The organism is Leptospira barantonii, assembly GCF_002811925.1.
GTDB classification, from domain to species: domain Bacteria; phylum Spirochaetota; class Leptospiria; order Leptospirales; family Leptospiraceae; genus Leptospira; species Leptospira barantonii.
In genome coordinates this window covers 230,687-288,357 of record NZ_NPDS01000003.1, presented here as the reverse complement: position 1 = coordinate 288,357, position 57,671 = coordinate 230,687, and the positions used below count along the sequence as shown (strand labels likewise).

Genomic DNA, 57,671 nt, shown 5'->3' with positions numbered 1-57,671 from the left:
TTCCAAGTCCGTGACCTTGGGAAAACAGTTCGACTTAAAGGACTTAAAACAGAATCCGAAAGGCCCGATTCTATTTCAGAAAAAACTCGCCGCGGATTGGGTTGCGGATCGCGGAGGGTTGATCCATCTAAAAGATCCGAAGGCGAAAGCGGCTTCGCTTCAATCCGGTGACGAACCGATTCAAATCTACTTTTACGTAGTCGATCATCCGAAGTTCGGAAGATATTTAATCGATACCGGAATGTCCGAAGCATTTAGAAAGGATCCAAAGGACTGGCCGATTTCCTGGCTTGTAGCGTCGGTGATGAATACCTCCGCGTTTAAGGTTCATCTGACTGCGTCGGAATGGCTCAAAAAAGATCCTAAGAAGTTGGAAGGGATTTTTCTAACTCACATGCACCTGGATCATGTTCTGGGAACGAAGGATTTTCAATCGGGAACTCCGTTGTATATTGGACCGCAAGAAGCCACTCATAAACAATTTATCAATTCTTTCGTTCAAGGAACCACGGATCAACTTTTGGGTGAGAATCCGGCCTTGTCCGAGTTGAGTTTCGCGCCTCCGTCCAACGATTCTTCTTATCCAGTTCTCGATTTTTTCGGAGATCAATCCTTGCTGATATTTCACATCGAAGGTCATACAAAAGGAAGTCTTGCGTTTTTGGTTCAAAGTTCGAACGGATATCAACTCGTTTTGGGGGATTCTTGTCATACCGCTTGGGGATGGGAGAATAACGTTCCTCCGGGCGATTTTACCGCGGACCAGGAAAAGAACAAGGCGGGTCTAAGTTTTCTGAAAGACCTTGCTTCTAAGTTTCCCGGAATTCAAGTACATCCGGGACATCAAAGTCTATCAGAAAAACGTAATTAATAAATTTGGAATGATTCGTTCCATTTTATCGGAGAAACGAAATGAAAGAAATCGACCGTTCTAAGCCGGTTCTTGTTACGGGAGGCGCCGGTTACATCGCATCCTGGGTGGTTCGTTATTTATTGGAAGACGGAATTTCCGTAAGAGCCACCGTAAGGAACAAATCGGATTCCAATAAAATATCGCACCTTCTCAAACTCGCGGATCGTTTTCCGGGGAAACTCGAACTCTACGAAGCGGACCTTATGAAAGAGGGATCTTTTTTAAACGCGATCCAAGACAAGGGCGGGGTGGAGTTGATACTTCATACGGCTTCTCCGTTTTTTATAGACGGAATCAAAAATCCTCAAAAAGAACTCGTGGAACCCGCGGTTTTCGGAACAAAAAACGTTCTTGAATCGGCTAACGCGAGTTCGACGGTAAAAAGAATCGTTCTTACTTCGAGCGTTGCGGCAGTGATGGGAGACAACGCGGACGCGCTTTCCTTTCCGAATAGTCGTCTTTCCGAAGCGAACTGGAATACGACGAGCAGTTTGAATCATCAGCCGTATCCGTATTCCAAAACCTTAGCGGAACGGGAAGCGTGGAGAATCGCGGATACACAATCCAAATGGGATTTGTTGACGATCAATCCTTCCTTTGTGATGGGACCTTCCGTCTCGGAACGCGCGGACGGAACGAGTGTAAACTTTATGCTTTCGATGATCAACGGAAAGTTCGCGCCCGGAGTTCCCGATATGACGATCGGTTTCGTGGATGTTCGCGACGTCGCGAAGGCTCATATCCTCGCGGGGTTCACGCCTTCCGCAAAAGGACGTCATATCGTTTCCGCAAACACATTGAAGTTTTTAGATGTGGCGAAGATCATACGGGAGAAATACGGAAATCGTTTTCCCGCGCCGAAAAGTTCTCTGCCGAAGTTTTTGACTTATATGATCGGGCCGTTTTTCGGATTGTCCTGGCCCTATATTTCGCGTAACGTGGGAATTCCTTTCGAGCTGGATCATTCCTACAGCAAAAAGGACTTGGGTTTGAATTACAGACCGATTTCGGAAACGTTCATCGAACATATAGAACAGATCGTTTCTTCCAAGATGCTTTCTAAAAAAAGCGCCTAAGGGAGAATGGAACTCCGAAATCGTTTCGGTTTCGACAAAAGCCGGTTCTTAGCAGGCGTCTCCGCCCGTTAAGAACATGGTTTGCAACTGGCCGTTTTTGATTCTTGCGAATTCGTTGATAAAACCGTCGTAACCGTTGTGATGAAGAATGATTACGGGAGTTCCGTTTTCGTCCAGATCCAGCGCGTCCATAAAATGATATTGCCCGCCGTATATCGCCTGTTCGTTCATTAGAATATCAAATTTTTCGAATATTTTCTTTCCGATTTCGCCGTTGTCGAATTCGAAAATCGCCGAATAATACGATTTTTCCTCGACTTCCAACTTAACCGCGTAACGGACGAAAATATAATTCTTACCCGGAGATTGGATCGTGTAAAGATCTCCTCGTTTCAGGAATTTTAATTCCGCCGGATTGGGATGTTTCTTTTTGAAAACCGCGTTTGCGGAAGAATCCAGCAGTTTCGAAACCTTGTCGGTCGGTTTGTATTTTTCGGAACGCACCTTGTCTCCGATTTTGGAACCGAAGATCGCGTACACCGAGTTCTCAAGAGTATTGATTTTTTTGAATGCGTTGAAGTTTCCTTTTACGACTCGGACTTCCTGACAACCGGTGATTTCTTTTTTTTCGGGGGAGAATTCTCCAGCGATCGAAACCCCTTCGTATGCGGTCGCCTTTTCCTTTGCTTGAATCGCCTTTTTCTCAAGAAAATAGGCTTCCGCGGAATATTCGCTCGCCGCAAACCACTGATTTTTAATACGAATTGCAAGGGAACGAAACCAACTTCCTTCCGTACTTGAGGAAATGGAACCGAAGAGTTTGGCCTCGTTTAATTCTTCCGGTCGTTTTTTCGCAAGAAACTCTGCCGAAACAAATCCTTTTTTTCCGGAACTCGCTACGATCTCCTGCCAATCTTCATATTGAGAACCGTCTTTGATCGTTACGGATTCTCCCTTTTCCAATTGAAAGATCACTTTTCCGTCTTTCGGTTTTTCTCTTACGTTCAACTTTCCGTCGGACGTAATCACGAATCGTATGTTTTGTTTTTCTTCAGCCGAAATGGAATGGATTATAAATCCGAAAAGAATCAAAAGAATCGATCCGATTCTGAACGCGTTTGAGAATAAGGAAGTTAGTTTCATGTTCGTTACTTTTTAGAAGGAGGATTGTTAAGCGACATCGCCGTTTTCTGCTGATCGTTTTCCCAAATTCCTATGAAAATGATATTCCCGGCCTCGCCGAAAAGGGTTCCTTTTCCGTGTCTTTTGCCGTTTAACCATTCTCCCATGTATTTGCTTCCGTCGTCGTAGATATAAATTCCTTTTCCTTGATAAACTACGCCATTTTTATATTCTCCGATAAATTCGATTCCATTAGAAAGCCTTAATATTCCTTTTCCTTCAGGTTCTCCATTCACGAAAACTACGCTCAATTTCGTATTATCGGGCCAGGTAAAAAGGCCGAGTCCTTGTTTAACGTCCTCTACGAATTCTCCTTCGTAAGAACTTCCATCGGGATAGAGATATCTTCCCTTTCCGTGTTTTTTGCCGAGGATCCATGCGCCTTCGTAAGAATGGCCTTCCGGATTTCGGATCGTTCCGCTACCGTTATAAAATCCGTTATAGAACTCTCCGGCGTAACGCGTTCCGTCTCTGAATTCTTTTGCTCCGAATCCGTATTTGCAGTTGCCGTAGATACATTTAGATTTTCGTAAAGTGAAGAATAATGTTGGCAGAAGTATGGCCGTAAAAAGAACCGAGGAGGATACGATAAAAAGAATTCTTCTAGTTTTTGCAAACGTCTTCACAGCGTTATACGCTTTGATGATCGAATTTATTAAACCGAAGTAAATTTTTCTTAAGCTTTCGAGAATTTTATGTCCCATTCATTTCGCCTTGGCTTTTATTTTTAAAGTTGAATGAGAATAAGTTTTAGAAGAGTTAAATTTATGAAATCATTTTTTCGAAAATTAGTTAGGAACTCAATATTCGTCTAGAATGTTGGCAAATAGGAAGATAAAAAACGAATTATGAATCAGAAAATGTTAATTATTCTTTTTGTGGTTATTTTTGGAATTTCCACGAACTGCTTTGGAGACAGCGTACCGACGATGGAAGAACAATCAAAGGCCTTCGACTTCAATCAACAAGGTGTTACCTTATTAGGCAGAGGCGATTTCATTCAAGCTCGTTCCTTTTTTGAAAAAGCGGTTAAACTCGATCCTCAATCTCCCGAGTATGTGAATAACGTAGGTGTTACTTATCTCAACGAAGGTAAGCTCGATCAAGCCATCATCTATTTTGCCAAAGCGACTGAAAGAAATCCTTCCTATGGAAGAGCATTCTACAATCTCGGTGTCGCTTATCAAAAACAACAGAACAATGAAAAAGCGATTCAAAGCTATTTAAAAACCGTCGGAATCGACGATTCCATTACGGAAGCTTATTTTAATTTAGGAATCGTTTATACTCGCGTTGGAAACAAAAAACAAGCGATCGAAAGTTATCAGAAGTTCGTCGATCTCGCTCCAGCAGAATACGAAAAACCTAAAAAAGACGCAAAGGCTAAAATCGAAGAGTTGAAGAAGGGATAAGATGCAACGAAACACGTTCGGATTTCCAATTCAATTCTTCGTATTGTCGCTTTATTTTTTCTTCTTCGTCTTTTGCGGTAAAAGTTATCCGATCGAAAAGGTCATCGAAACGAAGTTGGATCGTAGAGAAGGTACGCCGGAGTTGTTTCAACTCAACGGAGCCGCCTATTCCGCAAGCGCGTTTAGGGACGAACTCGTTTTCGAAAGATCTCACTTCGAGTTGAAGCAGGAATTTCCTCCCCCCGAAGAACTTGAGAAATATCTAAACCGTTATATCGAAGATACCGTGATCTTGAAAGACGCGGTAACCGAATTGGATTTGAATAGTCCCGAAGCGGCCGCTTATCTTTGGCCGTATCTTCGAAAAGGAATCATCGCGTACTATTTGGATAAAAAATCCGGTGTTTTCGAAATCAATAATAACTTTCCGGATATCGAGATTCGGGATAAGGACATCGATGAATTTTACCAAAAGAATAAGGGCAAACTGCCCGAGGGTCTTTCGGAAAAGGACGCAAAGAGAAAATTGGAGAACACGGCCCGTTATCTAAAATGGAAAAAAATCTACGAGATCCGGAACGACAAGAAGAAGGAAGTAGTGGGCGCCCTGAAAAAAAACAACTCGGTTCAGATAAAATACAATGCGATTAATAAAGTTATTCAAGATTAAACAATTTTACGTTTCTATAATGTTTCTTTCTTTGACGACCTTCTGTTCGTCACAGGAAGAGGCTTTGTCTTTTTATAAGGAAGGAATTCAGGCTTATTCCGAGCGAAATCTTAAGACCGCGATCGAAAAGTTCGAGTCCGCTTCCAAAAAGGACAAAAAGCTGATCTCTTCGAGAATTATGCTCGGGAAGTCGTATTATTATTCGGGAAGATTCGAGGACGCTAAAAAGACCTTCGAAGAGATCGTCGAGGATTTCCCGGGAAATTCGAACGCCCATTCTTGGTTGGGAAGAATTTTGTTAAACGAAGGCAACAAAAAGGAAGAGGCGAAACAACATTTGGTTTATGCGACCCAGTCGGACGACAGCCAAGTGGACGCGTTGTATTATCTCGGAAAGGCCTACGAACAGGAAGGCAAGATCAAGGAAGCATTATTAGAATATCATAAAGCCCTGGAGATTAAGAGAAAGTTCGATAAAATTCATCGGGATTTGGCGGATCTGTATAGAAAAGCCGGTCTTGAAGAAAGAGCGAACGAGCACACTCAGAGCAGGGAATAAGATTCTTACGTTAAAACGGATTCGTTCAAAACGAATCCGTTTTTCTCTCCGAAAAACTTTTCTTTTAGCCTCACTTAAGTTGTATTGAATATGAAAATAGTATCTCCGATTTCTCGAATTCTCCCCTTACGATTCTCCATTTGGATCAAACTTGCGGTAGGTTTGTTTTTTTCGATCGTTTTGATCTCCTGTGGTCACGACGGAGAAGATAAACTTTTAGCCCAGCTGGGTCTGGAATGGAAAAGTTATTATGCTTACCCGCAAGTGGTCGCGATCTCTCCTTCCGACAATACGTATAACGTGTCGAAGGATTCCGCGATCATAATCGACTTTAACAAACCGATGGATAAGATTTTTACGGAAGCGGCCATTTCGGTATCGGCTAACGGAGGGAATACGGCATTCTCGCCGAGTTGGGTGTTCGACACGAGGCTCATTCTTGAATTTAAAAGCGGTATTACAGAAGGTAAAAGATACGAGATCAATCTCAACAAAGGCCAAGTAAGAGACCAAGATAATAATTTTATGGCTAAGAATTTTCTAAGCCATTTTTACACGGAAGGACTCGGTCAGGTTCCGAGTGTGGTTTCTTCTTTGCCAGCTTCAACTGGAAGTATCGTTACCGGCTGGGGGGCTTCCAACAGTCCCGTCATTAATTTTTCGGAACCGATGGACGAGGCTTCCGCGAACTCCGCGATTTCCATTTCGGGCGGACCCGCAGTGTATCTTCTCGTTTGGAACGCGACACACACGACTGCTACGTTACAATTGAAATCCGATTTGGAAATCGGAACGACTTATACGTTACGCGTTTCTTCTTCTGCAAAAAGCGCTTCTGGAATTCCTCTTGCTAAAGATTATCTCGTTTCTTTCAGCGCGGGGACCGCTTCGGTCAGACCGACCGTACGTCCAAGTATGCCGGGGAATTTTCCTGCATGGAACATATCGTTCCTGCCCGATCCTACGATCAACCCAGTTGTCACTGGAAATTCTAAGAACGATACATTTGATTTTAATTTTTCAGATCCTATGGACAAACCGTCCGTCTTGAGTGCGATCACATTTTCGCCGGGAATATCAGGTCAATTTTCTTGGAATGCAGGAGGAACCCTGCTTAGTTTTACACCGTCTTCTCCTTTACAATCGGAAACCACTTATCGATTGAAGATTTCGAATTCCGCAAAAAGTCTTCAAGGTCAGAATCTTTTGGAAGGTTATGTCATCGATTTTTTAACCGATAGTCCGAACGATAGCCGCGCCATCGCGTTTGCGGGTGCGAACGGAAATACGATCGATGTAACTTGTAGTGCACTTTCTTTGGACATTACGGTTCCGGCTACACCGAACTTGAATACGGTTTATCCGATTCAACCACAACCAGCATGTACGACTCCCCAGTATGAGTTCGAGCTTCTTCTCAACACATCGGGCGGGAGAGCTTTGATGACCTTCGGTGATGGGGATATTTTCGCAGTTGGAAACATTTCGATCGATTATTTTTCGGGAGGCCCTACCACCAGTTCCCTTCGAATCGATCAGATCAATTATTTACCCACGGCGAATCCGCAAAGAGTAAAGGTTCGAATCCGCGGCGTTTCCGGAAACCAAGTGAGATATAAATTCACTCTGAGAGGCGGGGCCTCCGGTATCCAAGACATCAACGGCAATATTTTGAAGAATGATTTGGAGTTCTTATTTTATGATCCTTGAATTTCGCTTTTTAATAAGACATTACAATATCATTCAATTCTTATGTAAGGGATTGGTCTTCTCGTTTTTAGGTTTGTTTTCGATCGGTTGTTCCCAACTTTTGGACAACGCGCAAGGGCCTTTCGACTTTCTTCCGGCGGTTCATCTATTGGGAGATTCCACACCGCCTAAGGTGGAGATGAGTTCTCCCGGACAAGGGATGAGCGGAGTGGATCCGAATTCGGAAATCGTCGTTCTTTTTTCCAAGAATATGAATAAACCCTATACGGAAGGCGCATTCTCCCTAAGCAATAACGGGGTCACTCAAGACGGAATCTTTCGTTGGGTGGATCGCGCGATGATCTTCAAACCTTCCAAGGTTTTGACCGCGGCCGGGCTTTACACATATGTCGTTTCCAAATCGCGAGCGGAAAGCGATCTGGGAGTGAATCTCATCGACGACTTGCGCGTGAATTTCAGTTTTAATACGGACCTAGGAACCCCGAAGGTAATCACAACGATCCCTCAGGATGGAGCGACCGGTGTTGACCCCAATACGAAGATTACGTTAGAATTCAACAAGCCGATCGATATCGCTTCTCTTTACAGCGGAATTTCGATTCGTCCCGATGTTCCTTTGGATTTTTTGAGCGTCGCGGTTTCGAACGGGAACACTCGTTTCGTTTTTACCCCTAAGCAGTCTCTCGTATTTGGTACGATTTATACGATCACCATCGCCAATTCAGTTCGAGACGAATCCGGAAACACTTTGGCTCAACCTGTGAACATCAGTTTTACGGTGGGGAACGATTTTCAGGTTCCGGATTTGACCCAGGTGAGTTTTCCGACTACATCCATTTCCGTTCCCGCTTCGGCTGATGTAATCGTATCGGCTGAATATACGACGACCTCGGGTTTAAACAAAGATAAACCGATCTTTTTGGATTTCAGCGAAGAGGTGAAACTATCCTCGGTCTATGACGGGGTTCAGATTTCGCCATCGGTACCTTTTACGGTTACTTCCGCAAACGCGACGAACACGAGGTTTCGTATCGACTTTCTGGAAACATTAGAAGTTTATAAAGTATATACTTTGACGATTACCAATAATGTCGTGGATCTTCAAAATAACAAACTGAGAAGAGGTTACGTTTACTACATCAAGGTCGACGGAAGTTACAGTCAAAAAATTCGAGTGCAGGGAATTTATTCGGAAGGCACTTTTACGAACCGTTTTTTCACGAATCAAATCAACTTAAACCCGGGTTCTCCTCTGACTGCGGGAGCATGCGTCGCCGACGTTCCTGTGGATCGATGTTCTCAACCGATTTACGTTCTTTTTTGTTACGGTGAATTTAGCTCGGCTCCCGTCTGTTTGACCCCTGCGAGTGTTCTGACTTTGACTGGCGATACTCAATCGAAGATTCTTTTAAGTTCCGTTCAACTTTCCTTAACGAGAGAATTCGGAAGCGGGACCTCCGTTACGGAATTCATCAATAACCTTGTGGACGCGACTCCCATCGCCTTAGCGCCCGGAATTGTGGCTTATGGGACAACCGCTTTCGGATTGGGTCGAGGTGCAACCTACTTACTTCGAGTGAAGGGCGGCGCGTCCGGAGTAAAAGACACATACGGAAATACGATGGACAGCGATTATACGATTCGTTTCCGGTTTTGATAGAATCTGAATGACTGCGTTTTTTCTTAGAAATCGAGTAACCACGTTAGTTACCTTTCTGTTAATTCTTCTGTTGGGAGGAATCAGCGTAAAGGATCTAAAGATCGATCTTTTGCCGGATATATCCTATCCGACTCTGACGGTAATCACGGTTTATGAAAACGTATCGCCTTCGGAGATCGAAACCTTAATCACAAGACCCGTCGAGGAGATCGTGTCTTCCGTGAACGGAGTGGATCGAATCACTTCGGAATCTTTGGAAGGCGTTTCCATCGTTAAGATCCGTTTTCGATGGGGAACCAACATGGACACCGCGTCGATTCAAACGAGGGAGAAGGTGGACCTCGTAAAGGGAAGTCTTCCGATCGACGCCAAAAAATCGGTCGTATTAAAATTCGATCCGAACGACGCGCCTCTTTTGCAAATCGCGGTCGTACCAACCGGAATTAATCCGAAAGAACTTCGTTATTTTCTAAAGAAGAATATCGCGCCTTATTTCGAAAGGGTCGACGGGATCGCGGCGGTTTCGATTACGGGCGGTTATGAAAAACAGATTCTTGTGAACATAGATCGGGGCAAGTTAAACTCATACAGTTTGAGTCCTTCCGAGATCATACAACGGATCGGCGCCAATAATTTCAACTTTCCCGCGGGTAATATCAAGAGAGAAGATCGTGAAATCTTAGTAAGAACGATGGGCGCTTACGAAAAGGTGGATAACATCGCCGACTTGGTGATCAATCTTTCGGAAGGAGGGGCGCCCGTTTATCTGAGAAGTTTGGCCGAGGTTATCGATTCTTATAAGGAAAGAACGAGCGCCAGTTTTTACGATTCGGAAGAATGTGTCGCAGTCGTATTAAAAAAAGAAGCGGGGAAGAATAGCGTCTTTGTTTCCGACGAAGCGAAGGAAGTCGTGAACTTCGTAAACGAAGAATTCGGTTCCAAGTTGAAGCTTATCATCGTGGCCGATCAATCCGTTTTTATCCGTGATTCCATCGGAGGAGTCGCTTCCTCCGGAGTACAAGCGATCATCATCTGCTTTTTCGTGTTATCGTTTTTTTTGGGAACGTTTCGAGAGTCGATCATCGTAACCCTTTCGATTCCGGTTTCGGTTTTAGTTACGCTCGTGTTTATGTATTTTCAGAAAATGACTTTGAACACGATGTCTCTCGGTGGACTTGCGGTCGGAGTCGGTATGATGGTGGATTCTTCCATCGTAGTTTTGGAATCGATTTTCGCGTTTAAGAAAAAATATCCGAACGATTCCTTTAAAAGTTCGATGGAAGGAACTAAGGACGTAGTAGGTTCCTTGTTTTCTTCCACGTTGACGAGCATTGTAGTGTTTCTTCCGATTCTTTTTATCGAAGGGATTGCGGCTTCCGTTTTTAAGGAATTCGCGCTATCGATCACGTATTCTTTGATCTCTTCCTTTTTCGTTTCCGTAAGTTTTATTCCGGTTTTATGCACGTTGCCTTTTTTTTCCAAGGAACAAACGGGCGGAGGACGCCTGGCTTTCTTTTGGGCCTTCCGGGAGAAGTCGCTTAACATATTAGAAGAATTGTATGTGTTCTCGGTTAAGTTCGTGATCGCAAATCGAAGAAAGGTGACACTTTCGGTTTTGGGTTTGATTCCGTTGACCGTTCTTTTGTTTAAACTGTTGCCGGTGGAGTTGATGCCTCAGGTGGAAAAGGCGGAGATGTCCGCAAAGATCGTTCTTCCCGCGGGTTCTTCCTTGGAAAGAACAACCGAAATTTCCAAACGGGTTGTGGATATTCTCAATCAATCCGGGTTGGTCGCAAGAACCTTCTTAAAGGTAGGTTATGAGGAAAAAGATCTCATCATCAATCCGAAAGGCGACTTCGGATTAAACAGAGCGGAACTTTTTATAGGACTTACCTCGTACGACGTCGGAGAGGATCTGATCGAAAAATCCGAAACCCCTTTGGCCAATCTGGAAAACGAAACGGGCACTCAGGTTCTATTCTTACCCGCAAAGGATTTGCTATCCGACATTCTTCCCGAATCGGGGGAAGGACTTACCCTCGAAGTTTCGGGTCAAGATCTTGCAATGTTGAAGGAAGTCTGCGAAGAAATCCGAAGAGAGCTGAGCGATTTGCCGAACTTTACGGAAGCGACTTCATCCTTTTCCGAAGAAACTCCCGAGCTCCGCGTTTTGATCGATCGTGATAAGATGGCGGGCTTCGGATTATCGGTCGAGAACGTCGCAAAGACATTAAGGGCCGTCATCAAAGGAGAACAAGCGACTCGATTTAGAAGGAACGACGACGAGATTCCCGTTTTGGTAAGACATCGTCTAGCAGATAGAACCGGAACCGAATCTCTTTCCGATACGTTGTTTAAAATTCAATCGGGTGCTTTTATACGTTTGCGGGATTTTTCGAACATTGTATCCGGATCGTCGAATAGAAAAATTCTTCGTTACGACGGAAGACGAGTTGGTATCATCAAGGCTCAATTCTCGGATATCAAATACAGCGAAGCCGCTTCCGTTGCGGAGCCCGTGATCAAAAAATATTCGGATCGGAAAGATATTTCCATTCTTCCCGGTGAAACACAAAAGATGATGGAGAAGTCCATCGACTCCTTAACGTTCGCGATCGCACTTTCGATTCTTTTGGTTTATATGGTCTTGGCTTCCAATATGGAGAACGTGGGTCTTCCCTTTGTGATTCTTTTTTCGATCTTCGTTTCCGGCGTCGGAGTTGCGATGGGTTTGATCGTCACGGGCAAAACGTTGAACATCATTTCCGTTATGGGAATGATTCTTCTTGCGGGTGTCGTGGTGAATAACGCGATCATTCTCATCGAGTTCTATCAATTGCACGCGGGGGATTTTCGTACAACGGAAGAATTGGTGATCGCTGGGGGACGCAGAAGATTGAATCCGATTTTGAGTACGACAGCGACTACGATTCTCGGGCTTTTGCCATTGCTCATCACGTTCGGTCCGCCTTCTCCGCAAGGACCTATGGCGGCTTCGGTTATGGGCGGTTTGATTGTGTCCACTGTATTGACTCTCGTTTTTATTCCGATGGCGTACGTGACTTATGTGGAACAGATTGCTAAGTTGACTCGTAAAAAATGAACTCCCTTCTTTCCTTTTTTCTCCGAAGAAAAATCACAACGTTTATGTTGTTCTTCGGATTATTTCTCTGGGGAATGATTTCTGTTCGTCTTCTTCCGGTTTCGTTGATGCCTACTACGGAATCACCCGCGTTAACGATCGTAACGAAATATCCCGGAGTTGCTCCTTCAAGAATCGAAGAAATTCTAACAAAGCCGATCGAAGAACAGATCGTAGGTGTGGGCGGAATCGAATCCATCTATTCCACTTCGGAAGAAGGAGAATCCAGAGTGAACGTCGTCTTTTCCGAAGTGAGAGATCTCACTCTAAAGGCGGTGGAATTAAAATCAAAGATCGATCTGATTCGAGATACGTTTCCGAGAGAAGTCGAAGAACCCGCAGTGATTCGTTACGATCCGAGTGATCGTCCTATCTTTATCGTCAAACTCGAATCTTCCAGTTATTCGTTGAAGGATCTCAGAGAGATCGCGGAAAACAAAATCAAAAAACGTCTCGAGAGAGTGGACGGAGTCAGCGAGATCCGGGTCGGTGGCGGAAGATACAGAGAAATCACCGTAGAAGTAAATCGTGATATTCTAAATCATTTGGGAATTCCCCTATCCGAAGTGATGGAACGAATCAGAACCGCGAACGTGGATCTCCCTGCGGGGAGAATTCAATCCGGTGAACATTGGATCAACGTTCGTGTGCTCGGAAAATTCTCGGCCATGAAAATTATGGAAGAGATCACGGTCCGTTCTCCAGCTCAAGATAAACTCATCAAGCTGAAAGACATAGCGAACGTATACGACGGTCATCGGGATCGTGAGGATATTTCAAGGGAGAATGGAAACGAAAACGTAACCATATACGTTCAAAAGGCCGGAGAAGCGAATACTCTTTCCGTTTGTGAAGGTTTGAGAGAGGAGCTTTCGCAGATTTCTTTTCCCTATGTTAAGACGGAAGTCACATACGATCAATCCGAGTTCATCAAAATTTCCATCGATCGTGTTTCGAGTTCTGCGGCGACGGGCGGACTCATTGCAATTTTAGTAATGTTCTTATTTTTGAGAAACTTCAGAGCGACGCTGATCGTGGGCGCCTCGATTCCTCTTTCGATCGTAATCACGTTTGCGGTGATGTTTTTAACCAAAACCGGAATCAACGTAATGACCTTGGCCGGACTCGCTTTGGGTGCGGGTTTGTTGATCGATAACTCCGTTGTCGTTTTGGATCGGATCTTTTTTCTAAGACAACAAGCCGACGCAAAAGCGGAAGCGCTTGCAAAACTCAAAGGCGGCGTTTCAAACGAACCGAAAGGAAAAAAGAAAAAGAAATCCAAAAAAGAAGAATCGAATGCGATCGAACCCGAAGAACAAACTCGGGAATCGACGTCGGACCTCGTGGATCAATCCGTTTTGGGATTGTATAAGGAACTCGCGGCATCCACGTTAACCAACATCGCTGTATTCTTTCCTTTTTTTATAGGCTCCAAGGAATTAAAACAACTCTACGGAGGAATGTCCTATACGGTCAGTTTCTCCATTCTGATTTCCTTATGTGTTTCCCTTTTCTTTTTACCTCAGCTTGTGAAAATATTTTTATCCAAATCCGAGAATTTTCAACCGTATCGTTTCGATTCTTCGGCGATTCTCGGTGTTCCTTGGATCGGAAAACGTTTGAACTTTTTGGCGATCATTCTAAGTCGGATCGGTGGTTTTTATACTCGCTATTTTTCTAATATATTCAATCTGCATAGGCTAAGAAAAATCTATCTTGCCTTTTTGAGCGGATTGTTGCGAAAACCACAGCTCGCTTATCTTTCTTTGATCGTCTTGGTCGTGACGGGAAGTGCGATCACCCCGTTCTTAAAACAAGAATACGTGGATCCGGTGGACGCGGGTGAAATCAGAGCTAGCGTAGAATTGGAAACCGGAACCCATTTGGAAGCGACGAGCGATCGTGTAAAACGAATCGAAGATCTGATCAAGACGGTTCCCGATGTGGAGAAGATCAATTCTAAGATCGAGAAATGGCACGCGGACTTATACATCAAATTGAAACCTCCCGATAAAAGATCCAAAAGTTCGGACGAGTTGATTACGAGTTTCAAAGGATTGACGGAACCGCTTAAGGACGTCTTCGTTTATTACGTCGAAAACGGATCGATGGACAGCGGAAGAGAATTGGATATAGAATTTATCGGAGACGACCCCGCGAAATTAAAGGACATCGCGAAGGAAGCCGCACAAAAGATAAAGTCGATCACCGGAATTCAAGAAACGGTTTTACGTTTTCGAGACGGTAAACAGGAATTTCGTTTGAACGTGTTTCAAGATAAGATGGCTCTGATCGGTCTGAGTTCTCAAGAAGTGGGGAACTATGTTCGAACCGCGATCCAAGGATCCATTCCCACTAAGCTCATCGAAGAATCCAAAGAGATCGATATACGAGTTCGTTTTCGAGAAGTGGATCGAATCGACATCAATCAAGTCGCCGCGTATAAAATTCCCGGAGCCAAAACTTCCATATCGATCGCGGAACTTTCCATTCCGGAAGAAAAGGAAGGAGAGACGAAGATCTATCGAAAGAATAAACGAAGAATGGTGACGATCACCGCTAAGCTGGGAAGTTTGGATCTCGGTTCGGCGGTCGTAAAGATCGGAGAGGTGTTGAAGGAAATTCAGATGCCCGATAACTATTATTTCGAGTTCGGAAGTTCTTATAAGAAACTGGAAAAGAATAAGAAAGAAATGGGTTTTATGATCTTTCTTGCGATCTTTTTGATTTATTGTATTCTTGCTTCTCTTTTCGAATCGCTGAAAATCCCGTGGATTCTTTTGGTATCGGTTCCTCTCGGCGTTTTTGCCGATTTGATTCTATTGTTCGTTTTTAGAATGTCGCTTAACATTTCGGTTTATATAGGATTCATTCTTCTTGCCGGAATCGCAATCAACAACTCGATCATGCTCGTCGATCAGACGATTCACATTCTTCACGAGAGTAAGGCCGTGAACAGAAACTTCGCGCTGATTCGCGCAACGTTAAAGTCCGCTTCGGAAAGATTGAGACCGATTCTGATGACCACTCTTACTACGGTCACCGCTTTGGTTCCGACGATGTTGGATTTCGGAGAAGGAAGTCAGTTGTGGAGACCTCTTGCCATCACCGTTTTTTCGGGGCTAAGCATCTCCACCGTCTTAACGTTGTTATTCGTTCCGGTGTTGTTTTTTACGTCCGAAAGAAACGGAAGCGGAAACAAAAGAAATTGGATCAGAATGATAAAGGATAAATTTACGAAGACGCAGGAATTCAAATCCCTGCCTTTGAACGACTGATTTTATTTCGGAGTCGTTTCCTTTTTTACGATCGGTTCGGGAGCTTTTTCACCTTCTTTCAATCCTGCTACGTTTCCGATCGCGACGAGTTCGCCTTCGCTTAGATCTCCGGTGATTCTAGAGTTTTCTCCGCTTACGCTTTCTATCTTAACCGGTTTTTTAAACAGAAGATTGTTCTTCGATACGAAAATAAAACCCTCGTTCTTTTCCTTTCCGGGAAGAATGCTCTTGGCGGAAATAAAGAATGCGGGTTCGGGATTCAAGTCTTTGATTTCCGCTCTTGCGAACATTCCGGGTCTAAGAAGATCTTCGTTGTTTTTATAAATGACCTTAACTTCCGCCGTTCTGCTTTGAGGATCGATGATGGGACTGATGATCAGAATCTTTCCGATTAATTTTTTCTTCGGTAAAGCGTCCACTGCGAATTCCACTTCTTGATCCGATTTGATTCTGTTTAAGTCCGATTCGTTCACCGCAAATTTTAATAAGAATTCCGAATCGTCGACAACCACATAGATCGCCTGACCTTCCTTAACCGCCTCGCCCGGGAATATGGATCTTACCGCAACCACACCTTTTAAAGGAGAAAGAATGGTGGATTCTTTGATCAGAAGATTTGTGGAATCGATGCTTGCTTGAATGCTTTTCAAATTGGCGATCGCGATATCGAGTTCGGATTTTTCAACGATCGTATTTAGATCCACGAGCGCTTCGTGTAGTTTTACTTTATCGGTTGGGACCTTGAAGCCGGCGCGTTTCAAATCCTCGGGACGATAACCGACTTGTAAAGTGTCCAAATTCTTCTGCGCTTTGAAATAATTCGTTTGTGCGGATACGATTCCGGTTTCGATTCCTTTCAATTCGGTTTCGGAAACGGCTCCGATTTTAAAAAGTTCCTTTTTGTTTTCATACGTTCTGTTGAGGTTATCGTATGTCGCTTTAGAATCTTTTAAATCCGCTCTCGCTTTTTCAATATTCGCCAACTCGCGTTCCACTCTTTGTTTGGATTGAATGTATTTCGCTTTCGTAAGTTCGATTTGTTTGTTTTGAACTTCCAAAGAGGCGGTGTCTTTTTTGAGTTGGATTTCCAAGTTTAAGGTTTCGACTTTCGCAAGAGGTTGTCCTTTGGTGACTCTGTTTCCTTCTTCCTTATATATCTTTTCGATTCTTCCCAAAACCTTGGAAGTGATTTCAGCCTTATTGTAGTGCGAAACGCTTCCGAGAACGCTGATGACGGATTGTTGTTTTGTAAGCGTCAAAGGAATCATTTCATACGGAAGTTTGTTGTCGTTTTTGCCTTCGTCCTTTTTCTTTTTGCCGCAGGAAACGAAAGCCAAGGTCGTAAGTATGAGAAGTCCGATTAAGAATTTATTTTTACTCATTTAATTTTTTCCGGTTTTAATTAGTTCCAAGGAATCGAGACTGGCGCCGATCGCCATTTCCAATTGGGAAACCGCGGTTAGATACTGAACTCTGGTCGAAATCATCGTATTGATGGCTTCCAAATAAAAAATTTCCGTTTCTGCGAGATCGGTTCTTCTCGCGTCTCCTAAGCTTACCTGTTTTTCTTTGATGAGAAGCCTTTTTTCGAAAACTTTCGCGTTTTCGTCGGCCAGTTTCAAAGACTCCCAGGTTAGTTTATAATTTTGTAATGCTTTGGAGACTTCGATGCGTATGATATCGTCTAGTTGTCTTCTCGTAATCTGAGCTTGTTCCGCGGCGATTCCGGTTTGTGCGATCTTTCTCTTATATTGCATGTTGTCCATGATTCCCACGGTTGTTGTGGAGGTAAGAGAACGGTTTGCGTCTTCGTTTCTGGAAATAAAATTCGAAGTGTCCTGAATCGAGTTCGGACCTAAGGCCATACTGAATTTGAAATTGAATCCGTATTCTCTTTGTTTCGGATCGTAACGATCTCCCGAAGAAGCGTAGAATCCTCCCACAGATACGGTGGGAATATAGAATGACTTTGCGATTTCATACTCGGAAGTGGTTTGGATCTCCGCGGCTCTGGTCCTTGCAAATTCGATTCTGGATTGAAATGCAAGGCCGACCAAGTTTTCCAGAGACAGTTCCTTGTATGCGAATTTGATTCCGTGAAGAATGTCCGCACTCAACGCGAGTTTAGTCGTACTCGGTAAACGCAAAAGAATTTTGAACTCTTCGATGCCCGATTGATAAGCCGTTTCGGTTCTTTTGTTTTGAAGAACGATTTCGTTCAATCTGTTTTCGATTTGTAAGAGTTGAACTTCGGTCGTTTCTCCCAGTTTTAATTCTCTTTGTGAAAAACGAAGTTGATCCTTTTGTCTTTGAATGGATCTTGCTTGAATCTCGAGTTGAGCTTTATTGCTGAGAAGCGCGTAATACGCGTTTCTTACCTTGAGTTTGAGGTTGTTGATCGAGATTAAAAAATCGAATTTGGAAAGATTCAGGTCGTTCAGCGCGGCTTGAAGGGCGAGGGATCTTCTTCCGCCGTCGAAGATTACTTGGTCCACGTTAAGCGCCACTCTTTGAGATCTGCTGTCCGATTCGTTTTCGACGACGTTCGTGTTTCTAAACCAGGAAACGGAAGCGGTCGGAAAGTAAGTTCTCCAGCTCTCCTTTACGATTAAACTTTTGATCATCTGTTGGCTTCCCAAAAGACGAACATCCGGGCTGTTTTCGACGGCGATGTCTTCCGATTTTCTCAAATCGAGAATTAGATTTTCTCCGGACGTTCCGTCTATGGATCTTCCGAACGAATAAAGAAACAGGATCGATCCGGCCGTGAGAAGCGATATTTTTGGGAAAAATGACTTTTCGAATTTCATTTTGAAACTCTAATATAATAAAATTCTTAAGTTATTCCCAAAACTTCCAGTTGAAGGATGAGGAGCGGGTTTCTCGATTCAGGATGGATCTGATTCTTTCCGAAGTCATTTCCGCGAGGAGAGCGTTGTTGTCGAAGATTTCCATCGTTACGCTGGAGCTGAGTTTGATCTGGGCTATCATTGTTCCCGAGTTGTTGTAGATTCTCACGAAAATTCCGGTGGTGACGTTCTCATCGAGAATATTGCCCGTTTTCTTTTCGTATATGTAGCCGTCGATATAGACGTTGCAGTTGGAAGCATTACACGCTTTTTGAATATTCTCTTTGGAAGGTTCCATCGGTTTTTCGCCGGATTCGGTGACGAGTCCCGAACTGCCGCTGGAAAGATTACCGTAACCGAGTAAACTTGTGCTACTTTGAGGAGGACTTCCGGTAACCGGAGAATTTTCGGGAGGATTTGCTTTTGGCGGATCCGGTTGGATTTCCTGAATGGAAACGTCCAGTCCTTCTTTGGTTAAAAAGAATCTTAGGCTGTTCGTAAAATTCTCCGCTGAAAATCCGCCGAAGTTGGACGGCTTCGCAGAGAAACGATTGATGCTGACCTTTTTGATCGTTCCGGTTTTTTCCGTGGAACTACGGACATCCTCTACGTTTGATATCCAATGAATCTTGGTTCTTTGAATGATTGCGCAGTTGAAGATTAGGAAAGGAAGAATAATCGACGCTAGAAAAAGTTTATTTGATGTCATTCGTCAACGGCCGTCTCGTTTTATACTACTATCATTCATTTCGGATTAATTTTGAAATTTGATGTTATAAAAATTTCTATTTTACCGAAATATATGGTATTATTATATTAGAATTCGATAGAGTGTTTTCAAATTTTAGAATGAAATTTCTTTCCGCAGTTTTAATTTCGTTGATTTTCGTTTTGATTCCTTCTTGTCAGTTTAAGAATAACAAGGATGAGGATCAGGATTTACTTCGGAGACTTGTTGTAGGGAGCAGTACTCCTTCCACGGTCAATAAACCTCCCGGCGATTCTCAGTATTTTAGAATCGGTGGAAGTATTACCGGTTTAACAACAGGAGCTAACTTGACTTTGGCGGTGAACGGAACCGATCAAACGATCTTCAATACCGGCGGTCCGTTTCTATTTCCGTTTCCTTATCCGGATCACACGAGTTATGTGATTACCGTTCTGTCTTCTCCTCCAGGTTTGACTTGTACCGTGATTGCGAACGCAAATGGCGCGATTTCAGGTGCGAATGCGACGACCGCAATCGTTAGTTGTTCTTGATTCTAAGTTTTGTGGTAGTTCCTACATTTTAAAACCTCAGCCATTCTCTCCAATTTTTTATTATGTCACATACCTAAATGAACCAAACAAAGAACGCAAAATGCCAAAGACTGAGGAACTTTTGCCCTCAAATCGAAAAAAAACTTGTCAAAGATCCTACAGACGCTCATTTTAAGCCCAAATTGCGGACTCTTTTCAAGGGAAGGCATTGAAACAAAGGGTTTGCAACTGAAAGGAAACGAAAACCAAGCGAAGCGTTTATTGTCGGGAGAATTTTCCAAATCGGGAAGGTTCTGGACTGTACTCGTATTTTTGGTTACGTTAGCCGGAATTTCACAGCCGTTTTTCCAACTTCAAACCTCAGAATCTCCCGTAAATATCCAAACACAAACCCTTCGAATCGAAAGCCCTTCTTGGGAAACGATAGACGAAACGTCTCTCAACCGAACCGACAAGGCGAGAATTTTCAAAACTGAATTCGGAATCGACACGATTCTTCAATCTCGAATCGAACTCGGATATCAAAGCGGATTGCCTTCGGATCAAATATTCGAAAACGGCCGCGAAGACAAGATCGTACAGCTCGTAAGGCTGGGAATCTTGGAAGATGCAATATTCAAAATATCGAATATTCAACAATTAAGCAATACTAAAGCACGCTCCTTAGAGGACACAAACGTAATTCGCCTTCTTTTTGTCGCTACCAACAGCGAAGAATCGAAGGAAAGGACGTCCGTAAAATCCAAAAGAATGACCGGATCGGTGGGAACATCGACCGCAAAACGTTCGGAAGGTTTTTCGGCGGTGGAAATCCAAAGAGCGGCTAAAAGAAAAATCACGCGTTATTATGCCCGGTTGACTCATAGCGATCCGGAAAATAGAGGAAATATTTAAGAATATGAAAAACTCCGTTAGCAAACTTTATTCCGCAATTTTTTCAACAACCTCCTTCTTCACCGAATTCTCCTTAAATCGATCCGACGAATTTCGACGCACTTGGGATAACCCGAGAAAACGAAAAAAACTTCTCAAACGATTCCGTTCTTTTTTTACGAAATGTATCAAGTCGATACTTCTGTTATTTCTAATATTCGACTTTTCGCTTGCTCCGCTTATGGCTCAACCGACCCTTTTTAGAGATCTGTGGAGAAACGGATCCGATGGAAAATTAGAACGTCAGTATCAGAACGCGGAGAATTCCAGTACTGAAGCGGATTGGGACAAGTCGCTCAAAAGAGGAAAAGACTTACTCAAAGCGGATTGGGAATCGAGAGCGGACGAAGAGATCGACAGAGAGCTTGCAAAAAACGGCAAGACGAACGACGCAACCGCAAAGGCGGATTTAGAAACCGAAAAACAACTGAATCTTCAACAATGGGAAAGCGAAGTTCAGACCGAAATCGATTCTCGCAAAGGAGAATGGAAGGCAAGAATTGCAAGTTCAAGTCTTACGGATTTGATTTCTAATCTGGATCGTGCAACGTTGCGTCAAGCCGTATTGGGTGCTGAGAACGCTTCTAAAACCGGAACCAATGCAACGGAGAAGGTTCAACTTTTCGATCAGTCCTTAAACGGAGTGTTGGGTGCGTTTCGCGCAAATTGGGAAGATCAATTGGATACGAGAATCGGAGGATTAACCGGAGCGTTTACGTTTCAAAGTCCGGCCGAGTTCAATTCCTTTCAAAAAGCTTTAGGTGCGGTTAAGAATTATTTTATATCAGAATATTATTATGAAGAATCTTCCATTATCGCGGGTTATCGCGCGGGCTTCGTCGCAAGAGAAAATCAAAACGACGATTTAGGCGGACAAATAGCACAGGAAACCGATCCTTCCAAGCTCGCGTTACTTTTAATCGATCGTGCGAAAAGAAGTATAGATCAAAATTTTGCCGGAGTGGTTCCTCAAAACGGAACCGTCATCAATCAACCGAACCTAACGGTGGAAGGTGCGGATCAATTCCAGACGCAAGCTTTGAAAGCGTTGGAAGAGGGACAGAAACAATGGCAAGGTGCGATCGACGATCTATTACTCGGGAAATTAAGATTCGACCGTCAATCGGAACAAGAACGTAAGAACGGAGAAGCCGAATGGACGGACGCTTACGGAAAACTTCTTAAGGCAAGAGAGGATTGGTCCTTAGTAGTCAAGGCGCAAATCCAGAAGGGATTGGAAGCTTGGGATACATCCGAGAATAATCTTCAACAGAATAAACAAACGGCTCTTGCAGAGTTGGATAGAACTCTTGCAACCGGTAAGGAACAGTGGCAGGCGCACGTACGTGGAGTCGAAAGTGTAGTGTCGGGCGGCGCTGATACTTTGACCACGATCGAATCTAACAAACAATTCTTTCAAGAAGCGTTGGACCGCGCGAATAAACCGAATAGCGGTTACAACAGCACAATCATTGCTGAATATAATACACAACTAACGTATTGGACAAACTTAGAGGGAAGAGTAAGAACTCTCGTCGCAAACGCTCAGAATTCGTTGCATGATACGGACGTAAGGGGAACCGGAGTAGGACAGGGGCTTCTTTACGATGCGGGCGCGGCGGATAAGTATATATATACGAGTACAGAACTTGAGTTGAGAATCGCACAAGCCGAGTTGAAAGTTCTTCAGGATAAAAGAGACAGGGCTCAAGGTGTATACGACTACGCGGTTCAAAACGTAGCTCAAAAAACTCAAGAGCAATTGGCCGCGGATCTTGCGACCATGAAGACGGATTTTCAAACGAAAGAACAGGCATACCTGAATCTTTTGAAGGAATTGAACGGAGGCGGAACCGGAACTAGTTATTCCACTCCCGGAATGGATTCGAATTCCACGGCGTCTGCGGCGGTGGACGGGGCCGCGGCTGGAGCGAATTTGTTAACCGACTTGGAAGCCGCAAACAAGTTGATGGATGATAAACGTAAGGCTCTGGAAACGGCGAGAGCCAATATGGAAACTTCCAGAACCTCGTATGATAGCGTCGTAAAGATGCAGGTTTTGATCAATAACCCTCAATTGCTCGGCCAAATCGGTCAATTGAGTTCGGACGGAGAAAAAGCGGAGAATACCGGTCTTAGAAGCGATATCGCAAACGCCGATCGCGAACTCGAGGAAAAAAGAGAGGTGTTGAGACAACAAGAGCAGAAGATGTACGAGCTTACATACGAAAAAGCGAATGCACTTCGGACTCAGACTTTTTACAACCAAACTCTTCAACAAGTATTGGCGTTTGAAACCTTAAAGGACAACAAACAGAAGATTGAGGGAATTATCGGCGGAAGCGGAACGTTAAACGATAAGATCGATTCTTTATTGTCCGGCGACAATCTTGTGACCGTATACGGAAACGATCTTGCATTACAAATTCGTAATAATCTTACCCAGTTAAAGACACAACTTGTAGATCTCGATACTCCTGTGATGAATTCCGCGACCGGATTCGACGCTCAAGCGGCGGGAATCAAAAATGCGGCGGATCAGTTTCCCGCGATCGACTACGCTCAGAAAAAACAGGACCTAACAAATTATCTCAATCAGATGGTCGCCGCTCGAAACAATCTGGCCAATATCAACAATCTAGACACGAGTTATTTAGCGATCGATCGACTTGATCAAGGAATCGATTATCTGGAATCCCTTCTCGCAAATTGGGACGATGTTGCGGATGGAATGACGGACGGACTGGATGCGATCCGAACCAGCTCAGGAGATTATCTTACTTATTCCTCTTCTCATACCGCGGACAAGGGAACTCTTTCTTATTCCAATGAGATGCTTTCGTTTAGCGGACAACTGCAGAACGGGGTCAACGGAGTCGGACAGTTCCAGAGTTATCTCGCCGAGATCGGACAGACGAAACAATTCTTAGATACCGCATTGTTGGATTCTATTCAAAGAGGGGGCGTGTTAGTTGAGACCACTCTTACGGGCGGGGATAGAACGCTTGCTCAACAATTTTTTGCCAATATCAAAGCCGGCGCGGATCAAAACGGTAAAGCGCTTCAGAATTCTTTTACAAGCGTAAACGAATCTTTCAACGGATTGGGTGCGAGTCTTGGAAATTTCGGAGAATCTTTGAAGGGATTCAGAAGCAGTTTAGAGACGAGAAACGGGAAGGTAAGCCAGGTATCCTCCGCCTTATTGTCTTTGTATGAAAGTCTTGAATCCGAATTTCAGGGGAGAAAGGCACAACTTGAATTTTTATTGGATCAAAACGGAAGCGAAGCAAGTTTAACTCAGATTCAGAAGAATTTGGAGAACACTCGGAATCTGGAAGGCGCTAAGATCAACGAGAAGGCGATGGAGAAATTGATCGGATATCTTAAGGACTTACCGGAGTCCGAACGAAACATCGATTCGATCTATCTGAAAGTTCTAAAAGATTCGGATGCGAGACTCGCCGATCTTCAGTTGGGACCGAATCAATTGGAAGATAGAAAGGCTACCGAACTCGTGCTTGCGTTTATCAAAAATCAAAACAGCGCTTTGGCAAGAAGTCTTGCGTCCGCCGATTACGACGACTTTATCGATAGTTTAGAAACTCAGCTCGGTTCCGCGACTCAGATTCGTTCCTTTTACGATGGTGGTGGAACGTTAACCGACACACAGCGCAATGATATTCGGGAAAACGGAACCGCCGTAGAAAGAAGAACCTTAAACGAGTATTATTCTTTCGGTAGCACTTTCTTTTTCGGCCAAGAAGCGGTATCTAAAGTGGCGACTATGGATGCGACGGTCCAAGGTTTCGGATCTTTTTCGAATTCCGTAAGAACGGGTCAGGTGCTTTCCGCGTTAAGGGACGATTATTTCAAAGCTCAAGAGAATAAAACCAACGGTCTTTTAAAAGAACTTCAAACCTTGATTCCCGGTTTTAACGACTTAACCGCGTCCGCGCTGTATCAGGATTCGTTTGTGATCGGGGATCAGACCGATCACGATACCGCGGAAGAGGATCGAAGAAAGAATCTTTTACAAGAGCTTTTGAGCGGACTCAATACCAACGAATCTCTTTTAACGTCGCTGGGGGACCTAGATGTACTGAGGGCGTATTACGGTGATGCGACTGCGGTTAAAATTTACGGTGAAACTTTAAATTTAAGTTCCGAGTTGGAAGGTAAGAAAGCGGATTACGCGTCCGTAATTGGGAATGTGGGTCCCGTATTGGATTCTGCAACTTATCCGGCAGAGGATTTATTGAATTATTTATCTCCCGGACAGAATACTTACTATACCAATCAGGTTAATAGTTATATTAGATTACTTGCATTAAAAAATTATACAGATCCTGATACTTCTGCACAACCTTTTAGCGGGATCGATTTTAGTATAATGGATCCTTATATTGCAAGTATCCAAAATAACCTTACTCTATGGACTGCGAAGAGAAGTGCTCTTCAAACGTCCGTGGATTCTTTCACTAACTTAAAATCTGAACTTTCTGCTCTTAGCCAAGGAACGCCCGCATATGAGGCTAAACTCAATGAAGTAACGACTGCGTTAGTTACTATGAATTCTGCGTATAACGAAGCAAAAGGTTACTTTTCGATTCTATCTTCGGATACAATTCAATTGAATGCAAAGTCTCAAGTAGTTTTGAAAGATATGAAAACGAACTCAGGGGTTCCGAACAATAAAATTGTAACGAATATGACGACTCTTGCCACGCTTCCCCCAGGCATGCAGGATGCATACAATGCGGACTCAAGTTCATTTTATATCGCTCCTGATGCAGCGGGCGGAGTTGGAAAAGTTATAGATTGGGAGGCTGAATTAGCTCAAAACGGGGTAGGAACTCTCGATAGCCAAAATGCATTCAACACTGCTTTGAATGCACGTTATAGCTCTGCTAACGTTTTCGTAAATCAGCTTAACGCATCCAAAGCGGAATTAGACGCAACGAATACGAAAATCGTAAACTTCAGAAACGGTCTGGATGATCGTATCCAGGTTTTTATGAATCAGGGAAGTCAGAATCAGATTTCCAGAGAAACGTTAGCCGTAACTGTAGAAAACCTTAGAAATTTCTTTTTGGAAAAGCAATACAATGGAGAAGAAATCAATCCGGCTATCTTAGAAGCATTGGAAAATGCCGGCGTGTTCACGGATGAAATCGAAAAACTGAATTATTATAAAAACATTCCGGTCGCTGACAGAACCGAAGCAAAATTGAACACTTCTCTGACCGATGCAAAGTCCTATACAACGACACTTGGAGACGCGGAAAAACTGTTCCAGGATTTGAGAAGCACGATTGGTAGTATCGAACAAACCGGAAAACCACTTTCTTTATCCATCGATCAGATCAACGATTCTTTGAAAAAATATGAGGATCTAAAAGCGAAGCTCGATGGAAAAGCATTCGCATTGGATTCCAATATCGTTTCCGGAATGGAATCTTTGAAGGAATTCTCTTGGGAGAATCATAAGTCAACTTTGGTTCAGGCGTTCTTAACTCGAACCGGAGATAGCTTTAACGTAAATCAATTCTTAAACGAGATCAAATCAGGCAAATACGTATTGCCCGGTAACAACGGAACAACCGTACAAAAAGACGCTAAATTTTTAGGTAAAGATTTAACCGCGGCTCAACTTGCAGAGTTGGCCGAACAACTCAATTATTATGCGGATCAATCAACGATTCAAAACGTAAGTCTTGCGTCCGGACTCGACGCGTTTCTTTCCACTCAAGATCCGACTTTGAAAGCGGAGTTACAACAGAAAGCGGTCTCCGTAGGTTATCAAAGAATTTTAGCCTCTCTCAATCAGGGAGTGTTTTCGGACGTATCCTCTCTACCTGCAAGTCTTACCAACTTCGCGATCATTTCCAATTACAATGCGTTCTTAGCTTCCAAAACGAATTGGAACGCGAATAACGCGGCCGATAGAGATGCGGCTAAATCCGAGTATCTCTTGCGAGTGGGAGGAGATCACGGAGAAGCCGGGATTCTTTCCGACTACCTTTCGAATTATTCTTCCAGAAATTCTTCGTATTACTTACCCGATTTCTTAAAAGAAGCGGAAGTGCTTCAATCGTATTATTCCAGACAAGCAACCGATAATCTTCAACCGGACGATCTCACTTCTCTGACCACTTGGTTGCAGAATAAAAAATACGAACCGAGTTTAGTGCAGGCATTGAACAAGGCCGTTCGTATGGATACGATTCTTTCCAACTATTCGGGAGAGGACAGCACCGAATATTTGAACTATTCAAACTCCAAGCTCGCGGGCGGCTTGAGCGATGCGGAGAAGGAAGGATTCTTTCTCAATCAATCGGGCGCTTACAACCCGTTCGGAGATTTGAATCCCGCATCCGAGATTCAAACAAATCAGCTTCTGCGCGATTTTCAATTTAAGACCGGCTTCAAAGAATTGGCGGACACGTTTGATACGGACGGTTTGCGTTTAGCGAAGGCCAAGGCTCAGGCACAAAGGGATGAGAATACGGTCAAGTTCTCTTACGATTTGGTAAAAGGAAACATCATCGTAGAATCTTATTTAAGTTATTTGAATATAGGTCCAAAGGGTCAGCTTGAGCCGAGCCAAGATACTCAAATCACCAATCGACTCAGAGAACTTGAGTTTCAAGCGGAACACAGACTCGGTGGGTTTATGAATTTGGTTGAAGGTTACAAGAGTTTCGCGTTTGATCCGGATAAGGAAGATCAAAACCCTTCGATTCGAAGAGCCTTGGAGGATTTTTCAACCTCCGGTTATTCGGTTAGAGATGCGGCATACGCGAAGGATGGTTCCGGTAACTATACCTTCATGGCTGGAATCAACAATCTCAAGGGAATCATTGATAACTATGTGGACAACAACCTTCCGGGTCGTTCTGCCAATGAAGATCCTTATTCCGAATCGGGTAGCGCTAAGGGAAGTATGTCCGGTTCCGCAAGTGCAATCATTGATGCTGGAAAAAGTATCGGGATCATCACCAACATCAACAACACTCTCCAAGGTTTAACAGGAGACAACCTTACCAACAAACTTGCAGAGCAGTTAAAGACGGTTAAGGATAACTTTTTGGCGGCTGAGAATGCATTCGAAGACGCTCAAACCCAGTTAAATCAACAAAAGTTGAATGTGGACAATGCTCAGGCTTCTTATACGGCGAAACAAACTCAGGTTACGACTGCGTACGGAGCTTTTAACGCGGCTCAAGCCAATCTTTCCAATCTAAGCGCGGTTTACGATTACGCGGTTCTTGCGAATTATACTCAACATCAAAGTGATGCCAATGCCGATAGCACGGTGACGGTCGGAAAACCGATCGATCTCGCAAAACAACGATTAGATGCGGCGAACGATGCAGTGAACGCGAAACTCAAAGAGGTTCAGGATTTACAAACTCGAGTAAACAACCAAACCACACTCGCGTCCTTACAAGCGGACCCGAACGTAGCTCTGAACAAACAACAAACGGAAGAATGGGCGGAGAGAGCACTTCGATTCAGCCAAGCCGAGACCGTGATTAAGGATCGGATGCAAGAGTTGAAGAGTCAGGTCGCGGCGAAAAAAAGCGAACTGCAATCTGCCCTAAAAGGAGTATTTGTTCCGAACGTATTATTGAATGAAAATGGTTTGGATGGTCTGATTGATCCGAATACATCAAGTTACAAAAACTTAGAAACTAAGCTTCGTGGAGAATACTCGATTATGGAGGGGGTTCTCGGTGGTAAGATCGGTTTCTGGGACTTTGTAAACGGCGGAAGGGGAGATACAAATCCTCCACGATACGGCGGGGGATTAGCAAATCAATATCCCGATTACAATGTTCTTGGTTATATCCAAAGTTTGAATGGCGGCTCATCGTTAGCTTTAAATATGAAAGCCGCTCAAGATGGCTTTGATGGAATGTGGGTTTGGAATGCGGGAGTTTGGGGTGAATATTCCGCGGGCCTCCGTCTTCAGAATGGAACCTATGCTGATTACAACAATGCAATGTGGAACAAATTCAACCAAGACCAAGGTGCTCAGGCGCTTACGATCGCTCTTATGGGGTGGGGAAGTCTTGCAGTAGGTATCGCAGCAATCGGAAAAGCAAGTGCTTGGGCTACAGCACAGAACAATTTGAATGCGGCAATCAATACGGCCACTGTTAAAACCAACGAACTCAAGGCGCTTCAAGCGAAACTTAATTATTATACGGATATATCTACGGGAGATCAGCTAAAGAGTGTTCTTCTTGGAAATGGCTCTACCGATTCTTTGAATACGGGACTCAACGCATCGGATCTTGATTACCTTGTGGGCGCGAGTGGGAAGTTAACCGCTGACAGTTTGAAATGGAGTACCGGAAGCGGACAAGACCTGAACCTTGATCGGATCGCAGGTAAGAATGGAAATACGGTTGTACAAGAAAGTTATGTTCATGATGCATACGGTTTGTTGGTTCGTCAGGGGCAAACTGTACCCGGTGGTGCTAGCGCATCTTCGACCACATACAATAGCAACGGAATTTTAGTTTCTTTTATGACGAGCGCGGATCAGTTTTCTTCCGCACTTGCTGTCCTAGCAAAATCTCAATACCAAATCGAGAAGAGAGAATATTTCGCGGCTCAAGAAGCATACGTAGGCCCAGGTGGTCAGAAAGCGGATCAAAAGATGATCCTCGACGATCGCGAAGGTTTTTATTCGGGTCTCATTCAAACACTGAGCCAGAATACGGGTAAGAACATAGAGTACGAGATGTATCAAACCGTCGTCACGGATTATATGGGCGAAGGTCAGATCGTCGATCAACTCTATGAGATCAACGGGGATCAACAAAAACAAACTCAGCTAAAAGCCTGGGAACAAAAAGAAAAAGAATTCTATGATAAAAAGCAAGAATGGGTACAAAATATCGAATTCTTGCAGAATACGGGGAACGCACGTTTTAACGACATGCTCAGTTTGGTGAACAAAAACTGGGATGCATGGAGAACTGACTTTAACGCGAAACAAAAAGAAGGCGAACAAGCCCACATCGATGCGATTGCAAAAGCTCTAAAGGCAAAGGCTGATTGGGAAAAGGACGCCATTGCAAGTTTAAAAACCCAAGGTGATGGATACGAAATCCGAAGCGCTTACGATCAGATTCAGAATATTTTAAATTCTATGTCCGCGAGCCTGCCGACCGACGTCGGAATTGCGGCTAATGCGAACACGATTCTCAATCAGGTGTTGTTAAACAGACCTGCGGAGTTGGATGCGTCTCTTCTTCAACAAGGAGCGTATGCGAACGTTCAATTCTTTGTGGATCAACTTCAAAAAACGAAATTAGACGATTCTTCCATTAAGAATTTTGAAAGTCTTCGAAAGGAGATGGACGAATCTTCAAAAAAGGTGGTCGTTCTTCAGACGTTAGACAGCTTGTGGAGCTTGCCGGTCAGTTTTGAAGAAACAATCAACGGCGCGAACAAAGCATTATCGGAACAGCTGACTTCTCAACTTGCAAACGATGAATTTATTCCAGCGGGAGGCGGATACATTCGGAACGTGACTGGGCCTACTGGAAATACGGAAATGCAGGTTCTTCCAGGTTATAATCCGTATAAATATGTTAGACCTGATAAGTTGCCGACCTTGATGGACAGCAACAATAGGCCTTGGGATCTGACTGATTACAACGCGTTAACAAAGGACGGTGGTCCTACTACGGTCGAGCTTCAATCCATGGTAAAACTGGCTCGAGAAAAGATGACCCAGGATTTCAAAAAGACTTACGATCCTGAAAATACATCGAACCGAGAAGTTGCGGCGATCGCATTCGATCCGATGGCTCAAGCGAAAGTATTCCAATCGGCTCAGTCGGCGTTACAAAGACTTTTTACCGATCCTCAAACTGCATTAGAATTTTCTTTAGCGGATGATGAAAAGAAAGCGGCCATGAAGCAGTCTGCACTGGACTCGGGTTATTTGGTCGGACCTACCGAAGGTGGGGCTTTTGGGGATCATCACTTCATTCAATTCTATGGAATTCTAAAGCTCAAAGAAAAATACAACGAAACGAAACAACAGGGAGAAGCGTTTAAGAAGGACGTATTGACGCAAGGAGCTGGAGCGGTATTCGGTCCGAGCGCCGCCGCATTCGTATTCAAAAACAAGGATATTATTAACACGGGAATCGCGATTGCCGCAATGGCCGTAGCTGGACCTGCGGGAGCGATCGCTTATGCGGCTTTACAAGCGGCTAACGCGTATTCGTCGACTGGTAACCTTCAATCGGCAATAACCGCGTCAGTGGGTGGAGCGATTACTGGATATACAGGTGGAATGGTTAACGTAAACACGAGCTGGGATCCTGAGAATGGATTCGGCGTGAGTGGCGGAGCCTTCGGTCAGTCCGTTGGTTATTCAGAGCATGGAGGTTTTTCAGCAAGTGTAGGAATCAGTCTGAAAGAAACCGGAAGCGTGATGCAGGTGGTAGGAGCGGCGGTCGCGGCTTGGAAACCTGGAATTGGTCAGTCCATTATTGAAGCAGGGCAGGCTGTAGATAAGGCGATGAAGAATTGCACAGTATGTTCCCGTGTAAGCGTTGGTGTAAGCTACTCTGAACAAGGAGGATTTGGAGGAGCGATCGGTTACAAAAACGAGAATGGTATGACTCTCGGACTAAGTTATACTAAGGAAGGAGGAATTGGAGCGGCTGCGGGTATTGCAACCAGCGACGGTTACTCGTTTGGACTTAGTTATAGTAAATCAGAAGGTTATGGTGGCTATGCATCCTATACTCAGAGCGAGAAAGGAAAGGCAATAAATCAGACTGCTCTTACTTTCAATGAAAGGGATGGAGCTGGACTTAGCCATAAAACCTTCGGTGAATCTGAGAACGGAAACACTAAGAATAATACCTATTCAATTAGTCAAAGAGGTGGAATTAGTGCTGAATATGAGACCGAATCCGATCTTAAATTGTTGAAAGGGAAAGGAACAGGTTTAAGTGCAAACATCGGCTGGGATGGTACGGCAGATCTAAGTTTACAAGTAGGAAACTATACTGCTAATTACAATAGTTATGGTGGGTTTTCCGGTGTAGTACAGCAGAATTCGGGTTGGGATTCTATCATAGCGAGCAGTCAAGGTTCTTTGATGTCTCATATGGAGGACGTGAATAAGAACGTTGCTAAAGAGAGCTACGTGCTAAGCGAAGGAATGCGTCAGTATGTATCTAAGAACGGAATCGGAATGTCCGAGGAGCAATGGAATAAACTTTCTTCCAAAGAGAAAGAAACTCTGGTACAGCTAATTGCAAGTGGAACTCCGCAACACAAAACTCGAGATGAGGTGGATGAAAGATTCTTTGGATCGATCAGTGATTTTATGGATCAGTTGAACGGTCAGTTCTCAGATCATGCAGGTTGGATGGAAAAGGACCCGGAGTCAGGTGCAATGGTGTTCCGAGAAAGAACTTGTTTTGTCGCCGGGACGCTGATTCATACAAAAGATGGGCTCAAGAAGATTGAAGAAATTCAGGTAGGTGATGTGGTTCTTTCTAAGAGTGACGTATCTGGAGAAATGTCTCATCGAAGAGTCGTAAATACATTTGTTCGTCAAGCAGATGCAATTTACAAAGTATCCTTTGAAGATGGAACAGTTATAGAGACTACCTGGAGTCACCCTTTTAGAACCTTGAAAAAAGATTCGATTGGTCAAGAGTTCAGGATAGAAAACACCAAATGGACTCAGGCTCAGGATCTAGTTGAAGGTGATGCAACCTTGACCGCGGAAGGAGAAACACTGAGAGTTAATTCAATTGTCGTTGATCAAAGAGGGGATACTGTTTACAATTTTGAAGTTGAGATAGACCATACTTACTTTGTCGGGGAAGTCGGAGTCTGGGTGCATAATATAGATCCTTTTTATAAAACGGGACAAATTTATGGACCGCCCACATTAGATGAAATAAGTATTGATAATTCAACGACATGCATAGTTCAAAAATTGTGTAAGAAGTCCAGAACTGCACAAATGGCTGATTTGGAAGTAGCTAAAAGAAGTGGTTCGACTAACGCTCAAAATATCGGCGATGATGAATCAGTAAGCTATAAATTTCCTGAGGGTGCTACAGGTATTCGCCATTATGGATCAAATGGACCTTTTCATAAATATACTACAAAGGAAGTCGGAGAATATCTTTTAGATATGGGCAAAACGCTTTCTTCTCAAGGTGAATGGCTTTCATTAAATGACCTTAGTTTGCCTGGTGGGGCGAGCACTGGTTGGCATAAAGGACATAAGAATGGAATGAAAGCTGATATTAAAATGTTAGGTAATCGCCCTTACGAAAAAGTGGCCAATGTTATAGATGATCCTGCTTACAGTAGAGAGCGGACAACAGAATTTATTAAACTTATGGTTAATAAGGCAGAAGAAAAAGCTGACGTTCGCGTATCAAGTATTCTAACATATGATAGAAAGTTGGTTGAGACGCTTAACCCTTACTTTAGGCAAAAATATGGTCGAGATATTATGATATGGGATACTTCAAGAAGGGACGATGGATCCTATGTTCATGCTGATCACTTACATTTTGATTTTGAGAGAAAGTAATAGGGAAATTTCATATATATGAAAAAAATAATATTGTTAGTTATGATTTTGGAATCGCTAAATATCGTTTTTGCAGAAACTAGGAATATCGGTTTGAATGCGGCAATTAGAGAGACTAAAGATATTAGGAAAGAATTATCAATTTTGTTTAGGAAAAAATCTGTTGAATCTTTGAGGAAATACCTCGATGAAGATTTCAAATATTACGATGACATAAATTTTAGCTCGAAAGGCGGTAAGCCATATAAGAATATTATGGAAGTTAAAGATAAAATACCTTGGCTTGAATTGTCTCGTGTATTCGAAAATTATAATTCTTCTAGTTACTACGGAGGTGGAACAAGGAACGAATGGTTGATTTTACAAAGAATGGGTTCTTACACCAAAAAAAACGAAAACATCCGTATTCGACTTGAATTATCACCCGGGAGTACTGATTGGAAAATTGCGGAAATTAGTGTTCGTTGGGAGTAATTGGAGATTATATTCTGAAACTGTATTTACACTAAAAATATCTTCGCATGATAATCTCTATATTCTCTGCTTTATAATGCCATAATTTACCTCATTAAATTTCAATACATTTTGAAAAATTACGTTAAGTTCATAAAAATAAAAAATCCGACCTTAAAAAAAGACCGGGTTTTACCCTAACTAATTTTCTCAATCGTTAGTTATTGCTTATTGGCCGTATTGTACAGTTGCCTGTGCACCGTTTGAAATCTGAACCAAAATAACACAGGATCCTGGATCAACTTGATATTTGTTGTGGCAGTAATATTAGTTAAGCTTCCTGTAGTAATGGAATAATCCGTATTTAGTACAGCTACTGTACTGGTTACATTTAATGGGCAAAACTTTCTGATACAGAAAAGGAAGCTTTGGTTCAAACTATAGCGACTGGTAAAACTCAGCATTCGACAAGAAATGAGACCAGTGAAAGACTTTGGGGAGCCGTTACAGATTTTGCAGATCAGCTAAGTGGTAACTTTTCTTCTGACGCAGGTTGGATGGAGAAAGATCTAAAAACCGGTGAGATGGTATTCAAACAGAGAACTTGCTTTGTTGCTGGAACGTTAGTCCATACGAAGGATGGTCTGAAGAAGATCGAAGAAATTCAGGTTGGGGATGCGGTTATTTCTTGGAACGAAAAAACCGATGAACTTGAGTTTAACAGAGTAGTAGAAACATATATTCGAAAGACTGATAGAATATATAAACTTACTTACGAGAATGGTAGAGTGGTTGAAACGACCAGCACACATCCATTTTATATTGAAGATAAAGGTTGGGTAGAAGCATATAAGTTATTGATTGGTGATAAATCAGTTTTATCAAATGGCACAACTACCTCTATTGCTTCTATTCAGATTATTTCAGGTCAAGAAACTGTTTACAATTTTCAAGTAGAGAATGCTCATACTTACTTTGTAACTGAAGATGGTATATTGGTTCATAATGCAGGCTTAGGTTACAAGAAAACACTTTGGGATGGTAGTTCAGGGGAATATACTGGGAAACAACTGATTCTCGGAGCCAACAAAGTCTTAGGTTTCGATGTTTATGGTGGAAAAGAATATCAAGAACGCAGGCGTTCCGATGGAAGTTTAGAATATGTACATATCACTCAGGTCGAAGGTGATGACGGTAAGAAGTATGCCCATGAGCGGAGTTATCGGTGGGATACATCTGGTAATAGGTATGAAGATAATTATATATGGAGTGGTAATGGTCGAAATAGAAAGACTGATGGAGAAAAAACTGTGGGCGCGAATGGTTCCGTAATATATCATTCTGAAACGAAAACGAACGCCAAAGGTGAAGTAATCGGCAATAAACTTTATGGAGACAACGGATTGTTTACTTCCGGATATATCAGTCGAAGTGATTATCAGACACCGGATGGAAATGTGAGAAGATCAGAATTATATACTGCTACAACAACTAGACAAGGAGCGACGAATAATGTTTCTGTAAGTGTTACTAGAAATATGCATCAAAATGGTATTGATGGAAATTTTTACATGGGGGCCTATGATAGAACTTCTAATTATAATTCAACGAATGATTACGAAACCTATAGAATTTCGACACAGGAAGGTGCTTCTACTCAAAGATTGCCGAATGGATATTACCCGCCTGCACATATTAACGTAGTTAATGATCCGGTTCATAACGCGGCTTCCAGTTACTCAACAGGAATGTTAGATATGCCTTTTCATGGGGAAAGACATCTTGATAGGCATGATGCCATTGATGCATCGACGAATACTAAAGATATATTTAGTTCTAGACCCGGGCAAATAAGATTTAATGATAATGGTCGTAATGGGTTAGGAGTTAATTTTGAGGGAAGGGAGTCTCAATTGACATTACATACTTCAGGTAACGCTTCCTATATTTTTCCAGGACAAGTTGTGCGTGGTGGAGAATATTTGGGAAGGCGTGGTGGAATGATAAATTATGACGACCATTTGCATCAAGAATATAGGGGATCGAATGGTCAGTTGTTGAATACTAGACAAATAATGGATACATATAATGGTGGAAATTGTACCTCAAAGCCGGGCTATAATTATTGTAATTTTGTGCCGTGAGGAATGAGAAAAGTATGAAAAATTTATCCAAGAGTATTTTCGCTTTAATAAATTTGATGGTCATAAGTTTATATTCTTCAGTATCAGCCCATGGTAATGAAGGTAAAACATTTGAAGAATTGCTAAAAGAAAAAAAGATTCTGGATTCAGTTCCTCAAGAATTGCGTGGGATCTGGCGAGGTAAGATGATTTTTCAGCCAAGAGGCGATAAACAGGAGAGAGATGATACTATTGATATGTGCCAATATCCTATTAAATTTTTAATAAAAGAAAGATGGAAATCTTCGGATAAGTGGGAAATTTACTATGATTTTCATGCAATAAAAAGTTACAGATGGCTGACTGTTCGAGGCCGATCATTCTTCGATATAGATTTCGAACCATTTAAAAATGGAAGAGGTACGGCTTATAATTATCATTTGTCATATTATCCTAAATTAGAAATACTCACGGAAGAGAATTATGCGGATAATAATGAACTTCGATGGAAAATTGAATATAAGCGTTTACCTTGCCCAAACAAGAAACAATAAAAATGAGTCTCTTTAATTTGTCTGTTTGGAACAATATTTATATTTAACTAACGGTTTCTTACGAGAAAAGATAACTAATTTCTGAATAGAATGTTTTATTTGTGCTATACGAATTGGGAAGAGACTAATAAAATATTGATAATAACGCTATAAACCTTTCACGCAAATAAAAAAACCCGGTGTCTTTCGACCCGGGTTTTTCACTCGTAACAAAATGTCTCTTATTAATTTAACTGAAATCCACCAGTTCCATTATTTGCAGTTACTATAATCGTGTAGGCTCCTGCAACGTTAAATCTGATTTGCGCTGTGGTTGTAACCGTGGAAGATCCAGATACAAACGTATAATCTACACCAGCAACGGCAAGTGTACTAGAAGTGGAGAGGGGACAATTTCCTTTATACACTACGACCGAAAGCGTACCTGAATTTGCTGTAATCAATCCAAGGCTATTTACTGGTGCGGATGCAATTTGAATCGCTCCCAAACCAAGTGTACCAGTTGTCGTAAAGCTGATTGTTTGCCCTCCACCGTTTTGAGTTGCAGAGATGGAAGCAATCGGAAGCGTAACTCCGGATGATGTATATGCACAAGTGTTTCCGCCAGTAAGTGCTAAAAGCAGAGCAAGATTTGTAGTGCTATCGTCCTTATCGTCTTTTTTGCACACAGAAAGAAGGCTGATCAGAACGAGACAGACTCCAATTTTTTTAACTAATTTCATTTTAAAAATCTCCATGAATTTTAAAATATTACATCGATTTGGCGAAGGTTGGTCAAGTTTTTTTAATGTCGGATCTTTGTCTTTTTTGTAATGAGAAAATGCGAATCACTTTTAATTATTATTTGAATGGGATTGATTGAGAAAGATGAATCTCAGCTACACTCAAGTTTATGAAATCTATCTATCTCGGAAAATTCGGATCGTAATTTCCGATTATTTTTATTTAGAAAAATTCAAATTTTATGTCTGTCAAGAAAGTGAGAACGGATAAAAGCGAAATCGTAAATTCATTGCCAACGTTTGTTGGTAATTGCAGGCAACGATAAGAATCGCTTTGGATTTTTTGATTCGGAGTTTCTTGCATTTTAAATTATTTCTCTTTAATTTATTGTTTTTATCTTTTTTGTTCTTTGGAATTTACCTGCGCTCTATGAGTGCTTTCTTAAATAAAAACCTTAGAAGCATTGACTTCTTGGTTTTGGATGAAGTGGATAAAACCTAGGATATGTTCGGGTTTGATTACGGAGCGGCGCCGTACAACAAGAAAGAATCAAAGAAAATGATTCAGTTTTGAATTTATTTGAGAATAGTTACGTTCGTTTCATGTTTATTACTTTTTTAGGAGGTGGAAACATTTCATTATGAAATTTTTCAAACGACTAAATTTTTCGCAAGGTCACGATTGGGATCGATGCGGAGTCAAGTGATCGCGAAATCGGAAAATTCAACGCCTGTGAAAAACGCAACAACTTGACTGAAACGGAGAACTCGGCCCACAAATTCGGTCGAATTTTATTTCAGAGAAGGATCGGGCGCGGCAGAACCCTACATCAACCGAAAAGCAAACTTGCACAAGTCCCTTTGTGTTTCTCGCTTTCCAAACGAAACTCCGCGTCCACTAATCTTGAAAAATCTCTGCAGAGTTTGACTCCGAGTCCCGCGCCGCTTTCGTTTAACGTGCCGGGGGAAGAATAAGATTCCTTGGAAAAAACCTTTTCGAGTTCCTGAGGAGACATGCCTATACCTTCGTCGATGATCGAGATCAGTTGTTGATCCGAGATTACTTTCGCTTTTAGAAAAACGGTTCCGTTCGGTTTTGAAAACTTAAGCGCGTTGATAAAAAGATTCCTAACGATCACTTTGAAAATTTCGCGATCGCTGAATATTAGAATATTCTCATCTAAATCCATTTCGACACGAATACATTTCAGTTTGATAAAGTCGCTGTAGAGCGCGGTCAATTCTTCGATGATGGGAACGGGCGAAAAAGAACTTTTGCATACTGATATGTTTTTCGAATTCGCTTTGACCCAGTTCAATGTGTTGTCGATCAAGTCGATCGTAAGATAGGTTTGTATGTTTAACTTGGAGAGATACGGATAAAGATCCGTGGCGGAAATTTCTTCGTTTTTAAACAGGGAAATGAGCGAGATAATTTGGATCAAAGGAGTTCTTAAGTCGTGCGCGAGAATGGAAAGAAGTTGCGACTTAGTCGAATTGTTGTGAGCCAATTCGAGGTTCGAAGTTTCTAGGTCGTGGATATCTTGAAAGGCAACCGCGTTCAATTCTCCGAACTCGGTACTGCGAACGTGAAACCATCTTTCTCCGTTCGATTTGGTTCTGATTTTCGCCTTCATCGAAGTGCTGTGCCGGCCGCTGGTTCTTCCGTGATGAACTCCCGCCCACCAGTCCGTTTTTACTTCGCTTCTATAAACCTCGTCCGGGTAGGCTTGGAGAAACCAATCGTCCAAGGTGGGAATTTCCTGAATTTTATAACCGATCAATTCGCGGAAACTTCGATTGAGATAAAGGGTTTGAAAGTTGTCTTCTTTGACCTGTGAGAGCAAGACGGGGCAGGGGATAAATTCCACAAAACGTATTTTATCGCCGATGTTGTCTAAAGCTTCCTGAATCAATTCCATCTTTTAAAATCCGCATCCGATTCGAAAACGTTGTTCGAATCTTTCTAATATAAAGAATGTCTAATAGTATACTCTATGAATAAGATTCTCCAAATAAAAAAATAATTTCCTTGCCTAAAAACGAAATTCGATCTGTGTCAAAAGTTCGACGCAAATATGAAACGAACATACTTTACGATGGAAGCCTTAAGGAAGAACGAATCTTACAACCCGAGTATATGCTCGCATTTGTTTCTTCATTCTTCCCAAACACATTCAAAAATTATGATTCTTTTTTATTTCGGTTTCTCCGCGCGAAAAAACGAATCTTTGTAAGCGGAATATAAGTCCTTTGAAACGCCCTTCCGTTAAGATCCTGCCTCAGTGAAATTCCTCGTTCGAGGAAAAGCAAAACATAAAAAGGTGAAACTTATGAAGAGAATTTTAACGATTCTCATCGGTTCTTTCTTATTGGGAACCGTGGGAAATCTTTACGCAAGCAGAGGCGCGGTGGTAGAAAATCCGATCGACGTTTTCGAAAAATCTTTCGAGAATAAGGTTCTTTCCATTCAAAGAAAAACTCAGGTCAACGCGAACCTTCCGGTGCATCGGGCTCTTTTTTACGGAACCCACAACTCATACAACAGCAAGTCTTATGCGGGTCCGTTTTTTTCTTACGCGTTCCCGAATCAAAAATATTCCATCGGTGAACAACTTCGTTTAGGGGCGCGTTTTATCGAATTGGACATTCATTGGACTCTTGGCACACACGCTCGCAAAGAACTTCTTCTTTGTCACGGTCAGGACAGTCACGTGGGTTGTAACGTTTTCGACAGACCTTTTTACAAAGGTTTGGAGGAGGTTCGCGATTGGGTTTCCAATTCCGCAAACCGCAACGAAGTATTGGTTCTTTATATAGAAGATAAGATCGACGGTCATTCTTCGGAAGCCCTTCAAACGTTGAAGGACTATCTCGATCCTTGGTTGTATCGTTACTCCGGCAGTTGTTCGGACGTTCCTTCTCCCGAGAATATGCCGAAGTTGGGTGATATGGTCGCATCCAATAAAAGAATTCTTCTGATGAGCAACGGTTGTTACGATTCTCAGTGGAGCGGTTACTTTAAAAGAATTTTCTTCGGATCGACTACGAGCAGTCCGAAGGATTTTAAAGGTTATCCGGATTGTAATTACTCGAGAGCCACTTACAATTCTACGATGGTGCGTTTCTTCAACGATACCACGAACTACTTCGGTTTTTACGACGGTGTAAAAGAAAGCGGTTCATTCACAAACGCTAATATTGCTTCCATGCTTTCCTGCGAAGTCAACGTCTTTGGCATCGATCAATTCGATCCGGATTTTGCAAAACAAGCGATCTGGTCCTGGAACGCTTCCGAACCGAACAACTGGGCCGGAAATGAAAACTGCGCCGTTCTTTGGAGCAACGGAAGATGGAACGATCTCAACTGTAGCGCTTCGAATCGTTTCTCTTGTAAGGATTCTTCCGGTAATTGGTTCGTTACTTCCGGTAGCGGTTCCTGGGGATCCGGAAACGCTCAGTGTTCTTCCGAAACCGCAGGTCGCTTTAAATTTTCAGCGCCGCTGACTCCTTACGAAAACAAAAAACTTTTGGAAGCTAAGAACTCGGTCGGAGCCGGCGATCTTTGGATCAATCTAACCGATCAATATTCGGAAGGGAATTGGGTTCCAGGCAACTGATAAATCGCACGTCACTCTTTTAAAAATCTATTCCCGGGACGGATGAGAATCCGTCCTTTTTTTTATTCTCATCGTTTCTTGAAGCCTTTCGGCTTTTTAAACCGAACATAAATAATTGATTTAGAGGATAAAAATAGATGGAAAATTATTATTTTTATGACAGTCTGATGACCTAAATTTCAGGATTTAAGCGAAATCGCTCTTCAAATAAACTCGATGATACCGGATACGATTGAAACCAAGGAGGACACTCTACGTCGTTTTAACAGGGAGCTGATGTCCTTGGCAAAAAATCCCGTGATCGACAGCGGAGATTTAAACGCGGCGTTACACGTTCTTACCGAAGCCATTTCAAGGGCGTTGAACTGCGAACGATGTAGCATCTGGTTTTATAAGGAAGTTAAAATTTCCATCCAATGCCTCGATCTTTTTATTCTCTCCGAAAATTCTCATAACTCCGGAATGGAATTGTTCCAAAAAGATTTTCCCCATTATTTCGAAGTGCTTCAAAGTCAAAGATTGATCATCGCCGACGACGCGGTGAACGACGAAAGCACTCGCGAGTTCGCTCAAAATTATCTGATCCCTTTGAACATCTCCTCGATGCTCGACGCGCCGATCCTCATGGACGGCAAACTTCTCGGAATCATCTGCAACGAACAAGTCGGTCAAAAACGTTTCTGGACTTTGGAAGAACAAACATTCGTGGGTTCGCTCGCGGATATGATCCCGAGAATCTTTCAAGCCGTGGAAAGAAAGAAGGCCCAAGACGAATTAAAAAAAGCGAATGAACGTCTCGAACACACCGTGAAGGCAAGAACGAGAATCATTCTGAATCAAAAGGAAGAATTGGAACATCAGATCAAGATGGCCAAACGGATTCAAGGCGCGCTTCTTCCTTCCGTTCTTCCCAAATCACCATACTTGGATCTGCAATATCTTTATACTCCGATGATGGAACTCGGAGGCGACTTCGTGGATTTTCTCTACGACGAGGAGAATCATACTCTCGGATTTTTTATCTGCGACGTTTCCGGTCACGGTGTTTCGGCGGCGCTTCTCGCTTCCATGGTCAAGATGTCCTATTCCAATTGGAGATATTATATTCAAGATCCCGAATATGGTTTGACTCAAATCTACGAATCCCTTTTCGGAAAATTCGCGGGTCATTTTATCACTGCCGTTCTCGGAACGCTGAACGTCAAAACCGGGGAAGGGAGAATGACGAATGCGGGTCATTGTCCTCCCGTGTTGTTGAAAAACGGCAAAAAACCCCAGGTATTCAATCGAACCGGCGCGTTGCTCACCGATCTGATTCCGCTCAAACTCGAAACGATTCCGTTTCACTTGGACGCGGGCGACCGACTTGTGCTGTATACGGACGGAATCATAGAAGCATTTAACGAAAGTAAGGAGATGTTCACCGAGGAACGTTTTCTTGCGCTTTTGGATTCCAGCGAAAACAAAACGTTAAACGAACTCTGCGAAACCGTATTCTCCGAAGTAAATCGTTTTATGGGAACCGCCCACGACGGATTTATGGACGATCTTACGATTCTCGCTCTCGAAAGAAGAATTCCTTTTTCCTAATAAACCGAAACGTCTTTTTCGGTTTATTTTCCGGCGTCGGCCGCGAAGCAAAACCCCCGGATCGAATTCTAAAAGCATTGTCAAAAAAAATAGTCGGTATAGAAGTGTAAACGTCATTCCGGGGGAATACGACTTTATGAAAGTTGCCGCAACTTATTCTTTATTATTGGCCGAAGACGACGAAAGCAACGCGGAACTTTTGATCCGCCATCTGGAAAGATACAACTTCGACGTGGATCACGTGGTCGACGGGATCGCCGCGGAAATCAAACTGAGAAAGACGCGTTATGACCTCATTCTTACGGACAACCGTATGCCGAAGTTGAGCGGTTTGGATCTTTTGGAAAGAATTCCGGAAACCAATCGTACAACTCCGATCATCTTTCTTACCGTAAGCAACGAAAGAGATACGATCATTCAAGCGGCTCATAATAAAAGACTCGTCGCTTATCTTTTGAAACCGATCGATACGCACGTGTTGCTTGAAAAAATCTGCAACGCTCTCGGAATCGCGTTGGATTCTTTGATCGATAAAAAGGCTTATCCGTTCGAAATTCTTCCGTTTGTAGGAGCGGATCAGGGAGTAGGCGTTGGAATCGAACTGAAAGGGTGTCCTTACGGCAAAAGCGTCGAAAAGCTCGTTCAAGAAATTTCTTTTTTCCTAAAGGAACTTCCTTCTCTCAGAAGCGTCCTGATCAAAGTGAATCCCGAATTCTTTTATTTTAAGAACGGCGGACAATTACTTTCCAATCTTCGCGATCGTTTGGCGATCAAATACGAAATCAGAAAAGAAGACATCATCATTCAGGCAGAACATTAATCCGAACTTCCTTTCAAACTTCCGTAAAAAAATTGGAACCTCGTTTTTAGCTTTTGGTCAGAGGTTTAGAAAATGGGAGGAATCCAATGAAAGGATTTTTAAAAGTTTCCGGTCTGATTCTTGTAGCGGCCGCATTGTTTGCGGGGGGTTGTAGATATTACAAATCTCCCGAAAAAAGAGCTGAGTTTGTGGTTAAGAAAATCACTTCGGAACTGGATCTGAACGATTCTCAAAAACAAATTCTCAACCGCATCAAGGACGAAGTTCTTGCTAAAAGAAAAGATCTGAAATTGCAAGGACCGAGAATTCCCGCCGAAGCGCTTGCCGAATTTCGTCAGCCCGCTTTGGATGAGAAAAAAATAAACAAGTCGTTCGAACTTGAGATGAACAAGATGACTGAGATGAGAACATTCATGACTAAAAAAGCGATCGAGTTTCATGCGGTTCTTACTCCGGAACAAAGAAATAAACTAGTGGATTTGATTACAGAGTTTCAACAGAAACACCGTCATCATGATGACTGAAAACGAATTTACAGAAATCGTTAGTTCCACTCGGGACATTGTCCTCTCTGCGATAGAAAAAAATCTCGCAGAGAGGTTTTCTTACGCAATCGACGACGTTGCTCAAGAAACCTATTTTCGCGCGTACAAAGCATTGAAGAAGGATCAGTTTCGTAAAGAATCAAAACTGAGTACTTGGTTGTACGCGATCGCCAGAAACGAATCCTTGAGAATGAACGATAAACTGCGAAGAGAAGAAGAGCGCGCGGAGAAACTGGCCAAGTCGAAAAAAGAGGAAGACTTCCTTACGGGCCATTCTAACGTGAACGGAAATTCGAAATATTCCGAACAGAATTCTCAGGAAGTGATCGGGATGTTGCGCTCTCTTTTAATAAAAATTCCCGATAAATACAGAAGGGTTCTCGAATTCTATCTTGCGGGTTATTCCGAAAAACAAATCGCGGAAACGATGGGTGTAAAACCCGGAACCGTCAAGTCGAGAGCGGCCAGAGGAAAAGAGATGATGAAACGAGTCGGAGCTAAGGAGAAATTTTATGACTAATAAGAACACTTCTCCTATGAAGGGAGAGATCCTAAAAAGAAAAAAGGATCAGGATTGGATCAAAAATATCTCGTCGAACGTGATTCGAAGAGATAAAAAAGAGACGAGAAACAAACGTATGTTAGGCGCTTCTCTCGTTTTGTTTTTGGGACTGAGCGCGTATGCGGGTTTTTGGTTTCAAGAGTCCGACATGGACATGAGGGATTCCGATCTTTTGAGCATCGGAGTTTTTGAGGAGTTGGAAAGCGCGCTGAATAAATGATCGGCGCGTTTTCGTAAGATTACTTTTCGAAATTTCCGGAAGGATCTCGGATGATTTTTTCCTCCGGCCATTCGCTCGGGAACGTATAACCGGGACCTTTGACGTATTTCTGAATTTCCCAGATTTTCTTTCCTTGAGAATCGAAATAAACTCTGTGTTCCATCAACGATCCGTTCACCGCTCCGCCTTCCGCAAAAATAAAACGTAATACGTTCCGATCGTCGTAATAATACGACGCGATCAGATTCGAATCCTCCGATCCCGCTTCTTCCACGTATTTGCGGATTTGATTTCGATTTTTCTTATAGATCGTTTTTAAGATCGGTGAATCCGGTTCGAACGTTTTCTTTTGCGCGCTCAATCTTTTTTCCCGGATCTCCTTTTCGATCGTATCATATAGTTTACGGATTTCTAATATGGAAGGATGTTGCATCCAGTTTTTACGATGGATCTCTTCCGCGAGAATTGCGAACGGCGTCGTCCATAAAACCAAAAGTAAAACGAAACGAATCATCGTATTTTCACCCCTTCCGTGATTCCCTCTCCCGGAAACAAAATCACTTCATCGTTTTCGGAAAGGCCTTCGCCGATCAACGCGTTATCTCCGCTTCTCGCCTCTAAAGTAACTTTCGTTTTTTGCGCCTTATTCTTCGTTACCCGAAACACGAACCAATCCTCTCCTTCGCGAAACAAGGCGGCGGTCGGCGCGATGATTCGATTCTCCTTTTTTTCGCTTACGATTTTACAGCGAACTTGAAACCCTTCTCCCATTTCCGAAGGCGGATTAAAATCCACGATGGCTCGTACTCTTTGTTCTTCCACGCCTAAGGAGGAAATTTTCGTAAACGCCGCGGGTTCCACAAGTTTGAGTTTGCCTTCGAGTTTTTCTCCGCCCCATCCTTCGATTTCGACCGAGTTGCCCGGATGAAGATGAACCGCTTCTTGTGTGAGAACTTCGACCGCGATTTCCATCTGATCGGTGTTTCCCACTTCGAGAAGAGGGCCTCCCATTTCGATCGGACCTTCGCTTTCTCTGAGAACTTTTAGCACCTTACCGTTGATAGGCGACGTCACCGATCGATCGTAATCCCATTTGACGACCGCGAGTAATTCTCCCTTTTTTACGGATTCTCCCGCGTGTTTGTGAATTCTTTTTAATACTCCGCTTACGGGAGAATAGATCGTGAACTTCTCTTGAACCCTCGTGATTCCTTCCTCTTCGACGATTTGTTGATACGTTCCTCGAATCACCTTTGCGGTTTCCGAAACGACCGGTTTGGGTCTGAGTAAGAACCATATGAAGAAGATCACGATCAGAACGATCGCGCCGATTCTGAACCTTCGATCCGAGAAGATTTTTTTGAACGTTTCTTTTGAATCCATGATTATTCCCTGATCTTCAATACGCTGAGAAGATCCATCGTTTTTATCTTAGAATAGAGTATGACGTAGCTTACAACCGCCGTTCCCAAGGTCGTAAAAATCGCGATGACATAGGTTCGATAGGAGATGATCAAAGGAATTTTGAAACCTTCCGTTTCGACCGTGTTCATCAGAAGATAGGCGCAAGAGTAACCCAATACACATCCGATCGGTAAGGACGCGAGAATTTCGAAACCCAATTCTCCGGCGAGGATGCGAAACACTTCTTCTTTAGTAAATCCTAATATTCTTAAACTGCCGAGTTCGAAAATTCTTTCCGAAAGCGAGATCATAGCCGTATTGTAGACGACTCCGATCGAAATTACCGCCGCAAATATGAATAAAACCACCGTGGTTGCGAGCGTGCTTCTCGACATCGTATCCGAAAAAACTTTCAGACTTCCTTCTCTTGTGGAGATGCCCGAGATTTTCGGAACTTCCTTCAGTCTTGAAAGAAGTTTGGATTCTTCCTTTGCGTCCGTTCGAAGCGCGACGAGGTTTATACTTTCGCCTTCTCCGAGAAGTCGGTTTACTGCGACAAGATCCATATACGCGCCTTGGCCCAATAATTCTTCCACAAGTCCGTCGACTCGAACGGAAATCTTTCTTCGATTTCCTTCGAGGACTTCCATTTGTATCTGCGAGCCCGTTTTGATTCCGAGTTTTTCGGCGACGTTCGCGTTTAAAAAAATTCCGGAACTCGGAGGAGTGAGAATGTTTCTTTTTTTTCCAACGAGTCTTCTGAGTTTTGCGTCGCTCGGAATTCCTTGTAAGGAAATTTCTTTGGAGAGATGACCGACTCGGATTCGAATCGGAATCATTCTATAACCTTCGGCGGAAAGAACTCCCGGATCGTTTTTGAATTCGTCCACCGCCGTTTTGGAAACCGGTCCTAAAAAGGAAACGGTTACCGATTCTCTTTGCAAAAGATTGAATTGAATTTCGATCATCGCGTTGACCGCGTCCGTGGAAAACATTCCCAATACCATGATCATTACGGATGTGGAAATTCCAAGGATCGAAATCAAGGTTCTTGCGGGACGTCTCGTCAAGTTTCTAAGAATCATCCTGGATTGAGTGGAAAGAAATTTCGTATAGGTTTCGATCGGATTCTTTTTAAAGCTCGCTGGAACGGGAGGTCGCATCGCTTGCGCAGGGTCTAATTTAAGAATTTTGAATATAGAATACGAGGTTCCCAGAGCTCCGGAAAAAATTCCGATGGCGATTCCGATCAAGGCCAAAGAAGGATCGAATCGAAAATTCAAATGTGGAAATCGGTAGTACTCCGAATAAAGATCCGTCATCGCGCCTCCGAGCCAAAAACCGATCATCACGCCGAGAATGGACCCGAGCCCGCTGATTACGGATATGATCTTGAGGTAATGACCCGCGATTTCCATATCAGAATATCCTAATGCTTTGAGCGTCGCGATCTGTTCGCGTTCCTGCGCGATGATCCGAGTGGAAACGATGTGTAAAAGAAAGGCCGCGACTCCCAAAAAAATCATGGGAAGAGTATAAGCCATCGTCTTCAGTTGTTTGAACTCGTCCCTCAAAAAAGAATGGGAAGGAAGTTTATCCCGATCATAGGCTCCGAATCCTCCATAGGGTTCGAGAATCTGATCCATTCTTTTTAAGACGGAAGTTCTTTTGGCTTCGGGTGCGAACGTAAACACGACATCGTTGAACGCTCCGATCATCCCGAAGGCGTTTTCCATTCCTTTACGATCCATCCAAAGAATTCCGAAATGTTTGTCGTCCGGAAGCGGGTTCGTTCCTCGAAAGATATAAACGTATTCGGGCGATAACGCGATTCCGACCACAGTGAGGATTCTTTTTTCACCCTCCAGAATTCCTACGATCTTGTTTCCGGGAACGAGTTTGTTGGAGATCGCAAAGGCTTCGCTTAACAAAACCTCCGATTCTCCTTTGGGAAGTCTGCCCGATCTAAGATAGGGAACGTTGATTCCGTCGGTCAGGGAAACGAACCTTCCCGAGGTGGGTAAGGTTTCATTCGGAATATCTAATACCGCTTCGTGAACGATTCTCGTGCGCGCCGCGCCGAGTCCGGGTATGTCGGAAAGATCTTTCAAGACCGATTCGGGAGCGCGCTTTAAGGAGACAAATCCCTGCGCGAAATAAGAGGATGCGTAGAATTTTTCCCGCGCGGAAAACAAAGAATCATACGCGCTTCTCGAAGCGATAAAAATTCCGACTCCGGCCGCGACGACCAAAGCGATCGTGATCCCTTGTGTCTTCAAGGTTTTCATTTCCCGAAACACTTTTCGATCGAGAATTTTCACCAGTTCAATTCTCCCGATCTTTTTTTACGGGAATTCTTTTTGTTCGAGATCACGGAACCGTCCCGCATCTCGACGACACGATCGGCCATCTGCGCGATGATCGCGTTATGCGTGATTACAACGGTAGTCGTTCCGAGCTCCGAGTTCACTTTTGAAATCGCGTCGAGTACGATTCTCCCCGTTTTAAAATCCAAGGCGCCCGTGGGTTCGTCGCAAAGAAGAACGTTCGGTTTTTTGGCGATGGCTCTTGCGATCGCGACCCTTTGTTGTTCTCCTCCGGATAACTGAGCGGGAAAATGATCCTTTCTTTCCAAAAGATCCACGAGCCCCAACGCTTCTTCGGCGTTCATCGGATCGGAACTCAACTCGGTTACGAGAGAAACGTTTTCCAAAGCGGTTAGACTCGGAATTAGATTATAAAATTGGAATACGAATCCGATATGATTTCTCCGGTAAAGAGTGAGGTTCGTATCGTCCGAAGAGAATAGGTCTTGATCTTGGAATTTTACGGTTCCCGACGTGGGTGTATCCAATCCGCCGAGAATATTCAAAAGAGTGGATTTGCCCGAACCGGAAGGCCCTAAAAGAACTACGAATTCTCCCGAATTCAATTCAAGATCCACCGAGTGAAGCGCGGGAACTTCGACTTCGCCCATCTTGTATATCTTTCCGATGTTGCGGGCTTGAAATACGATCTCGGATTTTTTCCGTTTTTGGGTCATCGTCGGGGCCAAGATGATCCTTTTTAGGAAAGAGAAAAGAAAAATAATTTCTTTCAAAATTGATTTCGATCATAAGAATTTTGTTTTGTAATCCTGGATTCGGTCAGAATATTCTTTCCTTATGCCGCCGATCGGTCCTCCGCACCCTCATCCGGGTTTGCCCATTCCCGAGATTTCGTTTACGATCACTTTTTTTTCCATCTGTATTCTTTGGTTTAAAAGAAACCGATTTTCATTCGATCGATGGTTCGTCTTTTTTCTTTTGGCCCTGAGTTGTCTGCACTTGGCGCATCTGCTTCGAAGAGGTTTTGGAAAGGCCTATTTCGATTTTTTTCATATTCCTCAGCTTTTGTTCGGGCCTTTGTTCTTTTTGTATCTGAAGGACATTCTCGGGATCGGAATTAAAAAGAAGGTCTGGATTCATTTTGTTCCCTATCTGATTTTTACCGCGTTGTTTTTGATTTTAAAAATTCTCCCCGATACGGACCCGATCTATTCTTTGTTTTTCGGGCGGGAAGGTTGGGGCCTGAGAATCTCCACATTCGTTTCTTTGATCGGTTATTCTATATTCAGTTATTGGAATGTTTATCGGGTGGAAAGGGAGAATGTGGATCCGGTTCTTGAATCTCTACAATGGACTTGGCTCAAAATTTTGATCGTCCTGGTTCTTGTGATCGTTACGTATCACGGTGTTTCTTATTTTTGGAACGACGGTCCTCCGCCTCTACCGCGCGCGGAGTTGGGAGGTCCGCCGCCCGAAGGTCCACCACCGCCGCGGCACGGGATTCCTTCGATCCGAGGTTGGGACGTTCTTGTGTTTACGATTCTATTCTCCCTTTTTGGAATCCGTCAGAGTATGATTCATTCCGCGTGGTTGCTCGGACAAAACTTCTCTTCCGATCTTGTCAAAAAAAGAAAGTATGAACGTTCCGGTTTGGAAGAAGGAAGGCTTAAGAATTACGTTCAAATCGTTCAGGAACATATGAAGACGGACAAACCCTATCTCGACAGCGAATTCTCCCTCGATCATTTGGCGGATCGTTTGAATTTTCCAAGGGCGCATATCACCCAGGCTCTGAGCGAGATTTTGGAAACAAATTTTTACAACTTTGTGAACGAATATAGAGTGAACGAATTCATTCGGCTTGTGGATTCTTCCCATGAAGAAAAAATCGCCGTTCTGAGTTTGGCCTTTGACGCCGGGTTTAATTCCAAGTCCACGTTCAATCAGTCCTTTAAAAGAATTACGGGAACGACTCCGTCCCTGTATTTAGCCGAAAAAAAACAAAAAAAAGAGTCTTAGCCGATTTGTTCGGTCGACGATTTTCGTCCCTTGCCTTATACTCAGGTGCCATTCAAAAGGGCGTTCGCATGTCCGGACGTTCGAAAAAAAAAGGAGAAAATATGATTCAAAAAGCGATTCTAATATTACTGATCACGACCTCATTCGTAGTCTGCAAAAAGGATTCCAACAGCAATGACGATCTTACGATCGCTTCTCTGGGGCTGATCGCGGCTACCGGATTTTGCAACGGAACTCTTGCGACGACCGGAACCACCGTTTCTAAAAGTAGCGCGACCGTGGATTCCACTTCCGGTTGTGTGACCGGCGTGACGACTTGTATGGATACCGCTCTTCCGTCTTGGATCAAGAATAACTTCAAATGTTCCACGGCTTTCGTTTCCGGTTCGAGCTACGTATTCAAATCTCAGAATGTTCCGAACACGAAAAGTTATTACTACGGCACGACTTCTCCTTTGTACGAGGCTCTTCCGAGCGGTAATACTCCTGCGGGGACCAACTCGATCAGCGCTCAAAAACTGGTTTATGTAATTCCTTCCACTCCGGCTAAAGGAACGGGAACTGTGAGCACACAAGGCGGACTTGTGGCGATCGGAATCACCGTGAACGGTCTTGCAATCTTCAACAACGCCGCGGCTCCTCCGGACAATCTTTCCGTTGAGGCGATGACATTCGACAACTTCGGAGGTCACCCGCAGAATCAAGGGGTTTATCACCACCACGCCGCAGTTACGAAGGTCAGTAACAACGACGCGAACTTGATCGGAATCATCTTGGACGGTTACGCGGTTTATGGTGAAAAATGTGATAACGGAACCTCGGCGACTGGAGACGATTTTACTCCGACCTTGGATTCTCTCCACGGTCATACCGCGGTAACGACTCACTTTTCAACTCCGACCTATCACTATCACTACGTATTGGATTCGACCGCAACGATCAAGACTCTGATGGGTTCTTATTTTTACGGTGTCATCGGAAGTGTTTCCAACTAAATCTCTTTTCGTCCTTTCGATTTTCTTGACGGTCGTTTTCACGAGCGGCTGTCAAGAAGGGGAAACGATCGATCAAACGGACCCGAACCTGATTGAATTTCAGGATCGGGTTTTTTATAAACAAAAACCGTTCACCGGTTTTCTGAAGAATGAAATTCCCGCGTTAGGCGAAATTCAAACGACTCAGTTTAAGAATGGATTCGCCGATGGAGAATTCATTTCCAAAAACAGGGAAGGTTTCGTTTTAGAAAAACGGTTCTTCAAAAAAGGTTTGAAGGAAGGGATTCACAGATCCTGGTTTCCGAACGGAAACAACCGGATGTATTCCGAATTTCGTTCCGGTAAATATATAAACGATCGTTGGGAATGGTACGATAACAACAAACCCTATCTTTACGAGAAGTTCGACGAAGACGGAAAGTTGATCGTCGCCAAAAAATGGAATCGACACGGACAGATTTACATGAACACCGTGATTGCGGCCGACGGAAGTTCCGTGGGTTTGCCGGGAAGTAAAATCTGCGAGCCGATTCGAAAGACGGAATCATTTAGATGAAAAGAATTATGAAATTAGTATATTCTATTTTACTGTTATTATTTGTCGTTGCCTGCGGGGAAAAACAGGAAAAATTCTATCCGGAGCTTACGTATTCGTCCGCGCCGAAGGCGGGAATTCTTCCTTATTTTAAAAGCGAAGTGATGGACCCTTTTTGGCCCGAAGAAAACGGAAAACTTCCCGAGGATCTCAAAAAAGTTCCGGAGTTTTCTTTGGTTTCTCACGAAAATCGGGAATTCAACAACCGCGATCTCAGAGACAAATACACGTTAGTCGTCTTCTTTTACGCGAAGTGTAAGGGGATTTGTCCGATGATCACCCGAAACATGATGAATTTTATTCCCAAGATCGAAGATCAATCGGATCTTCAGATCGTTTCCATTTCGGTGAACCCCGAACTCGATACCGTGGATATTCTTAAGAAATTCAGAAATCAGTATAAAATCAGTCAGGGCAACTGGGTTTTTCTTACGGGTCAAAAGAAAACGATCTACAACATGGCGCGGAATCAATTCGGCGCGGACATAAAGGTCATTCAGGGAAAGGACGATCTCAACGATTTCGTTCATACCGAAAACGTTTATCTTTTGGATAAGAAGAATTATCTGCGCGGTGTTTATCGCGCAAAGGGTTCGGGTGATTTGGAAAGATTGAAAGTGGAGTTGAACACTTTGCGGGAATCCGATCGGAAAAATCTTTCGATGATGCAGTAAGTTTTGATTTCGATAAAAAATAGAATTCTTCCCATTCTAATCAAAAAAAATCCTTAAAACCGTTCCGCGCGATTCTTTTCAAGAACCGTTTCCAACGAGGGAGAATTTTCCCCTCGCAGGAGTCAGAAGAATGAAAAACTTAGCGCATATCATTCTGGATGGAAATTTAACTTCCGATCCGGAAATCAAAACACTCGGTAACGGCAAAAGCGTCGCGACCTTTACTTTGGCGGTCAATCACGACTATAAATCCACGCCCGAAGAGCCGGGCGACGTTTCGTTTGTAGACATTGAAATTTGGGAACGTCAGGCGGTCAACGCGCACGAATACTTAAAAAAAGGAAAGAAGGCCACCGTCATCGGAGAACTTCGTCAGGATCGGTGGAAGGCTCAAGACGGAAGCAATCGAAGCAGAATGAAAGTGGTCGGTCATACCGTGAGGTTCGACGGTCTTCCGAGCAGAAAAGAAAGAGAGGCCGCGTAACAAAGCGAGTTAACGTAGAAAAGCGAAGTTGCGCAAAAAATCGTAAAAGGACTCGAAGGAGAATCGAATGTTTCTCCTTCGAGTCCGGCTGATTCTAAACTTTGTTTTAAAACTTAGGATTTTTCCATCGGCTCCAAAAAAAGGACGAAGGAAACGCGATCAAATACATGATAAAACCATAAAGTAGAATCGAGATCAAAACCTTCGGATCGCCGGATTGTTCCTGTGCGAGCAGAAGCGCCAAAGAAAGATTACGGATTCCGCTCACGATTCCGATGCTTCTTCTGTCCTCGGGTTTTTCACGAAAGAGATAAAGTCCGCTCGTAAAGGACGCGCCGATCAAAAGAAACAAAACTGCCCAAACCGGAATTCCGAATTCCAAAATTTCCCGCCAATATTTGAAGCCGAGATAAAAAATGGAGAATGCCAGAGCTACATTACTGATTCTTAATAGATAGGGAAGGATTCTCAGCGCGAGTTTTTCTTTTTTTCTACGAAGCCAAATTCCGATTGCGAGCGGAAATCCGAAAAAGACGAGTCCGATCGTCAAAAGTTTCGGAAGGGAGGAGAAGGTTTGTCCGATTTCCGAAAACGAACTTCCGGAATAAAAAGTTAGTAAAAGCGGCGCTGTAAAAAGGCTTATAAAATTCAAAAGGCCGAGTAGAACCGCTCCGGTCGCGGGAGCTCCTTTCGCTTTGAGAATAAAAAGTCCCGCCGAGGCTCCTCCTCCGGAAGAGGCGCTGAGAAAAATTCCCAAGCTGACCGCGTAGGAAAGCGAGAAGGTTTTACAAAGTAAAAACGCAAGAATTGGTAGGGCGATTAGGTTGAGTAAACAAACCCCGAAGCCGGTGAGCGCGGTTTTTCGAATCGAATTCAATTGTTCCGGAATCAATTCCAATCCGAGGGAACTCATCGAGGAAAGCGCAAGTAGGATGAGAGCGGCTTCTAACATGTTTTTGTAAGATTCTTATGTTCCTTAAAATTGCAATCAAAGATGATCTTCGGAGCGATTTAGCAGTCCAAGAAAGTGAAGGAGTTCCTACATTTTTCGAAGAGGTTGGGGAGCTTTGTGGTAATTGTTAAAAACGAAGGAGTTCCTACAACGGTTGTGACGACAAATTCTCCATTTCCAATGGACTGGAGTCGAATTTCCAAAACCTTGGTTATAGGAGTTCCTACATTTCCAAAAACGTTATGAGTTCTCGCAAAATTACGATCTTACAAATTCAAGAACCGAGCCGCTCGATTTCGTCTTTAACACGAATCCTCGAAGAAGAATTACCCAGCTACAGAAATCAACTTCCACAAGGTTCCAAAGAAGAAGTGGACTGCGACGAGGACACGGTATTATTTCTTCATCCGGGATTCAAACCGTTGAACTTCGAGAAAACGCGGGAACTCCTCGAACTCCCCGAAAACGAAATGATACCAGTGATCGCGGTCGATTCCAAAGGCCAAATTCTCATGCAGGCGTTCGGAAACAAAGAAAGTCAAAGACTGACTTTGGAAACCGGGTTCGCCCATTACTTCAGCCGATCCAGAAATCAACTCTGGAAAAAAGGGGACACCTCGGGTCACACTCAAAAAATTCTCGAGATTCTCGCTCCAGCCGATCGTAGTTTTCTGGTCTATCGAGTGGAACAGGAAGTGGCCGCCTGCCACGAAGGCTACTACAGTTGTTTTTTTAGGGAAAGAACTCCCGGGGGAGAATGGAAACTACTTCCGGTGCCCCGAAATTTTCTTCCAGAAAAGAATTAAAATTACATTCTGACCCTGGATCGATTTGGAAATCCGCCGAAGGATTGATAGACGAAGGAGTTCCTACACTATTTAGGAAAGAAACGAAATTATGAATCTTAAGAAACTTTTAATTTTTACAGGACTCGCACTTGGAGTCTTACTTTTGATCGGGATCACCACCTTCTTCGTCGTAGACGAACTCAAAGGCGGCGCGGTAGGATCCGGTCAGACTAAAATCGATCTTCTCATCGAATCCGGCGACACACCCGGAAAGATCGTGGAAACTCTTTCCACACACGGAATGATCAAGTCCACGAAATACTTTCTTTACTTGGTTCGTTTTACTCGAAGCGCTGGAAAGATCAAACAAGGTCTTTACGAGATCAACGATGGAATGGATTCGAGAAAAATTCTTCAGGTGATCACCGAAGGAAAAGTCAAACTCGTAAACTTCACGATTCCCGAAGGTTATAACAACCGTCAGATCGGAGATCTTCTCGCATCCAAAAAGATCATATCCAAACGTCAGGATTTTCTTTTGGCCGCGAGCGAACCCGAGCTCTTAAGAGAATTTAAAATCCCCGCGTCTTCCGCGGAAGGATATTTATTTCCGGAAACATACAGCGTTCCGATCAATTTTCCGGTGGATAAAATCGTAAGAATGATGATCAAAAGATTCTACGTTCGATCCTCCAAGATCGATAAGGTTAAGAATCTTTCACCTGCTGAACTTCATAAATTCGTAATTCTCGCTTCGGTCGTCGAAAGAGAAGCGAAACGAAACGAGGAACGACCGTTGATGGCGGGCGTTTTCAACAATCGTCTCAAACGAGATATGCCGCTCGAATCTTGTGCCACGATTCAATATCTTTTTGACAAACCGCATAGCCGGATTTTCGAGAAGGACTTAAAGATCGTTTCTCCTTACAACACGTATATGAACAAGGGATTTCCTCCTGGACCGATTTCCAATCCGGGATTCCCCGCGCTCGAAGCGGCCTTTTATCCGAAAGAATCCGAATATCTATTCTTCCTTTTGAAAGGGGACGGCTATCACTACTTCGCAAAAACCCTCAAAGAACATTTGGAAGCGAAGAAGAAATACATAGACGTTCTTTACGACTGAAATCGGAAATCTTATACGAGCGTAAGATCCTGAAAATTCTTCTGTACAGAAAACGGATTTTATGACCGAATTTCAAATGGAGAGTAAACACCATGAATTCGGATCTTGAAATCAAAAACGTCACTCAAGAATTGATGGAAGTCCAAAGGGCCCTGAACGTGTTTCGAGAGAAACAGAAAAACAGGGAATCCTTGGACGACGCGGCGATCGAGTTCGTGACCAAGGCGGACTTGGTCATTCAAAGAGCCGAAAGAAACGAAATCTTTCTGACCGAAGATCAGAAGAGAAGAATCAAAAACAATCTTCTCCGAATCCGCGCTTCCTTAGTACGCAATCAGGCCTCCTAAATCCTTTTTGACACCGTAGGCCCGTAAAAATAGCGTATCTCCAGTGGAAAAGATTGAAGTTGGAGTGATCGCGGCCGCGGGAAAAGGGACGAGAGCCTATCCCAGAACGACCTTCATTCCCAAACCCTTATTCGAATTTCAGGGAAAGACGATCCTAGAACGCAACGTCGAGCTGATGCAAAGTACGTTCAAGGTCAAAAAGATCTACGTCTTGGTCGGTCATCTCAAAGAGATGGTAATTTCCGAAATCGAGAAGATCCAAAACAAATATAAGAATATAGAAATCATTCCGTCGCCGTGGACCACAAGAGGACTCGCGAGCGATATCGCCAGTCTCGAGTCTCAAATCCATTCCCCGTTTATCACCATTCTCGGGGACGAGTTTTACTTTCATCCCGATCATAAAAAGTTCGTAGATACGATCCGCAAATATCCGAAGCTCGTCGCTTCCATCGGAGTTCAAAAAACCTCTCTTCTTTCCAGAATCAGAAAGAATTATTCCGTGGAACTAAAAGGTGATCGAATTCTCGAACTCGTGGAAAAACCTTCCGATCCACCGAACGATCTTTTGGGTTTGGGAAGTTATCTTTTTACTCCGGCCTTTTTCGAATATTTCAAAAAAACTCCACCTTCTCCAAAGAGTGGAGTGATCGAAATCACCGATGTGATCGACCACATGGCGAAGGAAAGCGGAAAGGTCTACGCGACTTCTTTGAACGTGGACTATTTCAACATCAACTCGATGCAGGATTATCACCACGCGGTTTACGAAATCCGCAACGAGGAATTCGCGCGTTTTAAAACGACCTTGATCGTTCCTACGAAGAACAACGAAAGATCGATCGCGGACGTAATCGTGGATTTCAAAGGAAAGGTGGACGAGATCATCGTCGTCGACGCAGGTTCCACGGATAAAACATTAGAAATTTCTAAAAAAGAAAAAGCGAAAGTGATTTCTTATAAGCCCGAAAAGGAATCCGAAGCGGGCGCCGATCTGTTCGGAAATCAGATTCGTCAGGGAATCAACGCGGCTTCCGGGGACATCACGATCGTGGTCACTCCGGACGGTTCTTACAGATCCAAGGACTATCCGAAACTTCTGGAATACTTAAAAGACTCGGACATGGTGATCGGAACAAGAACCACAAGACAGATGATCGAACAAGGTTCCAATCTTTTACCCGGAGTTCGCGTAATCAATTTGATTCTCGGCAAACTCATCGAAGTTTTTTGGTGGGGAATGGAACCTCGTTTTACGGACGCGATGTGTTCTTACTTCGCGATCTGGAAAGATTCTTACAAGAAAATCGAGCCGGATCTGGAAATGAAGGATCAGAGAATCATTCCCGAGTTGATGATGGAAACGGTTCGTTCCTATATGCGTTGTATCGAAATTCCGATTTCCTATTATCGCCCGATCGAATCCGTAAAAAAGAACATGACCCGGGAATTCTTTTCAGTCGTTCAGCTTATGTTCAAGAAAAAATGGTTCGGAAACTGAACCGCAAA

Annotated in this window: 42 protein-coding genes (1 of these 42 cut by a window edge); 30 read left to right on the top strand and 12 right to left on the bottom strand. The window is 43.3% G+C overall.

The window, feature by feature from the left end; genetic code table 11:
- Together CH367_RS09855 and CH367_RS09850 are read left to right on the top strand one after the other, a co-directional pair.
- Positions 1–871: the 3' portion of an MBL fold metallo-hydrolase gene (locus CH367_RS09855; RefSeq protein WP_244284538.1), read on the top strand. It extends 65 nt beyond the left edge of the window; only the last 871 of its 936 coding nucleotides appear in the window; the start codon falls outside the window, past its left edge; its stop codon occupies positions 869–871.
- Between the two features lie 41 nt (positions 872–912).
- The gene (locus tag CH367_RS09850; protein WP_100762316.1) at positions 913–1,989 is read left to right on the top strand and encodes an NAD-dependent epimerase/dehydratase family protein; all 1,077 of its coding nucleotides are present in this window, start codon (positions 913–915) and stop codon (positions 1,987–1,989) included.
- 48 nt (positions 1,990–2,037) lie between these two features.
- Here the strand turns inward: CH367_RS09850 and CH367_RS09845 are convergent, their stop codons facing one another.
- Together CH367_RS09845 and CH367_RS09840 are read right to left on the bottom strand one after the other, a co-directional pair.
- Positions 2,038–3,132, bottom strand: a complete 1,095-nt coding sequence (locus tag CH367_RS09845; protein WP_100762315.1) for an SH3 domain-containing protein — start codon at positions 3,130–3,132, stop codon at positions 2,038–2,040.
- A gap of 5 nt (positions 3,133–3,137) precedes the next feature.
- Entirely contained in the window at positions 3,138–3,875 is a 738-nt protein-coding gene (locus CH367_RS09840; RefSeq protein WP_100762314.1) for an MORN repeat-containing protein, read from the bottom strand.
- Positions 3,876–4,019: 144 nt separating this feature from the next.
- Here CH367_RS09840 and CH367_RS09835 point away from each other — a divergent pair, with 144 nt between their 5' ends.
- The 7 genes from CH367_RS09835 to CH367_RS09805 all read left to right on the top strand — a co-directional run bounded on the left by CH367_RS09835 (position 4,020) and on the right by CH367_RS09805 (position 15,602).
- A complete protein-coding gene (locus tag CH367_RS09835; protein WP_100762313.1) occupies positions 4,020–4,583 on the top strand; it encodes a tetratricopeptide repeat protein in 564 nt (187 codons plus the stop codon).
- 1 nt (position 4,584) lies between these two features.
- Positions 4,585–5,253: a hypothetical protein gene (locus tag CH367_RS09830; protein WP_100762312.1), complete on the top strand. Its 669-nt coding sequence runs from the start codon at positions 4,585–4,587 to the stop codon at positions 5,251–5,253.
- A 64-nt stretch (positions 5,254–5,317) separates the two neighbouring features.
- Positions 5,318–5,812: a tetratricopeptide repeat protein gene (locus CH367_RS09825; RefSeq protein WP_244284537.1), complete on the top strand. Its 495-nt coding sequence runs from the start codon at positions 5,318–5,320 to the stop codon at positions 5,810–5,812.
- A gap of 90 nt (positions 5,813–5,902) precedes the next feature.
- A complete protein-coding gene (locus CH367_RS09820) occupies positions 5,903–7,522 on the top strand; it encodes an Ig-like domain-containing domain (RefSeq protein ID WP_100762394.1) in 1,620 nt (539 codons plus the stop codon).
- Positions 7,512–9,179, top strand: coding sequence for an Ig-like domain-containing domain (locus CH367_RS09815; protein ID WP_100762310.1), 1,668 nt, complete (start codon positions 7,512–7,514; stop codon positions 9,177–9,179). Before CH367_RS09820 ends, CH367_RS09815 begins: the two co-directional genes overlap by 11 nt.
- Before the next feature lie 10 nt (positions 9,180–9,189).
- Entirely contained in the window at positions 9,190–12,285 is a 3,096-nt protein-coding gene (locus tag CH367_RS09810; protein WP_100762309.1) for an efflux RND transporter permease subunit, read from the top strand.
- Entirely contained in the window at positions 12,282–15,602 is a 3,321-nt protein-coding gene (locus CH367_RS09805) for an efflux RND transporter permease subunit (RefSeq protein ID WP_100762308.1), read from the top strand. The genes CH367_RS09810 and CH367_RS09805 overlap by 4 nt, the downstream gene beginning before the upstream one ends.
- Positions 15,603–15,604: 2 nt before the next feature.
- On the opposite strand, the gene CH367_RS09800 is transcribed toward CH367_RS09805, so the two are convergent.
- From CH367_RS09800 to CH367_RS09790, 3 genes are read right to left on the bottom strand one after another with little or no spacing between them, the layout of a single operon-like run.
- Positions 15,605–16,984: an efflux RND transporter periplasmic adaptor subunit gene (locus tag CH367_RS09800; RefSeq protein ID WP_100762307.1), complete on the bottom strand. Its 1,380-nt coding sequence runs from the start codon at positions 16,982–16,984 to the stop codon at positions 15,605–15,607.
- A complete protein-coding gene (locus tag CH367_RS09795) occupies positions 16,985–18,412 on the bottom strand; it encodes a TolC family protein (RefSeq protein ID WP_100762306.1) in 1,428 nt (475 codons plus the stop codon).
- A gap of 31 nt (positions 18,413–18,443) precedes the next feature.
- Positions 18,444–19,160, bottom strand: a complete 717-nt coding sequence (locus CH367_RS09790) for a lipoprotein (protein ID WP_100762305.1) — start codon at positions 19,158–19,160, stop codon at positions 18,444–18,446.
- A gap of 140 nt (positions 19,161–19,300) precedes the next feature.
- On the opposite strand from CH367_RS09790, the gene CH367_RS09785 reads away from it, so the two are divergent.
- From CH367_RS09785 to CH367_RS09760, 6 genes are all read left to right on the top strand, one after another.
- On the top strand, positions 19,301–19,711 hold the full coding sequence (locus tag CH367_RS09785) for a hypothetical protein (protein WP_100762304.1): 411 nt from the start codon (positions 19,301–19,303) through the stop codon (positions 19,709–19,711).
- A gap of 222 nt (positions 19,712–19,933) precedes the next feature.
- A complete protein-coding gene (locus tag CH367_RS09780) occupies positions 19,934–20,605 on the top strand; it encodes a hypothetical protein (RefSeq protein WP_100762303.1) in 672 nt (223 codons plus the stop codon).
- Positions 20,606–20,609: 4 nt separating this feature from the next.
- Positions 20,610–33,242, top strand: a complete 12,633-nt coding sequence (locus CH367_RS09775) for a polymorphic toxin-type HINT domain-containing protein (RefSeq protein WP_100762302.1) — start codon at positions 20,610–20,612, stop codon at positions 33,240–33,242.
- A gap of 18 nt (positions 33,243–33,260) precedes the next feature.
- The gene (locus CH367_RS09770; RefSeq protein WP_100762301.1) at positions 33,261–33,716 is read left to right on the top strand and encodes a hypothetical protein; all 456 of its coding nucleotides are present in this window, start codon (positions 33,261–33,263) and stop codon (positions 33,714–33,716) included.
- Positions 33,717–34,123: 407 nt separating this feature from the next.
- Positions 34,124–35,839, top strand: a complete 1,716-nt coding sequence (locus CH367_RS09765) for a polymorphic toxin-type HINT domain-containing protein (RefSeq protein ID WP_244284536.1) — start codon at positions 34,124–34,126, stop codon at positions 35,837–35,839.
- A 14-nt stretch (positions 35,840–35,853) separates the two neighbouring features.
- Positions 35,854–36,372: a hypothetical protein gene (locus CH367_RS09760; protein WP_100762300.1), complete on the top strand. Its 519-nt coding sequence runs from the start codon at positions 35,854–35,856 to the stop codon at positions 36,370–36,372.
- A 224-nt stretch (positions 36,373–36,596) separates the two neighbouring features.
- Here CH367_RS09760 and CH367_RS09755 read toward each other — a convergent pair whose 3' ends face one another.
- Together CH367_RS09755 and CH367_RS09750 are read right to left on the bottom strand one after the other, a co-directional pair.
- Positions 36,597–37,094 (bottom strand): hypothetical protein, encoded by a 498-nt coding sequence (locus CH367_RS09755; RefSeq protein WP_125226114.1) that lies wholly within the window; start codon positions 37,092–37,094, stop codon positions 36,597–36,599.
- Positions 37,095–37,924: 830 nt separating this feature from the next.
- Positions 37,925–39,016 (bottom strand): PAS domain-containing sensor histidine kinase, encoded by a 1,092-nt coding sequence (locus CH367_RS09750; RefSeq protein ID WP_100762298.1) that lies wholly within the window; start codon positions 39,014–39,016, stop codon positions 37,925–37,927.
- A 411-nt stretch (positions 39,017–39,427) separates the two neighbouring features.
- Between CH367_RS09750 and CH367_RS09745 the strand changes: the two genes are divergently transcribed.
- From CH367_RS09745 to CH367_RS09720, 6 genes are all read left to right on the top strand, one after another.
- Positions 39,428–40,714: a phosphoinositide-specific phospholipase C-related protein gene (locus CH367_RS09745; protein ID WP_100762392.1), complete on the top strand. Its 1,287-nt coding sequence runs from the start codon at positions 39,428–39,430 to the stop codon at positions 40,712–40,714.
- A 276-nt stretch (positions 40,715–40,990) separates the two neighbouring features.
- A complete protein-coding gene (locus CH367_RS09740) occupies positions 40,991–42,304 on the top strand; it encodes a GAF domain-containing SpoIIE family protein phosphatase (protein WP_165783256.1) in 1,314 nt (437 codons plus the stop codon).
- Positions 42,305–42,440: 136 nt separating this feature from the next.
- On the top strand, positions 42,441–43,124 hold the full coding sequence (locus CH367_RS09735) for a response regulator (protein ID WP_100762296.1): 684 nt from the start codon (positions 42,441–42,443) through the stop codon (positions 43,122–43,124).
- 86 nt (positions 43,125–43,210) lie between these two features.
- A complete protein-coding gene (locus CH367_RS09730) occupies positions 43,211–43,648 on the top strand; it encodes a Spy/CpxP family protein refolding chaperone (RefSeq protein ID WP_100762295.1) in 438 nt (145 codons plus the stop codon).
- Positions 43,638–44,189, top strand: coding sequence for an RNA polymerase sigma factor (locus CH367_RS09725; protein ID WP_100762294.1), 552 nt, complete (start codon positions 43,638–43,640; stop codon positions 44,187–44,189). Before CH367_RS09730 ends, CH367_RS09725 begins: the two co-directional genes overlap by 11 nt.
- Positions 44,182–44,451, top strand: a complete 270-nt coding sequence (locus CH367_RS09720) for a hypothetical protein (protein ID WP_100762293.1) — start codon at positions 44,182–44,184, stop codon at positions 44,449–44,451. Before CH367_RS09725 ends, CH367_RS09720 begins: the two co-directional genes overlap by 8 nt.
- Before the next feature lie 19 nt (positions 44,452–44,470).
- Here the strand turns inward: CH367_RS09720 and CH367_RS09715 are convergent, their stop codons facing one another.
- The 4 genes from CH367_RS09715 to CH367_RS09700 are packed head-to-tail and all read right to left on the bottom strand — an operon-like array spanning position 44,471 to position 48,898.
- The gene (locus tag CH367_RS09715; RefSeq protein ID WP_100762292.1) at positions 44,471–44,965 is read right to left on the bottom strand and encodes a hypothetical protein; all 495 of its coding nucleotides are present in this window, start codon (positions 44,963–44,965) and stop codon (positions 44,471–44,473) included.
- Entirely contained in the window at positions 44,962–45,834 is an 873-nt protein-coding gene (locus CH367_RS09710; RefSeq protein ID WP_100762291.1) for an efflux RND transporter periplasmic adaptor subunit, read from the bottom strand. Before CH367_RS09710 ends, CH367_RS09715 begins: the two co-directional genes overlap by 4 nt.
- Before the next feature lie 2 nt (positions 45,835–45,836).
- Positions 45,837–48,143 carry an ABC transporter permease gene (locus CH367_RS09705; protein WP_244284535.1) on the bottom strand — a complete coding sequence of 769 codons (2,307 nt, stop codon included), beginning with the start codon at positions 48,141–48,143 and terminating at the stop codon, positions 45,837–45,839.
- A gap of 29 nt (positions 48,144–48,172) precedes the next feature.
- Positions 48,173–48,898, bottom strand: a complete 726-nt coding sequence (locus CH367_RS09700) for an ABC transporter ATP-binding protein (RefSeq protein WP_100762391.1) — start codon at positions 48,896–48,898, stop codon at positions 48,173–48,175.
- Between the two features lie 121 nt (positions 48,899–49,019).
- Here CH367_RS09700 and CH367_RS09695 point away from each other — a divergent pair, with 121 nt between their 5' ends.
- The 5 genes from CH367_RS09695 (at position 49,020) to CH367_RS09675 (ending at position 52,949) form a co-directional block, all read left to right on the top strand.
- Positions 49,020–50,201, top strand: coding sequence for a helix-turn-helix domain-containing protein (locus CH367_RS09695; RefSeq protein WP_100762289.1), 1,182 nt, complete (start codon positions 49,020–49,022; stop codon positions 50,199–50,201).
- 101 nt (positions 50,202–50,302) lie between these two features.
- Positions 50,303–51,196 carry a YHYH protein gene (locus CH367_RS09690; protein ID WP_100762390.1) on the top strand — a complete coding sequence of 298 codons (894 nt, stop codon included), beginning with the start codon at positions 50,303–50,305 and terminating at the stop codon, positions 51,194–51,196.
- Positions 51,183–51,752, top strand: a complete 570-nt coding sequence (locus CH367_RS09685) for a toxin-antitoxin system YwqK family antitoxin (RefSeq protein WP_100762288.1) — start codon at positions 51,183–51,185, stop codon at positions 51,750–51,752. The genes CH367_RS09690 and CH367_RS09685 overlap by 14 nt, the downstream gene beginning before the upstream one ends.
- Before the next feature lie 8 nt (positions 51,753–51,760).
- Positions 51,761–52,465 (top strand): SCO family protein, encoded by a 705-nt coding sequence (locus CH367_RS09680; protein ID WP_100762389.1) that lies wholly within the window; start codon positions 51,761–51,763, stop codon positions 52,463–52,465.
- Between the two features lie 130 nt (positions 52,466–52,595).
- Positions 52,596–52,949 (top strand): single-stranded DNA-binding protein, encoded by a 354-nt coding sequence (locus CH367_RS09675; protein ID WP_100762287.1) that lies wholly within the window; start codon positions 52,596–52,598, stop codon positions 52,947–52,949.
- 106 nt (positions 52,950–53,055) lie between these two features.
- Here the strand turns inward: CH367_RS09675 and CH367_RS09670 are convergent, their stop codons facing one another.
- Complete coding sequence (locus tag CH367_RS09670; protein WP_100762286.1) at positions 53,056–53,901, bottom strand: bile acid:sodium symporter family protein; 846 nt, start codon at positions 53,899–53,901, stop codon at positions 53,056–53,058.
- Positions 53,902–54,143: 242 nt separating this feature from the next.
- On the opposite strand from CH367_RS09670, the gene CH367_RS09665 reads away from it, so the two are divergent.
- The 4 genes from CH367_RS09665 to CH367_RS09650 all read left to right on the top strand — a co-directional run bounded on the left by CH367_RS09665 (position 54,144) and on the right by CH367_RS09650 (position 57,663).
- Positions 54,144–54,707 carry a phosphoribosyl-AMP cyclohydrolase gene (locus tag CH367_RS09665; protein WP_100762285.1) on the top strand — a complete coding sequence of 188 codons (564 nt, stop codon included), beginning with the start codon at positions 54,144–54,146 and terminating at the stop codon, positions 54,705–54,707.
- Between the two features lie 91 nt (positions 54,708–54,798).
- Positions 54,799–55,815, top strand: coding sequence for an endolytic transglycosylase MltG (mltG, locus tag CH367_RS09660; RefSeq protein ID WP_100762284.1), 1,017 nt, complete (start codon positions 54,799–54,801; stop codon positions 55,813–55,815).
- Positions 55,816–55,907: 92 nt separating this feature from the next.
- Positions 55,908–56,162: a hypothetical protein gene (locus CH367_RS09655; RefSeq protein WP_100762283.1), complete on the top strand. Its 255-nt coding sequence runs from the start codon at positions 55,908–55,910 to the stop codon at positions 56,160–56,162.
- Positions 56,163–56,226: 64 nt separating this feature from the next.
- Positions 56,227–57,663 (top strand): sugar phosphate nucleotidyltransferase, encoded by a 1,437-nt coding sequence (locus CH367_RS09650; RefSeq protein WP_208861991.1) that lies wholly within the window; start codon positions 56,227–56,229, stop codon positions 57,661–57,663.
- The last annotated feature ends 8 nt before the right edge of the window (positions 57,664–57,671 follow it).

Excerpts from the sequence above, each read along its gene's own strand:
- CH367_RS09805 (WP_100762308.1), top strand. The coding sequence starts at position 12,282 with ATGAACTCCCTTCTTTCCTTTTTTCTCCGAAGAAAAATCACAACGTTT.
- CH367_RS09810 (WP_100762309.1), top strand. The coding sequence starts at position 9,190 with ATGACTGCGTTTTTTCTTAGAAATCGAGTAACCACGTTAGTTACCTTT.
- CH367_RS09830 (WP_100762312.1), top strand. The coding sequence starts at position 4,585 with ATGCAACGAAACACGTTCGGATTTCCAATTCAATTCTTCGTATTGTCG.
- CH367_RS09775 (WP_100762302.1), top strand. The coding sequence starts at position 20,610 with ATGAAAAACTCCGTTAGCAAACTTTATTCCGCAATTTTTTCAACAACC.
- CH367_RS09680 (WP_100762389.1), top strand. The coding sequence starts at position 51,761 with ATGAAATTAGTATATTCTATTTTACTGTTATTATTTGTCGTTGCCTGC.
- CH367_RS09700 (WP_100762391.1), bottom strand. The coding sequence starts at position 48,898 with ATGACCCAAAAACGGAAAAAATCCGAGATCGTATTTCAAGCCCGCAAC.
- CH367_RS09705 (WP_244284535.1), bottom strand. The coding sequence starts at position 48,143 with ATGAAAACCTTGAAGACACAAGGGATCACGATCGCTTTGGTCGTCGCG.
- mltG (WP_100762284.1), top strand. The coding sequence starts at position 54,799 with ATGAATCTTAAGAAACTTTTAATTTTTACAGGACTCGCACTTGGAGTC.
- CH367_RS09730 (WP_100762295.1), top strand. The coding sequence starts at position 43,211 with ATGAAAGGATTTTTAAAAGTTTCCGGTCTGATTCTTGTAGCGGCCGCA.
- CH367_RS09755 (WP_125226114.1), bottom strand. The coding sequence starts at position 37,094 with ATGAAATTAGTTAAAAAAATTGGAGTCTGTCTCGTTCTGATCAGCCTT.
- CH367_RS09820 (WP_100762394.1), top strand. The coding sequence starts at position 5,903 with ATGAAAATAGTATCTCCGATTTCTCGAATTCTCCCCTTACGATTCTCC.
- CH367_RS09770 (WP_100762301.1), top strand. The coding sequence starts at position 33,261 with ATGAAAAAAATAATATTGTTAGTTATGATTTTGGAATCGCTAAATATC.
- CH367_RS09715 (WP_100762292.1), bottom strand. The coding sequence starts at position 44,965 with ATGATTCGTTTCGTTTTACTTTTGGTTTTATGGACGACGCCGTTCGCA.
- CH367_RS09695 (WP_100762289.1), top strand. The coding sequence starts at position 49,020 with ATGCCGCCGATCGGTCCTCCGCACCCTCATCCGGGTTTGCCCATTCCC.
- CH367_RS09665 (WP_100762285.1), top strand. The coding sequence starts at position 54,144 with ATGAGTTCTCGCAAAATTACGATCTTACAAATTCAAGAACCGAGCCGC.
- CH367_RS09735 (WP_100762296.1), top strand. The coding sequence starts at position 42,441 with ATGAAAGTTGCCGCAACTTATTCTTTATTATTGGCCGAAGACGACGAA.
- CH367_RS09760 (WP_100762300.1), top strand. The coding sequence starts at position 35,854 with ATGAAAAATTTATCCAAGAGTATTTTCGCTTTAATAAATTTGATGGTC.
- CH367_RS09725 (WP_100762294.1), top strand. The coding sequence starts at position 43,638 with ATGATGACTGAAAACGAATTTACAGAAATCGTTAGTTCCACTCGGGAC.
- CH367_RS09840 (WP_100762314.1), bottom strand. The coding sequence starts at position 3,875 with ATGGGACATAAAATTCTCGAAAGCTTAAGAAAAATTTACTTCGGTTTA.
- CH367_RS09845 (WP_100762315.1), bottom strand. The coding sequence starts at position 3,132 with ATGAAACTAACTTCCTTATTCTCAAACGCGTTCAGAATCGGATCGATT.
- CH367_RS09710 (WP_100762291.1), bottom strand. The coding sequence starts at position 45,834 with ATGGATTCAAAAGAAACGTTCAAAAAAATCTTCTCGGATCGAAGGTTC.
- CH367_RS09745 (WP_100762392.1), top strand. The coding sequence starts at position 39,428 with ATGAAGAGAATTTTAACGATTCTCATCGGTTCTTTCTTATTGGGAACC.
- CH367_RS09720 (WP_100762293.1), top strand. The coding sequence starts at position 44,182 with ATGACTAATAAGAACACTTCTCCTATGAAGGGAGAGATCCTAAAAAGA.
- CH367_RS09785 (WP_100762304.1), top strand. The coding sequence starts at position 19,301 with ATGAAATTTCTTTCCGCAGTTTTAATTTCGTTGATTTTCGTTTTGATT.
- CH367_RS09675 (WP_100762287.1), top strand. The coding sequence starts at position 52,596 with ATGAAAAACTTAGCGCATATCATTCTGGATGGAAATTTAACTTCCGAT.
- CH367_RS09850 (WP_100762316.1), top strand. The coding sequence starts at position 913 with ATGAAAGAAATCGACCGTTCTAAGCCGGTTCTTGTTACGGGAGGCGCC.
- CH367_RS09655 (WP_100762283.1), top strand. The coding sequence starts at position 55,908 with ATGAATTCGGATCTTGAAATCAAAAACGTCACTCAAGAATTGATGGAA.
- CH367_RS09815 (WP_100762310.1), top strand. The coding sequence starts at position 7,512 with ATGATCCTTGAATTTCGCTTTTTAATAAGACATTACAATATCATTCAA.
- CH367_RS09670 (WP_100762286.1), bottom strand. The coding sequence starts at position 53,901 with ATGTTAGAAGCCGCTCTCATCCTACTTGCGCTTTCCTCGATGAGTTCC.
- CH367_RS09835 (WP_100762313.1), top strand. The coding sequence starts at position 4,020 with ATGAATCAGAAAATGTTAATTATTCTTTTTGTGGTTATTTTTGGAATT.
- CH367_RS09750 (WP_100762298.1), bottom strand. The coding sequence starts at position 39,016 with ATGGAATTGATTCAGGAAGCTTTAGACAACATCGGCGATAAAATACGT.
- CH367_RS09690 (WP_100762390.1), top strand. The coding sequence starts at position 50,303 with ATGATTCAAAAAGCGATTCTAATATTACTGATCACGACCTCATTCGTA.
- CH367_RS09790 (WP_100762305.1), bottom strand. The coding sequence starts at position 19,160 with ATGACATCAAATAAACTTTTTCTAGCGTCGATTATTCTTCCTTTCCTA.
- CH367_RS09740 (WP_165783256.1), top strand. The coding sequence starts at position 40,991 with ATGTCCTTGGCAAAAAATCCCGTGATCGACAGCGGAGATTTAAACGCG.
- CH367_RS09795 (WP_100762306.1), bottom strand. The coding sequence starts at position 18,412 with ATGAAATTCGAAAAGTCATTTTTCCCAAAAATATCGCTTCTCACGGCC.
- CH367_RS09800 (WP_100762307.1), bottom strand. The coding sequence starts at position 16,984 with ATGAGTAAAAATAAATTCTTAATCGGACTTCTCATACTTACGACCTTG.